General features: G+C 47.8%; 61 protein-coding genes, 9 tRNA genes, 1 other RNA gene and 1 pseudogene (1 of these 72 cut by a window edge). 50 read left to right on the forward strand and 22 right to left on the reverse strand.

Features of this window, described 5'->3' with window-relative positions; genetic code table 11:
- The 3 genes from FJM67_RS09785 to FJM67_RS09795 all read left to right on the forward strand — a co-directional run.
- Positions 1–412: tyrosine-type recombinase/integrase (locus FJM67_RS09785; RefSeq protein WP_219845951.1), on the forward strand; the 412-nt coding region annotated here is incomplete at its 5' end.
- Positions 413–680: 268 nt separating this feature from the next.
- Positions 681–1,280: a recombinase family protein gene (locus FJM67_RS09790; RefSeq protein ID WP_140588860.1), complete on the forward strand. Its 600-nt coding sequence runs from the start codon at positions 681–683 to the stop codon at positions 1,278–1,280.
- Between the two features lie 132 nt (positions 1,281–1,412).
- Positions 1,413–2,243, forward strand: coding sequence for a ParB/RepB/Spo0J family partition protein (locus FJM67_RS09795; RefSeq protein ID WP_140588861.1), 831 nt, complete (start codon positions 1,413–1,415; stop codon positions 2,241–2,243).
- Positions 2,244–2,528: 285 nt separating this feature from the next.
- Here the strand turns inward: FJM67_RS09795 and ssrA are convergent.
- Both ssrA and smpB read right to left on the reverse strand, forming a co-directional pair.
- Positions 2,529–2,891: a transfer-messenger RNA gene (ssrA, locus tag FJM67_RS09800) on the reverse strand.
- 62 nt (positions 2,892–2,953) lie between these two features.
- Entirely contained in the window at positions 2,954–3,436 is a 483-nt protein-coding gene (gene smpB / locus FJM67_RS09805) for an SsrA-binding protein SmpB (RefSeq protein WP_140588863.1), read from the reverse strand.
- 162 nt (positions 3,437–3,598) lie between these two features.
- Between smpB and FJM67_RS09810 the strand changes: the two genes are divergently transcribed.
- Genes FJM67_RS09810 through FJM67_RS09820 form a run of 3 tightly spaced genes read left to right on the forward strand, consistent with a single transcriptional unit; the run spans position 3,599 to position 5,670 of the window.
- Positions 3,599–4,957, forward strand: coding sequence for a sodium-dependent transporter (locus tag FJM67_RS09810; RefSeq protein WP_140588865.1), 1,359 nt, complete (start codon positions 3,599–3,601; stop codon positions 4,955–4,957).
- Position 4,958: 1 nt separating this feature from the next.
- Positions 4,959–5,387 carry a type II toxin-antitoxin system RatA family toxin gene (locus FJM67_RS09815; protein ID WP_140588866.1) on the forward strand — a complete coding sequence of 143 codons (429 nt, stop codon included), beginning with the start codon at positions 4,959–4,961 and terminating at the stop codon, positions 5,385–5,387.
- Positions 5,380–5,670 carry an RnfH family protein gene (locus FJM67_RS09820; RefSeq protein ID WP_140588868.1) on the forward strand — a complete coding sequence of 97 codons (291 nt, stop codon included), beginning with the start codon at positions 5,380–5,382 and terminating at the stop codon, positions 5,668–5,670. The genes FJM67_RS09815 and FJM67_RS09820 overlap by 8 nt, the downstream gene beginning before the upstream one ends.
- Here FJM67_RS09820 and FJM67_RS09825 read toward each other — a convergent pair.
- Positions 5,667–5,984 (reverse strand): outer membrane protein assembly factor BamE, encoded by a 318-nt coding sequence (locus tag FJM67_RS09825; RefSeq protein ID WP_140588870.1) that lies wholly within the window; start codon positions 5,982–5,984, stop codon positions 5,667–5,669. The genes FJM67_RS09820 and FJM67_RS09825 overlap by 4 nt on opposite strands.
- A 70-nt stretch (positions 5,985–6,054) precedes the next feature.
- Between FJM67_RS09825 and fur the strand changes: the two genes are divergently transcribed.
- The gene (gene fur, locus FJM67_RS09830) at positions 6,055–6,465 is read left to right on the forward strand and encodes a ferric iron uptake transcriptional regulator (protein WP_140588871.1); all 411 of its coding nucleotides are present in this window, start codon (positions 6,055–6,057) and stop codon (positions 6,463–6,465) included.
- A gap of 4 nt (positions 6,466–6,469) precedes the next feature.
- Here fur and recN read toward each other — a convergent pair whose 3' ends face one another.
- Entirely contained in the window at positions 6,470–8,140 is a 1,671-nt protein-coding gene (gene recN, locus FJM67_RS09835) for a DNA repair protein RecN (RefSeq protein WP_140588873.1), read from the reverse strand.
- Between the two features lie 187 nt (positions 8,141–8,327).
- Between recN and grpE the strand changes: the two genes are divergently transcribed.
- From grpE to dnaJ, 3 genes are all read left to right on the forward strand, one after another.
- Positions 8,328–8,894, forward strand: coding sequence for a nucleotide exchange factor GrpE (gene grpE, locus FJM67_RS09840; RefSeq protein WP_140588880.1), 567 nt, complete (start codon positions 8,328–8,330; stop codon positions 8,892–8,894).
- Positions 8,895–8,994: 100 nt separating this feature from the next.
- A complete protein-coding gene (dnaK, locus tag FJM67_RS09845; protein ID WP_140588881.1) occupies positions 8,995–10,911 on the forward strand; it encodes a molecular chaperone DnaK in 1,917 nt (638 codons plus the stop codon).
- Between the two features lie 129 nt (positions 10,912–11,040).
- Positions 11,041–12,168, forward strand: a complete 1,128-nt coding sequence (gene dnaJ / locus FJM67_RS09850) for a molecular chaperone DnaJ (protein WP_140588883.1) — start codon at positions 11,041–11,043, stop codon at positions 12,166–12,168.
- A gap of 28 nt (positions 12,169–12,196) precedes the next feature.
- On the opposite strand, the gene FJM67_RS09855 is transcribed toward dnaJ, so the two are convergent.
- Positions 12,197–12,808 (reverse strand): uridine kinase family protein, encoded by a 612-nt coding sequence (locus FJM67_RS09855; RefSeq protein WP_140588885.1) that lies wholly within the window; start codon positions 12,806–12,808, stop codon positions 12,197–12,199.
- A gap of 129 nt (positions 12,809–12,937) precedes the next feature.
- On the opposite strand from FJM67_RS09855, the gene FJM67_RS09860 reads away from it, so the two are divergent.
- The 5 genes from FJM67_RS09860 to FJM67_RS09880 all read left to right on the forward strand — a co-directional run bounded on the left by FJM67_RS09860 (position 12,938) and on the right by FJM67_RS09880 (position 17,154).
- On the forward strand, positions 12,938–13,471 hold the full coding sequence (locus tag FJM67_RS09860) for a uridine kinase (RefSeq protein ID WP_140588887.1): 534 nt from the start codon (positions 12,938–12,940) through the stop codon (positions 13,469–13,471).
- A gap of 6 nt (positions 13,472–13,477) precedes the next feature.
- Positions 13,478–13,810, forward strand: a complete 333-nt coding sequence (locus FJM67_RS09865) for a DUF3392 family protein (RefSeq protein ID WP_140588889.1) — start codon at positions 13,478–13,480, stop codon at positions 13,808–13,810.
- Positions 13,811–14,068: 258 nt separating this feature from the next.
- Positions 14,069–15,439, forward strand: a complete 1,371-nt coding sequence (locus FJM67_RS09870) for a glyceraldehyde-3-phosphate dehydrogenase (RefSeq protein ID WP_140588890.1) — start codon at positions 14,069–14,071, stop codon at positions 15,437–15,439.
- Positions 15,440–15,773: 334 nt separating this feature from the next.
- Positions 15,774–16,703 (forward strand): transcriptional regulator GcvA, encoded by a 930-nt coding sequence (gene gcvA / locus FJM67_RS09875; RefSeq protein WP_140588892.1) that lies wholly within the window; start codon positions 15,774–15,776, stop codon positions 16,701–16,703.
- A gap of 163 nt (positions 16,704–16,866) precedes the next feature.
- Positions 16,867–17,154, forward strand: a complete 288-nt coding sequence (locus FJM67_RS09880; RefSeq protein ID WP_140588893.1) for a hypothetical protein — start codon at positions 16,867–16,869, stop codon at positions 17,152–17,154.
- 56 nt (positions 17,155–17,210) lie between these two features.
- Here FJM67_RS09880 and FJM67_RS09885 read toward each other — a convergent pair whose 3' ends face one another.
- The 3 genes from FJM67_RS09885 to FJM67_RS09895 all read right to left on the reverse strand — a co-directional run bounded on the left by FJM67_RS09885 (position 17,211) and on the right by FJM67_RS09895 (position 19,796).
- The gene (locus tag FJM67_RS09885) at positions 17,211–17,726 is read right to left on the reverse strand and encodes a DUF501 domain-containing protein (RefSeq protein ID WP_140588895.1); all 516 of its coding nucleotides are present in this window, start codon (positions 17,724–17,726) and stop codon (positions 17,211–17,213) included.
- Positions 17,727–17,730: 4 nt separating this feature from the next.
- The gene (locus tag FJM67_RS09890) at positions 17,731–18,141 is read right to left on the reverse strand and encodes a PilZ domain-containing protein (protein WP_140588897.1); all 411 of its coding nucleotides are present in this window, start codon (positions 18,139–18,141) and stop codon (positions 17,731–17,733) included.
- Between the two features lie 215 nt (positions 18,142–18,356).
- Positions 18,357–19,796 (reverse strand): aminotransferase-like domain-containing protein, encoded by a 1,440-nt coding sequence (locus FJM67_RS09895; protein WP_140588899.1) that lies wholly within the window; start codon positions 19,794–19,796, stop codon positions 18,357–18,359.
- Between the two features lie 225 nt (positions 19,797–20,021).
- Between FJM67_RS09895 and FJM67_RS09900 the strand changes: the two genes are divergently transcribed.
- Both FJM67_RS09900 and ppnN read left to right on the forward strand, forming a co-directional pair.
- Positions 20,022–20,492 (forward strand): peroxiredoxin, encoded by a 471-nt coding sequence (locus FJM67_RS09900; RefSeq protein WP_140588901.1) that lies wholly within the window; start codon positions 20,022–20,024, stop codon positions 20,490–20,492.
- Between the two features lie 95 nt (positions 20,493–20,587).
- Complete coding sequence (gene ppnN, locus FJM67_RS09905) at positions 20,588–21,961, forward strand: nucleotide 5'-monophosphate nucleosidase PpnN (protein ID WP_140588903.1); 1,374 nt, start codon at positions 20,588–20,590, stop codon at positions 21,959–21,961.
- A gap of 70 nt (positions 21,962–22,031) precedes the next feature.
- Here the strand turns inward: ppnN and nudC are convergent, their stop codons facing one another.
- From nudC to FJM67_RS09920, 3 genes are all read right to left on the reverse strand, one after another.
- Complete coding sequence (gene nudC, locus FJM67_RS09910; protein ID WP_140588905.1) at positions 22,032–22,835, reverse strand: NAD(+) diphosphatase; 804 nt, start codon at positions 22,833–22,835, stop codon at positions 22,032–22,034.
- Positions 22,836–22,898: 63 nt separating this feature from the next.
- Complete coding sequence (gene tdh, locus FJM67_RS09915) at positions 22,899–23,924, reverse strand: L-threonine 3-dehydrogenase (protein WP_140588907.1); 1,026 nt, start codon at positions 23,922–23,924, stop codon at positions 22,899–22,901.
- Between the two features lie 14 nt (positions 23,925–23,938).
- Positions 23,939–25,132, reverse strand: a complete 1,194-nt coding sequence (locus FJM67_RS09920) for a glycine C-acetyltransferase (RefSeq protein ID WP_140588909.1) — start codon at positions 25,130–25,132, stop codon at positions 23,939–23,941.
- Between the two features lie 151 nt (positions 25,133–25,283).
- On the opposite strand from FJM67_RS09920, the gene FJM67_RS09925 reads away from it, so the two are divergent.
- The 9 genes from FJM67_RS09925 (at position 25,284) to FJM67_RS09965 (ending at position 27,150) form a co-directional block, all read left to right on the forward strand.
- Complete coding sequence (locus tag FJM67_RS09925; RefSeq protein ID WP_235890033.1) at positions 25,284–26,348, forward strand: polysaccharide deacetylase family protein; 1,065 nt, start codon at positions 25,284–25,286, stop codon at positions 26,346–26,348.
- 53 nt (positions 26,349–26,401) lie between these two features.
- Positions 26,402–26,492, forward strand: a tRNA-Ser gene (locus FJM67_RS09930).
- 40 nt (positions 26,493–26,532) lie between these two features.
- Positions 26,533–26,608, forward strand: a tRNA-Asn gene (locus FJM67_RS09935).
- A 1-nt stretch (position 26,609) separates the two neighbouring features.
- Positions 26,610–26,686: transfer RNA gene (locus FJM67_RS09940), tRNA-Pro, on the forward strand.
- Positions 26,687–26,708: 22 nt separating this feature from the next.
- Positions 26,709–26,784, forward strand: a tRNA-His gene (locus FJM67_RS09945).
- A gap of 13 nt (positions 26,785–26,797) precedes the next feature.
- Positions 26,798–26,873, forward strand: a tRNA-Lys gene (locus tag FJM67_RS09950).
- Between the two features lie 18 nt (positions 26,874–26,891).
- A tRNA-Asn gene (locus FJM67_RS09955) sits at positions 26,892–26,967 on the forward strand.
- 1 nt (position 26,968) lies between these two features.
- A tRNA-Pro gene (locus tag FJM67_RS09960) sits at positions 26,969–27,045 on the forward strand.
- A 29-nt stretch (positions 27,046–27,074) separates the two neighbouring features.
- Positions 27,075–27,150: transfer RNA gene (locus FJM67_RS09965), tRNA-Lys, on the forward strand.
- A 269-nt stretch (positions 27,151–27,419) separates the two neighbouring features.
- Here the strand turns inward: FJM67_RS09965 and FJM67_RS09970 are convergent.
- The 8 genes from FJM67_RS09970 to FJM67_RS17515 all read right to left on the reverse strand — a co-directional run bounded on the left by FJM67_RS09970 (position 27,420) and on the right by FJM67_RS17515 (position 31,431).
- A tRNA-Tyr gene (locus tag FJM67_RS09970) sits at positions 27,420–27,503 on the reverse strand.
- 51 nt (positions 27,504–27,554) lie between these two features.
- Entirely contained in the window at positions 27,555–28,508 is a 954-nt protein-coding gene (locus tag FJM67_RS09975) for a ProQ/FINO family protein (protein ID WP_140588913.1), read from the reverse strand.
- 11 nt (positions 28,509–28,519) lie between these two features.
- Positions 28,520–28,681, reverse strand: coding sequence for a hypothetical protein (locus FJM67_RS17510; RefSeq protein ID WP_181161470.1), 162 nt, complete (start codon positions 28,679–28,681; stop codon positions 28,520–28,522).
- Between the two features lie 3 nt (positions 28,682–28,684).
- Positions 28,685–29,152: a hypothetical protein gene (locus FJM67_RS09980; protein WP_140588915.1), complete on the reverse strand. Its 468-nt coding sequence runs from the start codon at positions 29,150–29,152 to the stop codon at positions 28,685–28,687.
- 1 nt (position 29,153) lies between these two features.
- Positions 29,154–29,381 (reverse strand): cell division protein ZapB, encoded by a 228-nt coding sequence (locus FJM67_RS09985; RefSeq protein WP_140588918.1) that lies wholly within the window; start codon positions 29,379–29,381, stop codon positions 29,154–29,156.
- 51 nt (positions 29,382–29,432) lie between these two features.
- Entirely contained in the window at positions 29,433–30,629 is a 1,197-nt protein-coding gene (locus FJM67_RS09990; protein WP_140588920.1) for a flagellar assembly protein FlgT, read from the reverse strand.
- The gene (locus FJM67_RS09995; protein WP_140588922.1) at positions 30,629–31,249 is read right to left on the reverse strand and encodes an LPP20 family lipoprotein; all 621 of its coding nucleotides are present in this window, start codon (positions 31,247–31,249) and stop codon (positions 30,629–30,631) included. The genes FJM67_RS09990 and FJM67_RS09995 overlap by 1 nt, the downstream gene beginning before the upstream one ends.
- A gap of 17 nt (positions 31,250–31,266) precedes the next feature.
- Positions 31,267–31,431, reverse strand: a complete 165-nt coding sequence (locus FJM67_RS17515; protein ID WP_181161471.1) for a hypothetical protein — start codon at positions 31,429–31,431, stop codon at positions 31,267–31,269.
- Between the two features lie 186 nt (positions 31,432–31,617).
- Here FJM67_RS17515 and FJM67_RS10000 point away from each other — a divergent pair, with 186 nt between their 5' ends.
- The 9 genes and pseudogenes from FJM67_RS10000 (at position 31,618) to FJM67_RS10035 (ending at position 37,600) form a co-directional block, all read left to right on the forward strand.
- Positions 31,618–32,595 carry a hypothetical protein gene (locus FJM67_RS10000; RefSeq protein ID WP_140588924.1) on the forward strand — a complete coding sequence of 326 codons (978 nt, stop codon included), beginning with the start codon at positions 31,618–31,620 and terminating at the stop codon, positions 32,593–32,595.
- Positions 32,596–32,655: 60 nt separating this feature from the next.
- On the forward strand, positions 32,656–33,324 hold the full coding sequence (locus tag FJM67_RS10005) for an alpha/beta hydrolase (RefSeq protein WP_140588926.1): 669 nt from the start codon (positions 32,656–32,658) through the stop codon (positions 33,322–33,324).
- A gap of 9 nt (positions 33,325–33,333) precedes the next feature.
- A complete protein-coding gene (locus FJM67_RS10010) occupies positions 33,334–34,137 on the forward strand; it encodes an inositol monophosphatase family protein (RefSeq protein ID WP_140588928.1) in 804 nt (267 codons plus the stop codon).
- Between the two features lie 71 nt (positions 34,138–34,208).
- On the forward strand, positions 34,209–34,322 hold the full coding sequence (gene ccoM, locus FJM67_RS17915) for a cytochrome c oxidase subunit CcoM (RefSeq protein ID WP_328591929.1): 114 nt from the start codon (positions 34,209–34,211) through the stop codon (positions 34,320–34,322).
- A 141-nt stretch (positions 34,323–34,463) separates the two neighbouring features.
- Positions 34,464–34,934 (forward strand): DUF2489 domain-containing protein, encoded by a 471-nt coding sequence (locus FJM67_RS10015; protein ID WP_140588931.1) that lies wholly within the window; start codon positions 34,464–34,466, stop codon positions 34,932–34,934.
- Positions 34,935–34,943: 9 nt separating this feature from the next.
- On the forward strand, positions 34,944–35,312 hold the full coding sequence (locus FJM67_RS10020; RefSeq protein ID WP_140588933.1) for a hypothetical protein: 369 nt from the start codon (positions 34,944–34,946) through the stop codon (positions 35,310–35,312).
- Positions 35,313–35,349: 37 nt separating this feature from the next.
- A complete protein-coding gene (locus tag FJM67_RS10025) occupies positions 35,350–36,177 on the forward strand; it encodes a mechanosensitive ion channel family protein (RefSeq protein ID WP_140588935.1) in 828 nt (275 codons plus the stop codon).
- 57 nt (positions 36,178–36,234) lie between these two features.
- A pseudogene (greB, locus tag FJM67_RS10030) lies at positions 36,235–36,740 on the forward strand (transcription elongation factor GreB).
- Complete coding sequence (locus FJM67_RS10035) at positions 36,740–37,600, forward strand: DUF72 domain-containing protein (protein WP_140588937.1); 861 nt, start codon at positions 36,740–36,742, stop codon at positions 37,598–37,600. The pseudogene greB and the gene FJM67_RS10035 overlap by 1 nt, the downstream one beginning before the upstream one ends.
- A gap of 10 nt (positions 37,601–37,610) precedes the next feature.
- Here the strand turns inward: FJM67_RS10035 and FJM67_RS10040 are convergent, their stop codons facing one another.
- From FJM67_RS10040 to FJM67_RS10050, 3 genes are all read right to left on the reverse strand, one after another.
- Positions 37,611–38,156, reverse strand: coding sequence for an NUDIX hydrolase (locus tag FJM67_RS10040; protein WP_140588938.1), 546 nt, complete (start codon positions 38,154–38,156; stop codon positions 37,611–37,613).
- Between the two features lie 15 nt (positions 38,157–38,171).
- Positions 38,172–39,428, reverse strand: a complete 1,257-nt coding sequence (locus FJM67_RS10045) for an HlyC/CorC family transporter (protein ID WP_140588940.1) — start codon at positions 39,426–39,428, stop codon at positions 38,172–38,174.
- Positions 39,429–39,507: 79 nt separating this feature from the next.
- A complete protein-coding gene (locus FJM67_RS10050; protein ID WP_140588942.1) occupies positions 39,508–40,281 on the reverse strand; it encodes a cytochrome C assembly family protein in 774 nt (257 codons plus the stop codon).
- Between the two features lie 125 nt (positions 40,282–40,406).
- On the opposite strand from FJM67_RS10050, the gene ffh reads away from it, so the two are divergent.
- The 15 genes from ffh to FJM67_RS10125 all read left to right on the forward strand — a co-directional run.
- Positions 40,407–41,789 carry a signal recognition particle protein gene (gene ffh, locus FJM67_RS10055; RefSeq protein ID WP_140588944.1) on the forward strand — a complete coding sequence of 461 codons (1,383 nt, stop codon included), beginning with the start codon at positions 40,407–40,409 and terminating at the stop codon, positions 41,787–41,789.
- A 177-nt stretch (positions 41,790–41,966) separates the two neighbouring features.
- Positions 41,967–42,215, forward strand: coding sequence for a 30S ribosomal protein S16 (rpsP, locus tag FJM67_RS10060; protein ID WP_140588945.1), 249 nt, complete (start codon positions 41,967–41,969; stop codon positions 42,213–42,215).
- Positions 42,216–42,230: 15 nt separating this feature from the next.
- Complete coding sequence (gene rimM, locus FJM67_RS10065) at positions 42,231–42,776, forward strand: ribosome maturation factor RimM (RefSeq protein ID WP_140588947.1); 546 nt, start codon at positions 42,231–42,233, stop codon at positions 42,774–42,776.
- Between the two features lie 19 nt (positions 42,777–42,795).
- Complete coding sequence (trmD, locus tag FJM67_RS10070; RefSeq protein ID WP_140588949.1) at positions 42,796–43,548, forward strand: tRNA (guanosine(37)-N1)-methyltransferase TrmD; 753 nt, start codon at positions 42,796–42,798, stop codon at positions 43,546–43,548.
- 70 nt (positions 43,549–43,618) lie between these two features.
- Positions 43,619–43,981 (forward strand): 50S ribosomal protein L19, encoded by a 363-nt coding sequence (rplS, locus tag FJM67_RS10075; protein WP_140588951.1) that lies wholly within the window; start codon positions 43,619–43,621, stop codon positions 43,979–43,981.
- A gap of 105 nt (positions 43,982–44,086) precedes the next feature.
- Positions 44,087–44,785 (forward strand): thioredoxin fold domain-containing protein, encoded by a 699-nt coding sequence (locus FJM67_RS10080; protein WP_140588952.1) that lies wholly within the window; start codon positions 44,087–44,089, stop codon positions 44,783–44,785.
- Positions 44,786–44,936: 151 nt separating this feature from the next.
- A complete protein-coding gene (locus FJM67_RS10085) occupies positions 44,937–46,238 on the forward strand; it encodes a homoserine dehydrogenase (RefSeq protein ID WP_140588954.1) in 1,302 nt (433 codons plus the stop codon).
- A 13-nt stretch (positions 46,239–46,251) separates the two neighbouring features.
- The gene (gene thrC, locus FJM67_RS10090; RefSeq protein ID WP_140588956.1) at positions 46,252–47,637 is read left to right on the forward strand and encodes a threonine synthase; all 1,386 of its coding nucleotides are present in this window, start codon (positions 46,252–46,254) and stop codon (positions 47,635–47,637) included.
- Positions 47,638–47,697: 60 nt separating this feature from the next.
- Positions 47,698–48,408, forward strand: a complete 711-nt coding sequence (locus tag FJM67_RS10095; RefSeq protein WP_140588958.1) for a 16S rRNA (uracil(1498)-N(3))-methyltransferase — start codon at positions 47,698–47,700, stop codon at positions 48,406–48,408.
- Between the two features lie 68 nt (positions 48,409–48,476).
- Complete coding sequence (locus FJM67_RS10100; RefSeq protein ID WP_140588959.1) at positions 48,477–49,571, forward strand: sensor domain-containing diguanylate cyclase; 1,095 nt, start codon at positions 48,477–48,479, stop codon at positions 49,569–49,571.
- A gap of 227 nt (positions 49,572–49,798) precedes the next feature.
- Positions 49,799–51,520, forward strand: coding sequence for a single-stranded-DNA-specific exonuclease RecJ (recJ, locus tag FJM67_RS10105; protein WP_140588961.1), 1,722 nt, complete (start codon positions 49,799–49,801; stop codon positions 51,518–51,520).
- 126 nt (positions 51,521–51,646) lie between these two features.
- The gene (gene folD, locus FJM67_RS10110) at positions 51,647–52,492 is read left to right on the forward strand and encodes a bifunctional methylenetetrahydrofolate dehydrogenase/methenyltetrahydrofolate cyclohydrolase FolD (protein ID WP_140588963.1); all 846 of its coding nucleotides are present in this window, start codon (positions 51,647–51,649) and stop codon (positions 52,490–52,492) included.
- A gap of 144 nt (positions 52,493–52,636) precedes the next feature.
- Positions 52,637–53,230, forward strand: coding sequence for a UPF0149 family protein (locus FJM67_RS10115; protein ID WP_140588965.1), 594 nt, complete (start codon positions 52,637–52,639; stop codon positions 53,228–53,230).
- A gap of 29 nt (positions 53,231–53,259) precedes the next feature.
- A complete protein-coding gene (locus FJM67_RS10120; protein ID WP_140588967.1) occupies positions 53,260–54,567 on the forward strand; it encodes an aminopeptidase P N-terminal domain-containing protein in 1,308 nt (435 codons plus the stop codon).
- A 14-nt stretch (positions 54,568–54,581) separates the two neighbouring features.
- On the forward strand, positions 54,582–54,973 hold the start of the coding sequence (locus tag FJM67_RS10125; RefSeq protein ID WP_140588969.1) for a UbiH/UbiF/VisC/COQ6 family ubiquinone biosynthesis hydroxylase. 805 nt of this gene lie beyond the right edge of the window; the window shows 392 of its 1,197 coding nt (coding positions 1–392); the start codon lies at positions 54,582–54,584; its stop codon lies off the right edge, out of view.

The raw sequence follows: 54,973 nt of genomic DNA on the forward strand, positions 1-54,973 counted from the left end.
TTCATATTCAAATCAGAATGGGTGTTCACGTTCAATCAGTAGAGGTGTTCACATTCATCCAGAATGGGTGTTCAGGTTTGGGCAGAATATGCAGCTATTAGATGAATCAACGGATGGCTATCTTATGTCAGGCCTGTCGGCTCCCAAAAGTTCAGGCGAGAGATCTAGTGCAATAGGTAAGCGTTTCGGGCGGCTTAAAAAGCGTTTGGGTTTTGATGAATCTAAGGTGTTTCATTCGATTCGGAAAACGGTTGCTACGTTGCTCGAAAACGCAAACGTTCCAGAGAATCTGGCTGCTGAAATAGTTGGTCATGAGCATGGATCGTTGACTTATGGCCTGTATTCAGGTGGCTATAGCTACGATGAAAAGCTCAATGCAATCTCCAAGATTGAGTATCCGCTGGTTGATTGAGTATCAACCCTCGTAAATTTTGGTAGCAAATTTTCGAGCCGATATACGTTGTATTCAATTGGAGTGATCCCCCCTTGCCCCTGCTAGGTGACTTGAGTTTTCTATGGAGTGAGGGGGTGGTGTTTGCAAATTTTTTGTTGGCTCATAGGGTGTACCTTCTGAGCCATTCCCTAGAGCTACCTTAATGAGTGGCTCATAGCTGTTGACTTTTCATTGATCCAGCAATATAGATTGATCCATATCTTTTGATCTATCTAATGGAGGGCTTATGGCTGTTGTCGCTTATGTTCGTGTCAGTACTGATGATCAATCAACCCAGAGTCAACGCTTCAAGATCAGCGAGGCGCACTCTGTTGATAAATGGTTTGAAGATGATGCCGTATCAGGGGTAATCAAAGGATCAAACCGAAAAGGCATGAGTGAGCTTCTAAAGTACGTACGAGAGGGCGACAAAGTGGTTGTAAGCGCCATTGATCGTATCGGTAGGGATACCATAGATGTCCTAGAGATCGTCTCACAGCTCGAATCTCAGGGCGTTTCAGTGGTGTCTTTACGTGAAGGTTTTGACCTTTCCACACCCATTGGAAAAGCCATGCTAACCATGCTGTCAGCTATGGCTGAGTTAGAGAGGTCTAACATCAAGGCAAGGCAAATGGCTGGTATCGAAAGAGCTAGAGCAGCAGGCAAGAATCTTGGTAAGGAAAAGGTAATTGATGATAGAGCTGTAGCTGCTTGGAGAGAGGCTAATGGTGCCTCCATTAAGGTAACTGCCGATCACTTTGGGATATCAACAGCTTCCGTTAAGCGAGCATGTAAAGCAGCCAGCGAGAATGGAAATACCCCTTCTAAACCTATGGCAATTAAGTAAGTCGTCATTTTATTGATTGTCTTTTACTATCATTTTTCACTTTTCTATCGCTTCAGTCTATTCGGAGACACTTATGGGGGAGAGCGATCCCCCTATCTAAGTAGTTCATTGAATTTATTTTGGAGAGCGAGAATGTCTGATACGACAACCACTTTTACCGCAGTGTTAGAGAGACTAAAAAATGAACAGAATAGCGGTAGGGTAGCCCCTAAGATCAACTCAAAGTTGAGCATTAAATCAATTCGGGTGGAAGTCTCGGTGTTTCAGCCGAGAGACCTAGGAAATGATACAGGCAGTAAGGAGAACCACATCAGGGGGCTTGTGGATGCAATCTACTGTAATCCTTCAAAAGTGCTAGATCCCATCATTGTTTGGTGGTCAGGAGCAGGATGGTATCTGTTGGATGGTCATCATCGATTGGAAGCGTATAAGAGAGTCATTGCTCAAAAAAGGATCAAGATCCCCAAAATCCCCGTGAGAGTCTTTGAGGGGGATCTAAACGGAGCTATGTTGGAATCCATAAGGCATAACTCCAAAGATAAATTGCCCATGACAAAGGACGACAAGATCAATCGAGCTTGGCGATTAACCGTGATGCAAGACTTCTCAAAAAGAGAGATTGCGTTGACCTGCAAAGTTGGATCAGCAACGGTGTCACGCATGCGGAGAAAGCTTCAAGAGCTTCAAGAGTTGCAACCGCATGGTTGGCAGGATCTTGCTTTTGGAATGAGTTGGAAGGAAGCACAGCAGTTTCCAAGAAAGGAGAAAAGCTATGATGATGAATGGCAGGATAATCTAGCCAAAGATTGGGCAATGAGATTATCTAAAGCGTTTGGAAAGCAGGCCAGTAAGCAGCCGGAAGTTTTCGCTAGAGCACTAGAATACTACTCCATCAAGTTGCTCAATGATCTGACTGAGTTTCTAAGGCATGACATTGAAGATAATGGAGAGATGGACTTCTAGGTCTCCTAGAGGTGTATCTTCCTTATGTGTGTATCATGATACAGGCAACCCCAAGTTGATACCGATCTAGTCTCCCAAGATGAAAGCTCAATAATTGATCAGTTTGTGTGGTCTGTGAGGTCTAAATCAGTGGGGTTGCCCATCGCTAAAACGATAGAAATGGTTGAGGTTGAGCGTGGGGGTACAACGTGGGGGAAAAGCGTGGGGGTATAACGTGGGGGAAATAAAAAAAGAGGGCTTTCTTAAGTTATTGAAAAACTTAGGAAAATACCCCCTTTCTGGTAGTGGTGGAGATGGGGGGAGTCGAACCCCCGTCCGTCAGTCCGCTGCCATCGGATCTACATGCTTAGTCACTTCTACTGTTTGACCACCTACCGCCCGAAGGACAGGGTGTAGTTGGCGAGCCTGCTTGATCTTTTATCCTTATCCCCAGGCAGGGCATCAGATAGCATCTTGTAGTTTATGATACTGCGGAATCCTGGGCTACAAGCAACCTAGGGGCAGCACACTAGCAGGTTATTAAGCTGCTAGAGCGTAAGTTTCGTCGTTTGCGACTATTTCAATGATACAAGTGGATTTACGAGATCTCGTATCGCTCTCGACATGCACCTCAGGTTTTGTAACCGGCGTCGAAACCATGTCATCCCCGAAGTTGGCGTAATTCTAGCGAACTAATTGGCGCAACGCCAGTTGTTTGCCAGAATCCACATTTAAACCTTATGTTTCATTAAGCGCTCTTTGTCGCGGTTCCAATCCCGTTCCTTAGCACTGTCTCGTTTGTCGTGGTCTTTCTTACCAGTTACAAGAGCGATCTCACATTTGATCTTATTACCTTTCCAGTACAGAGCCATGCAGGCACAGGTTTTGCCCTTTTGCTCGGTGATTTGGATGATACGATCAATCTCGCGACGGTTAAGTAGAAGTCGACGCTGACGTAGCGGTTCACATACTACATGGGTGGAAGCACTCAATAGAGGTGTGATGCGAGCGCCGATAAGATAGGCTTCATTACGGTGAATGATCACGTAGCTATCGACTAGCTGTGCTTTACCTTCCCGTAGGCTTTTCACTTCCCAGCCGGAAAGCTCGATGCCAGCTTCGAACTTCTGATCGATAAAGTATTCATGACGCGCACGTTTATTTAGCGCGATCGTGCCCGAACTAGGGGACTTTTTCTTTTTTGCGTTACTCATGGGGCGAAATTATAAGGTTGATCCAGCTTATTGCCTATGGTTTTCTTGAGGTATACCGCTGAATGATAGAAAATTTGCGCCAATTGGCGAATAGGCCGAAAGCGCTGTGTTTAGTAACTCGTGAGGTCGATCACCGAGCTCATCCATATAAAGAGTTAATGTATGCTCGAGAGTCGTTGTTTACAAGGTATCTGGTCCAGTCCATTGATATTTATTTTTGCCGCCAGTGGCGCAGCTATTGGGCTTGGAAATATCTGGAAATTTCCCTACATGGTGGGGGAGAACGGCGGTGGCGCATTTTTGTTTATCTACTGTCTGTGTATGGTGTTGGTTGGGTTGCCAATGCTAATTGCAGAGGTGGCACTGGGACGAACGGTACGTTCCAACCCCATAGATACGATAAACGATTTAGCTGATCGTAAATTGATCCATAAAAACTGGGTAGCTGTACCTTATCTTGCAGGCTTAGCGGGCGCGCTGATACTAACCTTTTACAGTGTCATCGCTGGGTGGGCATTTGCCTACGCGCAACGTAGTGTTACCGGAAAGTTAGAAAATCTAAATGAGCAACAAGCTGCAAACCTGTTTGAGAGCTTGCTAAGTTCACCGGTTGAATTGCTATTTTGGCATACCATTTTTATGGCGCTGGTGATATTGACGGTGGGGCAGTCGGTCACCCGCGGATTAGCCAGCGTAGTCAAAGTGTTATTGCCGGCACTTATTTTATTACTACTTGGTCTGTGTATATTTTCTCTGATGACAGGCGACAGTAAACGGGCGGTAGAGTTTTTGACCCGTTGGCGTTGGCAAGATTTGTCCTTCGATGTGGCTCTTTCCGCTATCGGTCATGCATTATTTAGTTTAGGTGTTGGTATGGGGGCGATGTTTGCTTATGGTGCCTACATGAACAAACGCATGTCCATCGTGAAAGCCTGTTCTATAGTGGCCGGTCTAGATTTATTAGTGTCGATTCTGGCGACTCTGATTATCTTTCCGTTGGTATTTCAGTTTCAGCTCGATGTGGAGTCAGGCCCGAGTCTACCTTTTGTCTCTTTGCCGATTATTTTCTCATCTCTCCCCGCCGGACAGCTTGTCGGCACTTTATTTTTCGGATTGCTGATCGTCGCTGCATTAACCTCCGCTATAGCCATGATTGAGCTATTTATTTCTTGGTTGCATGAACGTTACTCCATTAGCCGACTGAAGGCAGCTTCTCTAATCGGTGGAGGAATTTGGTTGCTGGGGGTTCCAATAGCGCTGACTTTTTCACATTGGGATAGCAAATTGCTATTTGGTCGCAATTTATTTGAGTTGGTTGATGACATTACCTCTTTTGTGATGTTGCCAATCGCCGCGATTGCTCTATCGGTATTAGTGGTTTGGTATGTACCGACGGAGATGCTCAAAAATGAGCAGATCACACGTAACCCTCGTCACTACAGATGGTGGTACAATGTGCTCAAATTTGTCAGCATTCCGGTAATGGTGCTGCTTACTTTGGCAGGATGGATAGGAGATTAGCTTGAGTCGCATAGAGCGTTTTGCTCACGTCAATTTCAGTCAAAAGCAAATGTATGATCTAGTTAACGACGTGGATCAGTATCCAAAATTTTTACCTGGATGTATTGGGGCGAAAACTCTTTCCCGAACGGATAGAGAGATTGTAGCCTCGTTAGAAGTTGGAAAAGGCCCAGTTCGTCAAGGGTTTACTACCCGTAACCTATTGCAAGAGCCAACGCAAATCGAGATGACATTGGTACAAGGGCCATTCAAAAAACTACATGGTGTTTGGCGTTTTGATGCTCTGTCAGATACTCAGTGTAAAATATCACTGAGTATCGAATTTGAATTAACTGGCATGTTGAAGTTTGCTTTTGGAGGAGTTTTTAGCCAAGTCGCAAATGCCATGGTGGAAGCCTTTAGTGAGCGAGCAAAAGTTGTTTATGGCTGAGAAAATTAGAGTAGAAGTCGCTTATGCGCTTCCAGACAAGCAAAAAATTGTTCCATTGGATGTGGAAGTTGGAACAACGGTTGCCCAAGCATTGATGTTATCTAATATCGATGCGTTTTTCCCGGACTTGGATCTGGCTAATGCCAAGGTAGGCATTTTTGGTAAAGCGGTGAGAAACCCAGAGACAGTTGCATTAAAAGCCGGTGAGCGGGTAGAAATTTATCGTGAGCTTAAGATTGACCCGAAGCAAGCTCGGGCCAATCGTGCCGCCAAAAAAGATTAGCGTTGTTCAATTTTCTGCAGTATGTCGTTGTCAAATATTAGCACTAGATGATCAATTTCACTTTTTTTAGTGTTATCGTCAGCGTACAAACTGGTGTAAAGGTAGTGCCACTCGTTGGGCGCGAATGAGTCTCTTACCATGGGTGTGCCAAGTAAATAAGAGACTTGACTGGCCGACATCCCCACTTTGACTTGTGCGACTTGTTCCTGTTTTAGGACGTTGCCTTGGCTTACGGGAGTTTTATACGGCTCGGGTAATAAGCTACAGGCGCTCAATGACACAGAGGCGAGTAGTAAAAAAATAGTTTTCTTCATTAAGACTGTCCTTCTTTGGGGGCAACTAATGATAAAGTAAATAACGAATAGATCGAATAGAGAATGACTCATGACCAGTGAAAATCAAGAACTCAAAAAAGCCGGGTTGAAGGTAACGCTGCCGCGCGTGAAGATCCTACAGATTTTAGAAAACGCCGGTGACCTTCATATGAGTGCTGATGATGTGTATCGCACTTTGTTGGATCAGGGTGAGGATGTTGGCTTGGCTACCGTTTATCGGGTGCTAACCCAGTTTGAAACTGCGGGATTAGTTGCACGTCACCATTTCGAAGCAGGCACAGCCGTGTTTGAGTTGGCGAAAGGTGACCACCATGACCACATGATTTGCCTTGAAACAGGTAAGGTCATTGAATTCATGGATCCTATTATTGAAAAACGCCAGAAAGAGATCGCGGCAGAGCATGGTTATGATATCGAAGACCACAATCTCATTCTTTACGTGCGTCCTAAGTCAAAGTAGTTTGCTACTGTAAATGAACGTTGCCGAGCATTTCTTTGGCGTGAGCTAGAGTTTGTTCGGTGAGTTCAATTCCTCCCAATAATCGCGCTATCTCGTGTGTGCGATCCGTATCTGACAGGCGATCTACCTTTGAGCTAGTATTGTTGTCTGTCACTTCTTTGCTAACCCGTAAATGCTGATGGCCTTGGGCTGCTACTTGAGCTAAATGGGTTACACAGAAGACTTGTCCACGCTGCCCCACTGATCGCAACATGCGCCCGACCACCTCGGCGATACCACCACTAATACCCACATCTACCTCATCGTAAACTAATGTTGGAATAATAGAGGTGCTGGCCGTGACCACCTGAATGCCCAAGCTAATGCGCGACAACTCCCCACCAGAAGCGACCTTACGAATAGGTTGGGCTGGTTGCCCCGGGTTAGAGGCAATCATAAACTCAATTTCTTCAAAGCCATTAGCTGTCACTTCATCCAAGGGTTGGCAATCAATAAAGAAGCGTGCATGGGGCATACCTAAGCCATGGATCTGTGCTTCAACTTGCTGAGCCAGTTCCTCCTTGGCTTGCATGCGTTTTTCAGTCAATAGGGTGGCACTTGACGTCAGCTGTTGATAAGCGGCTTCTTCTTTATGTTTGAGTGCGTCAATGCTGTCTTCGCCGCCGGATAGCTCGGCAAGTTCTAGCTCAACATCCGCAAGAAGCTCCAGTAGTCGCTCCGGCTGAACTTTATGTTTACGGGCGGTGTCGTAAATATCGCTCAAGCGGTTCTCTACTTCAGTCAGTCTGGCAGGGTCTTGCTCTAGTGTATCCTGATATTGATTCAGGCTAGCACAGGCCTCTTCTGCCTGAATTAAGGCTTGATTCATCATTTCAAGAGCATTTTCAAGTGCAGGAGTTTGTGGGTGTATGCTGCTTGCTTGAGTAATGGCGTGATGCAATAAAGAGCAGACATTGCCTTCGTCGTTTTCTTTGAGTATGGCATTGGCAACGTAAGCTTTGCCTTGGGCGTCTGCAATATTGGCGAGAAAGCTTTGCTCTTTTTCCAGTTCTTCTAGCTCCCCTTCCTTCAGGTCAAGTTGGCGTAACTCGTCCGCTTGGTAGGTTAATAACTGGATTTTTGCCTCCATCGCCGCGCTTATGTTGAGCTTGTTGTGCAGTTCGTCTTTCAGTTTTTTCCACTGATAAAACTCGGTTTGTACGGCTTTAGATAGTTCTGTTAGTTGGCCAAATTCATCCAGTTGACGACGTTGGGAGCTCTTTTTAAGTAGCGATTGATGCTCGTGTTGGCCATGAATATCTACCAAAAAACTACCTACTTCTTTAAGGTCCGCCAATGTGCAAGGACGACCGTTGATATATGCTTTGGAGCGGCCTTCTTTGGTAATTACACGGCGTAAAATGCAGTTTTGTTCGTTTTCTAAGTCGCGTTCGCAGAGCCACTGATAGACATGTGGGTAATTGCTGATATCAAAGGTGGCGCACAGATCGGACTTTTTCTCCCCATAGCGCACTACCGCGGCATCGGTACGTCCACCGAGGCACAATGATAAGGCATCAACCATGATGGATTTGCCAGCACCCGTTTCCCCTGAGATAACAGTCATTCCTGGTTTGAACTCTAGATCTAGATTGTCGGCAATGGCGAAATTCGAGATAGCGATGCTGGTCAACATGTGGCAACTCCGTACAGTTTTATCTGGTTATTTATACAGTGTTTGTTTGTTTTTTGACAAGCCCTTGTTGCGAATTTTATCTGTCTAATTGCGTAAATAATTTGCTTTTCTGGTATTGAAAGCGCCTTGTCAGTCCCCATATAGGCGAATCAGATAACAAAAGCTTTTCTGTTATTTGGAGTGACAAATGAGCGAGCAAGCAACTAACCAGAACCAAGAAGTGGAACTAGACGTGACTAACGAAGAGCAACAGCAAGCCCCAGACGTAGAGCTAGAGCAAGCAGACCCAGTAGTAGAAGAGCAGTCCGATGAACTGGCCAAAGCGCTTGAGGATGTTGCTCTATACAAAGAAGCCGCATTAAGAGCTCAAGCAGAAGCGCAAAATGTGCGTCGTCGTGCAGAGGCTGACGTGGAGAAAGCTCATAAGTTTGCTTTGGAAAAATTTGCAAAATCCGTTATTACGGTGGCGGACAATCTAGAGCGTGCTTTAGCTTCTTCCGATAACCAAGAAGATCCAATGCGTGAGGGTGTGGAATTAACGCTGAAGGATTTGATCGAGACGCTCTCTCGGTTCGATGTTGTTGCTGTAAATCCTGAAGGTGAACCGTTCAACCCAGAGCTGCATCAGGCAATGACCATGGTTCCTAATCCAAACCTAGAACCAAATACAGTGATGGATGTAGTGCAAAAGGGTTACACCTTAAATGGACGCCTGTTGCGCCCAGCAATGGTAGTGGTATCAAGCGCTGCATAAGACTGTCATTTTTTTGACGATAGGCGCTTGAAAAGTAAAAAAGCGCGCCCAAATACAGAAGTAACTGAATAACGTAACGAATTTTACTGGAGATAAAACCATGGGCAAAATCATTGGTATTGACTTAGGTACAACCAACTCTTGTGTTGCTGTCCTTGACGGTGACAAATCTCGTGTTATTGAAAACGCAGAAGGCGATCGCACCACCCCATCTATCGTGGCATTCACCGAAGATGGCGAAACCCTAGTGGGTCAATCAGCGAAGCGCCAAGCAGTAACCAACCCAACGAATACCCTATTTGCGGTTAAACGTTTGATCGGTCGTCGTTTTAAAGATGATGTCGTGCAAAAAGACATCTCTATGGTGCCTTACAAAATCATTGCTGCGGATAACGGCGATGCGTGGGTAGAGGTGAAAGGCGACAAAAAAGCGCCACCCCAAATTTCTGCTGAAGTTCTCAAGAAAATGAAGAAAACCGCAGAAGACTACCTAGGTGAGAAGGTAACTGAAGCGGTAATCACAGTACCTGCTTACTTTAACGACTCTCAGCGTCAAGCGACGAAAGACGCTGGTAAGATCGCAGGTCTAGAAGTTAAACGTATTATCAACGAGCCAACCGCGGCAGCCCTTGCCTACGGCTTAGACAAAGCATCTGGCGACTCTACTATCGCTGTGTATGACTTGGGTGGTGGTACATTCGACATCTCTATCATCGAAATTGCGGATGTAGATGGCGAGAAACAATTCGAAGTATTGTCTACTAATGGTGACACTTTCCTCGGTGGTGAAGACTTTGACATGCGTGTGATCGAGTTCTTGGCTGCTGAGTTCAAGAAAGACACGGGCATTGATCTACACAACGATCCACTAGCACTACAGCGTCTGAAAGAAGCTGGTGAGAAAGCTAAGGTTGAGCTGTCTTCTTCATCACAAACCGAAGTTAACCTACCTTACATCACCGCTGATGCAACAGGCCCTAAACACCTTAATGTGAAGCTAACGCGTTCTAAACTTGAGTCCTTAGTTGAAGAGCTAGTTACCAAGTCGCTAGAGCCTTGCCGTCAAGCATTGAAAGATGCAGATCTGTCTGCTTCTGATATCGATGAAGTTATCTTAGTGGGCGGTCAAACTCGTATGCCTTTGGTGCAAGCGAAAGTGGCTGAGTTCTTCGGTAAAGCGCCACGTAAAGACGTTAACCCAGATGAAGCGGTTGCGATCGGTGCTTCTATCCAAGGCGCGGTACTTGCTGGTGATGTGAAAGACGTGCTATTGCTTGACGTAACTCCGTTGACGCTTGGTATCGAAACCATGGGTGGCGTAATGACAGCCTTGATCGAGAAAAACACCACGATTCCAACCAAGAAATCACAAGTGTTCTCGACTGCTGAAGACAACCAAAATGCGGTTACTATCCACGTACTGCAAGGCGAGCGTAAGCAAGCAGCACAAAACAAATCTTTGGGTCGTTTCGATTTGGCTGATATTCCGCCAGCACCTCGTGGCGTGCCACAAATCGAAGTGAGCTTTGATATCGACGCTAACGGTATTCTGAGTGTATCGGCGAAAGACAAAGCCACTAACAAAGAGCAATCCATTGTTATCAAAGCTTCTTCTGGTTTGAGCGACGAAGAAGTAGAAAAAATGGTACGCGATGCCGAAGCGAACGCGGAAGAAGACCGTAAGTTCGAAGAGTTGGTGCAGGCACGCAACACTGCTGATGGCATGATTCATGCGACTCGTAAAACTCTGACAGAAGCGGGCGACAAAGCGACTGCTGAAGAAAAAGAGGCGATCGAGTCTGCTATTAAAGACCTAGAAGCTGCTCTAGAGTCCAATGACAAAGATCAGATCGAAGAGAAGACCAATGCGTTGACTCAAGCTTCTGGTTCATTGGCGCAGAAGATGTATGAGCAAGCTCAAGCGGGTCAAGCGGATGCGGGTGCAGAACAAGCCGGTGCGAAGCAGGACGATGCAGTTGATGCAGAGTTCGAAGAGGTTAAAGACGATAAAAAATAATGCCTATTAGTCATTAATTATCGTCGTCCCGAAGGGACTAAGGCAAAACACGGGACGTAACCGTGTTTTGCTGTCTTCGGGCCAAGCAATTTGCAATGCAAACACTCGAATAACTCAGGATACCCTGCAATGAGCAAACGAGATTATTACGAGGTACTTGGTGTTAGCCGCGATGCTGACAAAAAAGCGATCAAAAAAGCTTACCGCTCCCTCGCTAACAAGTACCATCCAGACAAGAACCCTGATAACGCAGAGGCTCTTGATAAGTTTAAAGAAATCGCTGAAGCCTACGAAGTGCTGTCATCCGATGACAAGCGAGCTGCTTATGATCGCTTTGGTCATGATGGGGTAAACGGGCAAGCTGGTGCCGGAGGTTTTGGTGGTGCCGGTGGCTTTAGTGATATTTTTGGCGATGTTTTTGGCGATATCTTCGGTGGTGGCGCTGGCGGTGGGCAATCTCGTACCCGTCGCGGTTCTGATTTGCGCTACACCTTGGAGCTAGAACTAGAGCAAGCGGTTTGGGGTTGCGAAGAAAAAATTCGTATTCCGACCTTGGTGGATTGTGAGAAGTGTGACGGCACAGGTGCTAAGCCTGGTACGAAACCAAAAACCTGTCCAACCTGTAATGGTGCTGGTCAAGTTCGCATGTCCCAGGGCTTCTTCTCGGTGCAGCAGACTTGTCCCCAGTGTCATGGTCAAGGTCAGATTATTTCAGATCCTTGTAATTCTTGTCATGGTCAAGGCCGTAAGCAGGAATACAAAACCCTGAATGTGAAGATTCCTGCGGGTGTTGATACTGGCGATCGGATCCGTTTATCAGGTGAAGGTGAAGCGGGAACATTTGGCGGCCCCGCGGGTGATTTGTTTGTTCAGGTGTCCGTAAAGCCCCATGCTATCTTTGAGCGTGATGGTGCCAACCTGTACTGCGAAGTGCCCATTAGCTTCACTACCGCTGCACTTGGTGGCGAGATTGACGTGCCGACGCTAGATGGTCGGGTGCGTCTAAAAGTGACCCCAGAATGTCAGACTGGTAAGTTATTCCGGTTGCGTAATAAAGGGGTTAAACCGGTCCGTGGCGGCCCAGTTGGGGATTTGATTTGTCGAGTAATCGTCGAAACACCGGTAAACCTAACCGAGCGTCAACAAGAGCTATTGCGTGAATTGGCTGAGACAATGGGTGAAGATTCCCATCACTCGCCTAAACAGAAAAGCTGGTTCGATGGCGTGAAGAAATTCTTCGACGACATTAAAAAATAGTGACAGCTAGTTTAGTGATCAAAGGGGCTCAGCGAGCCCCTTTTTCTTTGAGTAAAAACTCAATATGGCGGCGTAATAATCCTGCCGCATTCGTAAAGCTATCATTGTTGGGGATGATGAAGTCCGCCTGATTGCGAATGGCCAAAGTTTTTAAAGAGGCCTGGCGAACGTGACGCATATAGCGGCTGGTGACTTCATTGACATTGCGCCCTCTTTCCGCAATATCGCGTTTTAGTCGACGTACAATAGCGATATCCATGTCAGTATCGACAAATAACAGGTAGTCTACGGCAGCGCGAATAGCGGCATCTTGAAACATCATATGACCTTCCACCAAAACCACTTGAGAAGGGGGGAGGTTACGATAGCCAACGCGACCGTGCTTACTATGGTCATAGACTGGAATTTCATTTGGTTGTTGGCGATTTTTGCAATTATGAATAGCTAGGCGAATGCTTTCTAGGTCGAGGGAGTCGAGATCATCAAAGTTGTAAACATCTGGATCGATGTTGCCACAGCCTTTGTAAAAGCTATCCTGGCAAATAATCGTGAGCTCTTGCTCTAAGCCTTCCTCTAAAAGGGCGCACAGACGGCTTTTGCCGCTACCTGAAATGCCAGTCACGCCGATGACAAGTGCCATGTATTACCTCGAATTGGTGTTGATCAATGCTACAATGATGAGAGTGTGAGTAAATTGGATTTTACCAGAAGATGTGGCGTTCCGCTTCCTGACCTGCTGGTTATGTATTTTATGGGGAGAAGATTTCGAATGTCGTTGGTTGTGTCCCGTTGGCAACTAGGGTTGCTATTTTTGCTAGTATTGAGCAGCAAAATGTTTGCTGCCTCCTCCGAAGCCGAGTTATTTGGTATTAAAATCAATGATCTAGAAAAATCGCAGTTTGAGTCTCATTTAAAGAAAATGGGCCTAGAGGCTTATCCGTCCTATCACCAAGGGGTTGTAACTTACAGCTTGGGAAAAGAAGGGATTTTAGGAATAAAAAATTTGTCGGTGTCCTTCAATCGCTTTGCTTACTTTCAGCAGGCAACTATGTCCGGTGTGGTAGAGAATGCTAAGCAGCGCTCTACATTGGGGCGTTTGTTAGTGGAGAAATACGGGGAGCCCACACAGGGTTTTGTGCGCGATGGCTATGGTCGAGCGACTTGGTATTTCTCCGATGGCACCATGATCCAGTTGCGTAATACCACTTTTGATGTGTCGGTCATTTATGTGGATCAGGCCCCCAAGCAAGTTTCAACTTCTGGGCGTATCGATGTCGAAGCCTTGTTGCGTAAATCCAGATAGTTAATCATGAATGTTCTGTTAGAAATTAACGCTGCAGCAGCTCAAGTACTGCATCCTTATCTGAGGGATATTGCTTTGGCATTAGTGGCAACCATCCTAGTGATTTATGGTAACTGGGTTAATGGGGTATTGAAACGAGCTGTGTCGGGGTGGGTGTTTATCGCCCGAGTTGGTGCTTTTATCCTCATGTGCACCTTTGGTTATGGTTTGATTACTTTTTGGACTCAGCCATTAGTGTACTGGCTATTACAGCAGGTTCCTTATTTGTATCGTCCGATCGCCGTTGCGATAGCGTTTAGTTTTCTGGGTGTTTTAGCGGAAAGAAAGCGTCATTTGTAAAAAATGCAAAGAAATTTTGCTTCATTTTTTGTTATAAAATTACGTTATTTCTCGATATTTTCTTCTTCCATTTCTCGTCCTTGCGCCCATTGTTGTAAATTTTCAACAAGACTGTTGTGTTGGCGTTCTTTTCATAAAAAAACACCCTAAGTTACCGAAAATTAAGCAATTTTGTAGGCTTCTTACAATTTGTATAGTGGTGATTGACAAGGTAGACTCGCCCCAAATTTAGAACATTTGCTTATTTGGGGGCAGATAATGACAAGCACTTGGTTAGAAACCGTTTCCAAAGTTGAATCCATGATTCCTCTGTTGGGTAAATTAGGACGTGAACAATCCGTTAAGGTGCAGCTTGCTGGACAAACATTGCTAGCTGACTCTGTAGCCGGCCTAATTGCGGTATTTGACCAGTATCCAGAGTTGGATCTTGTGCAAGTTGAGCAAGTATTGAATAACTTGCTAGATAGCGGCGTCGCTAACGTAAGTGTTGAGCTAGAAGAAGTGCTGGCACAGATGGATCTAACCGCGTTGGCTGGAAACGCACCTAAAGGCGGTGCTGTGCCGGTTGTGCTGTACGGTTTTGGCCGTATCGGACGTCTAGTTGCTCGTCGTATGTGTGCGATGGGGCACACTACGCCAGGTATGCATCTTGCCGCGATTGTTGTTCGTAAAGCAGGCGATAACGACCTTGCGAAACGCGCTAGCTTGTTAAAGTTTGACTCAGTTCACGGTACTTACGACGGTATCGTAAAAGTTGACGCAGACAACGAGCAATTGATCATCAACGGCCAAGCTGTGAAAGTCATCTATGCATCTGACCCAAGTGAAGTAGATTACACCGCCTACGGTATCGAAAATGCCCTAATGGTAGATAACACTGGTCGCTGGCGCGATCATGACGGCTTGAGCGTACATCTAGCGCGCCCAGGTATTGAGCGCGTGGTGTTAACTGCTCCTGGCAAACAAATGAAAAATATCGTATTTGGCGTTAACGATAGCGATATTACTGCTGAAGATTCGATCCTATCTGCGGCTTCTTGCACTACCAACGCGATTACCCCGATTCTTTCCGTGCTTGAAGAAAAATACGGTATTGAATCTGGCCACGTTGAGACAGTTCACGCTTACACTAACGACCAGAACCTAATCGATAATGTTCACAAAGGTGATCGTCGCGGTCGTGCAGCAGCGCTTAACATGGTTATGACAGAAACTGGTGCTGCCAAAGCGGTGTCTAAAGCGATTCCATCTTTGGAAGGTAAATTAAGCGGTAGCGCGATTCGCGTTCCTGTGATCAACGTATCCATCGCTGTTCTAAGCCTAACTTTGAAAGCTACTACTACCGTAGAAGAGATCAATGCGCTACTTAAGAAAGCGTCAGACTCTGCTGCATTGGCGGGTCAAATTGGCTACAGCGCTGAAGCGGATGCCGTAAGCTCAGACTTCATTGGTAGTGAGCAGGCAGGTATTTTAGATTCTCTGTCTACTAAGGTTCGCGGTAATCAGGCAACCCTCTACGTATGGTACGACAACGAATATGGTTACAGCTGTCAGGTAGTTCGCTTGATGGAAAAGCTAGCCCAGTACGGTTTGGTAACTGAGCAAGCGAGCACAGAGCAAGCTGCATAATAGATTGACCGGACACATTAAGCATGTGTGTTAGTTCGGCGACCTTCGGGTCGCCGTTTTTTTTGCATAAAAAAATATATGGCCAAAAAAAACGGGCCAGAGGCCCGTTATAAAGTAACTAGCAGTTGCGTGACGACAAACTAGGATAATATCGCCACACTCTAATTGTGGCTGTGGGGGCACAATTAGAGTAAAGAGGAGTTGCATTCCTCGTTTCAGGTTGCTGTCCAACCCAAAACATGAGCCCATTGTAGCGCTTGCTAGATTCAGCTCAATCGATTTAAACTAGCTTTTTGCAATAGAAATGCTAATGCCAAATGCTTTGGGTGGAGCGATGCATAAGATTCCATATGGTTTTCTATATACCTTTGTAGTGGCGGCGAAACATCTTAGTTTTACTAAGGCTGCGGAAGAGCTGCATTTGACCCAAGGGGCCATTAGTCAACAAATTCGAGGGTTGGAAGAGCGCTTAGGGTTTGCGCTCTTCGTCCGCTATCATCGGCGCTTGGAGCTAACGGAGGCAGGAGCGCGTCTAGCCTTGCATTCCGGTCAGCATTTTACCCAATTAGAAGAGTTAGTAGCGGAATTACGGGAAGGGGCAATGGATAACATTGTTACCCTGTCAGTGATGCCATCATTCGCTACTAGGTGGCTGATGCCTCGTTTGGGATCATTTCAGCAGGCCTATCCAGACTTGCAATTACGTATTCAAGCGAGTGATCGGGAAGTGGATTTCAAACGAGATCGAATTGACGTTGCGATCATTCATTCCCATCTACATAACCGCCATGACTATGCTGTTCCTTTACTAAAAGATAAAGTTTTCCCAGTGTGTAGCCCTGCCTACCTACAGGCTCATCGGCTGACTTCTCCGCAAGATTTAGCTAGGGTGCGCTTGTTAAATGATGATTCAGAATGGCGTTTTCATAGTCCCTACGCAGAATGGGATGCTTGGCTTGCACAGGCTGGTGTGGTTGGTGTTAAGCCAAGTCGAGGTATGAGTTTTAATCGCGGTGACTTGGCTGTGCAGGCTGCTTTAGCAGGTCAAGGCGTTGCCTTGGGGCGCACGCCGTTGGTTATGGATGATTTGCGCCAAGGTCATTTAGTACGTCCATTTGATATCACGCTGGATCAGGGAAATGCTTACTTATTCGTCTGCCCTAAGCCTTATCAGGAACGGGAGCCAGTGCAGCAGCTACTGAATTGGTTGGTGGATGAATGTCGGAATTACAGCCCCGCAGATGCCTGTCCGCAGTTGTTGTGATTCATCGCGTTAGAATAAGCTGCAAACTGAGGTATTTTTTTGTAAAACAGTGTATAAAGAATCATGCACCGATATTTACAATTTGAAATTGACACAATAGGTGTACCGTCCTGGCTAGAGGAACTAGCTATTCTCATTGATGTTTAGATAAGGGTTGATCAACATGGCAAAATTGCATGCGGAAGTTCAGCAAGACGACTTCATGAAATTTGGTGGAGAGCGTCCAAGTTACTTGGATATTGAGGATGACTTGATGGCGCTTGGTGGCCATGGTGTGGCTGGCAACAACTTTAAAAAAGACGTGATGAAAAAAGCAGGTTGGACAGGTGGTGCGCTGGCGACTTATGCTTCCCGTCCTCAGGTTGCTCAAGCGGCATTCAATCGTATTCGAGTTTTGCTGCCGAAAGTGCAATCTCCTCAAGAGTTGCTGAAATTGTTGGAAAGTAAGTAACCTTAGGCAAAAATGGCTGCACTACGCAGCCATTTTAGTGATGCAGCTATTCCCGTTTACTTCTCGGCGTCGGCAATGGCGCGTATACCGTACTCTTCGTCCAAGATGCGACCGATAACGTTGTCGCCTGCTAGGTGATGTGCGTATTGCATGTGTAGGCAGCGTACTTGATCCCAATTTTTAATGCCGCCAATCCCTAGCTCTTCAAATAAGTGAGTAAAGCCTTTTTCTTCGATAATGGCTTTGTGTTCAGCCGACATGGCATCCCAGCGGCGTTTGATGTAATCCTGGTGGGAGCGATGGTGCGCGGCACGTAATTCTGGGTCTTGCTGGATGCGTAATTCCAATTCTTTAACGATACCCTGGCTTTCGATACGCGCCAGTGCTTTATCAATGGCACTACTTGAAAGCCAGTAGAGCGTGGGAAAGGGCTGGTCAAACACCCAGGTTTCCATTTCTAAAACTTGTGGCACACCTTGAGGAGAATAGTGGGCGATACGTCTGATACCACTTGGCGCTCGGCCTAATTGTTGGGTGATGATGTTAAGGTCAGATTCTGAAAGTGTGGTCATGTAGTTAGGACATAAATGCTGGGAAGCTGGCTGCAAACTTCTGAATCCATTCGGCTGCCGCTTCGTTATAGTTCAGGCGGCGTCCCTGATGTTTTGCTTGGCGCCGATAGTGCTCGATTTGGGATAGTTGTTCGATCATGCGCACACAGTAACACTCGTCCTGAATCGGGAACTCGATTGCAATGCGGTATTCTTCCTGTTCCTTGTCGCACCAGACGATACGTCCAGTCACACAAAAGTTTGGGTCAATTTCCGCTAATGCTACTCGTACGCAATCTCCTGGGAGGTAGGCTTCAGCAGCGAGACAAGTAATACCAACAAAGCCCTCTCGGGGAGCTTGCGGCGTAGGGAAGACTTGCTTCTCTATCAAAGTAAGCTCAAGCGGTAAATCTTTGGGATGAGCAACAAATTCCATCGCACCAGCCAGGTAATGTGTTAATCAGTCTATCGGCCAATCCGCCAGAGAGTTTATAAAGAAAGCGAATTGTACGCTTTTTACACTCCCTGTACAGAATGATCTTTTAATATTTTGTCGTTTTTGGATAGCCATATTCTATATCCGACACTGTGCCCCGAATTTCAAGGAAGTAACTCGCTCTCGCTGGGGAAATGTCCGATGTTACAAACAACTTAACTTGTTAGATGAAGGTTTGCTTGGCAAAGTTCCCCGAGCACTCGAATTGCGTTGTCGGTGCTGTTATCCCAAGGCAGGGCGTAGTTAATACGCAAATAGTTATGGTAGCGATCATGCAAGCCGAATGCCTGTCCGGGCATAATGACAATATTTTGTTGCGCAGCGTGTTGGTAAATAGCGAGTGCGTCAATCGACTCAGGCAGTTCAACCCAGAGTAAAAAACCACCTTGAGGTTGTGAGCATTTGGTCTGCTCAGGGAAATACTGTTGGATAAGTGCTACACAACGTGCGAGATTTTCTTGGTATGCCTGACGGGTTTTACGTAAATGGCGGTCGTAGGCGCCATTCTCAAGAAAATTGGCGATAGCCGTTTGCGTTAACGTTGGTGATGCCAGTGATTGAGCATGGGCCAGTGCCTCGATCTTATCCTGCCAGGCGCCACCAACTAGCCAGCCAACTCGAAACCCCGGTGCAATGCTTTTCGAGAAAGAACTGCAATAAATCACCTGTTGATCTTTATCGTCCGCTTTTAGTGCATGTTCCCGTTGCTCCGCATAGCCGAGCTCACCGTACACATCGTCTTCGATAACAACCAGATCGTACCGTTGCGCTAATGCCAATAGGCGTTTACGTGCTCCCGGAGGCATGGTGGCGCCGGTAGGGTTTTGGTTATTTGGTGTAACAATGCAGGCACTTACCTTGGTTTTTTGTAGCTCTTGCTCAAAGCTAGAGAGATCAATGCCAGTTTCTCGGTGACAAGGGATCTCAATAGCTTGTAGTCCTAGCACATCGATAGCTTGTAGTACGCCATGGTAGGCTGGGGATTCTATGATGACCTTATCGCCACGTTGTGTCGTTGCTTGGAGAGCCAGCAGAAGAGCATTTTGGCAGCCAAGCGTCACGGTAATATCTTCCATGGCGGTCTGACAACCTGCATCAAGCATGCGGATAGCGATCTGACGCCGCAATACTTCAGAACCGGGGGTAAAGGCGTATGTGGCACAGATTTCTGGTTCCAGGCGCATTAACCTACCTACCGAGCGCTGCAATTGCCGAATTGGTAAATACAACCCCTTGGGAATGGCTGCAGCGAATTGGGTCACATCCGATTTTTGCGAGGCATGGAGTACCTGATTTAGCAACGTCATGATCGAGGTGACTTTGCTGGTGTGTGGCGCGCCGGTCATCGTGGTTTGTGTCGGTAGACTCTGACTGCGCTTGGGTAGCGAATGGACAAAATACCCTTTTTGAGGGCGTGCTTTGATAATGCCGCGATCTTCCAGCAAGCGGTATGCCTGCAATACGGTCGCCACGCTCACGTCAAATTGTTTGCTGGTTTTGCGCACTGACGGAATTTTGGTATCAGGCAGGTAAATACCTTCACGAACCTGCTGCTCGATAGTATTGGCAATCTTTTCGTAAAGGTTTTTTTCCATAGTTAACTATAAAATCGTTATGTTTAGAGCAGAGCAATTTACCAGAAGCGGCTTGCGTTGCCTATGTAGGCCCAACATTCAGCAAAGAAATGTGGTTGTCCCGCCAGATGTCATAGGGCTTCCTTGGCGAAGATGCAGCGTCGTAATGAGGAAGATTTTGGCTCTTTTGTTTGTATCGAATTAGAGTAGTATGCAGGTACTAAAGGTGGATTCTTGGAGAACAAAATGACAATTCAAGCAGGCGATCTGTTACCCCATGGACAGTTTCAAGTCATGACAGATTCTGGGCCACAGGATATTGATGTGGCTGAGTTTTTTGCTAATAAACGGGTCGTTGTAATGGCGGTGCCCGGAGCATTTACACCCACTTGTAGTGGAGCCCATTTGCCAGGCTACGTTCAGCACTATGACGACTTTTTAACAAAAGGTATTGATAGCATCGTCTGTCTTTCCGTGAATGATGTCTATGTGATGGATGCTTGGGGTAAAGATCAAGGGGTTGGTGCTATTGTCATGGCAGCGGATGTATTAGGGGAGTTTACCCTATCAATGGGATTGGAAATGCGCGGCAAATTTGGCTTGCGTAGCCGCCGTTATGCCATGTTGGTCGATAATGGCATAGTGCAACAGATGTGGTTAGAAGAGCCGGGCGAATTTTCTATCAGTGCTGCTGAGCAGGTGCTTCAGTCATTGTAACGCTTATAGCTATTTGTGGTGATAACTTGCTAATTTGTCCGGAGCATACCAATATTGGTTGGTAAGACAATAAGTTATAAATAAGGAGGGCGATCATGAAGTATGAAGATCGCGTCGATGCCCTAGTCGCGCCGAAGGGTGCGCTGGAAATGTTATCTCAAGATGAAATAGCCCGCATGTCTTCCCAAAGTGGGTCCTTGCATGAGTTGTTCCGCCGTTGTGCGTTGGCCATACTGAATTGTGGCAGTGACTCTGATGATCCATCAGAGGTTATGGAGCAGTTCCATGACTTCGAAATTCACATGGTACAACAGGAACGTGGCGTCAAGTTGCAGCTCGTCAATGCGCCAGCCAGTGCCTTTGTTGATGGGCGTATGATCAGTAGCGTGCGGGAAATGCTGTTTAGTGTACTGCGTGACATTATTTTCACTTATCACGAGTACAACCTAGATCGAGGCTTGAATAATGCCTCTTCAGACAAGATTACTAATGTGGTGTTTGAGCTGTTGCGTAACGCCAACGTATTTCGTCGGATACAAGCACCCGATATGGTGGTGTGTTGGGGGGGGCACTCAATTGCTCGTCACGAATACGACTACACCAAACATGTTGGTCACGAATTAGGGTTACGTCACCTTAATATCTGTACTGGTTGTGGTCCCGGCGCCATGAAAGGGCCCATGAAAGGGGCGGCAATCGCCCATGCGAAACAGCGTGTAACCAACGGTGTCTATCTCGGATTAACCGAACCCGGCATCATTGCCGCTGAGTCGCCCAACCCGATCGTGAACCAATTAGTTATCATGCCGGATATTGAGAAGCGCCTTGAGGCTTTTGTGCGTACGGGACATGGGATCGTAGTATTCCCCGGTGGCGCTGGTACCGCAGAAGAAATTCTGTATTTGCTGGGTATCTTGTTACACCCACGTAATGCGGATGTGCCGTTCCCGTTGGTGTTTACCGGGCCAAAAGAAAGTGCTGCCTATTTTGAGCAAATTCACAGTTTCATCGGTGATGTGCTAGGACCTGAGGCTCAGAATAAGTACCGTATCATTATTGACGATGGTGCTGAGGTAGCCCGAGTGATGGCCCAAGGCATGGAAGAGGTGCGGCAGTATCGTAAAGCCCACCATGATGCTTTCTATTACAACTGGAAGCTGTTTATTCCAGAGGAGTTCCAGCATCCATTTGAGCCGACCCATGAAAATATTCGTGGTTTAAACCTGCACTTTGGTCAAGAGGTTCACCTGTTGGCTGCGGATCTGCGTCGGGCATTTTCTAGCATTGTGGCAGGTAATGTTAAAGCTCAAGGGATTGCAAGCATCAAGCAGCATGGTCCCTTTGAAATACATGGCGATCCGAAGCTCATGCAAAAGCTCGATGCTCTATTAGAAGCTTTTGTTGTACAGCAGCGTATGAAGTTACCGGGCAGTGTGTACGAGCCCTGCTACCGCGTAATTACTGATTAATTGGTGGTGTAAACCAAAAGAAACCCAGCCTCGGCTGGGTTTCTTATTGAATTAGGTGTTGGACTGCAGCTTAGCTTAAGTTGCTGCGAATGCGTTCTTGGTGAGCAAGAACTAGCTTCCCGGAGATACTGGCAGGGTTGGGTATGTTTGGTAGTTCATCAACCGGCCAAAAGCCTGCTTCGGCAATTTCCCCAACAGCCGGTGTCACCTCGCCAGAGGCGTATTCTGCAAAAAAACCGACCATTATTTGATGTGGGAATGACCAGGGTTGGCTACCCATGTACTCCAAGTTACGGATGGTAATACCGACTTCTTCCTGAACCTCGCGGACTACCGCTTGCTCAAGAGATTCTCCAGCTTCGACGAATCCGGCAATGTTGCTAAAGTGCCCAACTGGGGCGTTGACGTTGCGGGCCAAGAGCAATTGATTGCCTTTACGAACTGATACGATCACGCAGGGAGAAATGCGCGGGTAATGGCGCAAGTTACAGCGGGGGCAAATTTTTGTATGTTCTTTGTCGTGCTTGTCTTTTAGTGGAGTGCCACAACGACCACAAAACTGGTGATCCACGTCCCAGGTAGAAAGTTGGTGAGCGCGACTTAGGACACTGTAAGTGGTCTCGTCTGGGGTTAGGATAAGCTCCCTTAGGCCTTGTTCTGTAAACCCTTTGGGAGGTTGTCGGAAGCGGCAGACGAACACGTCTTTGCCCTCTAATTGACCACAGTAAACGGAGCGCATATCAGCGGTAGGATGAAAGTCTTCAAAGCTAAATAAATAGCGTTGCTGCTGCGTTAGCACTAAATGATTGCTCAGTAGAATATAGAGAGCTTCTTTATGTGGCTTAGGGTGAGGATGGCTGCCGATTTCTAACATACGGGTTCGCATTTTAGGTGAAAGAGACCGGCTAAACTAACGCGAACCGGCCCCTCGTGCAACCTAAGACCAGTTTAAAATCACTTTGCCAGAAGCACCCGACGCCATAGTGTCAAAACCTTGCTGAAAGTCTTGAATATCGAACTGGTGAGTGATGATTGGTCGAATATTCAATCCCGATTGCAGCATGGCTACCATTTTGTACCAAGTCTCGTACATTTCGCGGCCATAGATACCTTTAATGGTTAAACCTTTAAAAATGACTTGGTTCCAGTCGATGCGAGTGTCTTGCTCAGGAATGCCTAGCAAGGCAATTTTGCCGCCGTGGTTCATGCTGCTCAGCATGGATTGAAACGCCTGTCCGTTGCCGGACATTTCTAGTCCCACGTCAAACCCCTCAGTCATGCCGATCTCTGCCATTACCTCAGGTAGAGATTCTCGGGTTACGTTGACGGTACGAGTAGCGCCCAGCGCCTTGGCTAGCTCTAGCCGGTAGTCGTTTACGTCGGTGATTACTACATGGCGCGCGCCAACATGTTTGGCGATGGCGGCTGCCATGCTACCGATCGGGCCTGCGCCCGTGATGAGTACATCTTCACCAACTAAGTCGAAAGACAGGGCGGTGTGGGTCGCATTGCCAAATGGGTCGAAAATACTGGCCAAATCATCACTAATATCAGCTGGGATTTTGAAAGCATTGCTGGCTGGTATCGCGAGGTATTGGGCAAAAGCGCCAGGGCGATTGACGCCAACCCCTTGGGTTTTACGACATAGATGACGTCTACCAGCGCGGCAGTTGCGACAGTGGCCGCAAGTGATGTGGCCTTCTCCAGAAACACGGTCGCCAATTTTAAATCCTTCTACTTCTTGGCCGATTTCCTCAATGACGCCAACGAATTCATGTCCGACGGTCATCCCCAATGGAATAGTTGCTTGGGCCCAATTGTCCCAGTGGTAGATGTGCATGTCGGTACCGCAAATGGCGGTTTTTAGCACGCGAATTACCACATCATTGTGGCCGCAGCTGGGGCGTTCTTTTTCGGTTAGCCAAATCCCTTGGCTGGGGTTTGATTTGCTTAAGGTAATCATGTCTTGCTCCTAAATCAGATGATCCCCAATTTTTTGCCGGCATTGGTAAAGGCTGCAACGGCAATTTCGAGGTCTGCTTGGCTATGGCTAGCGTTCATCTGCGTGCGAATACGTGCCTGGTTTAAGGGAACAACTGGGTACGAAAAACCGGTAACGAGTACACCGTTACTATTGAGTTCTTGGGCGAGGCTTTGAGTGAGCTGGGCATCGCCAATCATAATTGGGATGATGGGGTGTTCTCCAGGCTTTAAGGTGAAGCCAGCAGCGCTAAGTGCCTCCCTAAAAAAGCGTGCATTCGCGAACAGTTGCTGGCGTTGCTGTGGCTGCTGGGTGATTAATCTTAGTGCCGTCAGGCTGGTTGCCACAATCATTGGCGCTAAGCTGTTAGAGAATAAATATGGTCGCGAACGTTGTCTTAGCATATCAATGACCGTTTGCTTGGCACTGGTATAACCACCTGAGGCGCCACCTAGGGCCTTACCTAGGGTGCCGGTGATGATGTCCACACGCCCCATAACACCACAGTGCTCATGGCTGCCTCGACCATTCTCTCCCAAAAAGCCTACGCCATGGGAATCATCAACCATGACCAAGGCGTCAAACTGGTCGGCGAGGTCGCAAATGGCTGCTAGATCAGCAATAGTGCCATCCATCGAAAATACACCGTCAGTGACAATCATAATGGTACGAGCGCCCGCGGCTTTGGCTTGCTCTAGCCGGGTGCGTAAATCCTGTAAGTCGTTATTGGCGTAACGGTAGCGCCGCGCTTTACATAAACGAATGCCGTCAATGATGCTGGCATGATTCAGTGCGTCGCTAATAATGGCGTCTTCTTCGCCAAGTAGTGTTTCAAAAAGCCCGCCATTGGCATCAAAACAGGAGGAGTAAAGGATGGTGTCCTCCATGCCAAGAAAGTCACTAAGTTCTTGTTCAAGCTGGCGATGAATCGTTTGGGTGCCACAAATAAAACGCACGGATGCCATACCGAAACCGTATTGATCAAGCGCCTCATGGGCAGCGGCAATGATTTGTGGGTTAGATGCCAGGCCCAAATAGTTATTGGCACAAAGGTTAATCATCTGGGGGGCAGTCGTGGTTGCAACAAATCCTGCCTGTGCGCCAATCAAAGTCTTCTCTTCCTTATACAGGCCTTGTGTTTTGATGGTATCCAGCTCACTTTGTAGTCGTTGAAAAAATTCGCTTCTCATTATTTTTGCTCCTAATGTCTTTCCTTGAGTGTAGAAACAAACTAACCGGATTGGGTAGATGCAGTGACCATCTGAAACGACCGTAACAGTTTGGTGTCATAGCGCTGCGGAGTCACGTAAACTGTAAGAAATGTTTAGGAGAGCGAGTTTCATGTTGAAAAAATTATCGGTGGCAGGCTTGTGTGCCACTGCCATAAACGCATCGGCCCAAGATTATTTGCCGATTTTGCAATATCACCACGTGTCTGATAATGCCCCCTTTTCGACCTCGGTGACCCCTGCCCAGTTTACCGAGCATATGGATTACCTCCGTGATGCCAATTTTCAGGTGTTGCCTTTGGCTCAAGCCCTAGCGGATATTCGTGCCGGTAAGCCGTTACCGGATAAAGCGGTAGCGATTACTTTTGACGATGCCTATCGCAATATCTATGAACAAGGTTTTCCAATTTTAAAAGAACGTGGTTTCCCGTTTACGGTATTCATCAATACCGGGCCAGTAGAGCAGGGCAACAAGAGCTTTCTGACTTGGGATCAGATGCGGGAAATGCAGCGTTTTGGTGGGGAGTTTGCCAATCACACCGTAGGTCACCCTTATCTACTGCGTTTGGAGCAAGGGGAAACGGTTGAGGCATGGTGGTCTCGCATTACCCATGAAATAGAGCAAGTGGAAACCGCGCTAACGACTCAATTGGGTGAGTCTCCAAAAATGCTAGCGTATCCGTATGGTGAATCCGATGCCCAAATTCAGGAGTACGTAACAGACCGAGGGATAATTGGTTTCGGGCAACAGTCGGGAGTGGTTTATCAAGGATCAGATTTTGCCAATTTGCCCCGCTTTCCCGCTGCGGGCCATTATGCCAAGTTAGCGACCTTGAAAACCAAGCTAAATGCTAAGCCAATGCCTCTTATCGATACTCAAGTAGGTGGGCTATATGCAGGGCAGGAGCCAGTGAGTATGACGATGCAGTTCGATAAGACTGGCTATCGCTTTAAAGAGCTTGCCTGTTATGTGTCTGGGCAAAATCAGGCAGAGCTTATCTGGCTTGATGAGTTGACGGTGAAAGTCGTTGCTGAGCGCCCCTTCCGTGCAGGCCGTAGCCGCATAAACTGCACTATGCCTGATAAGACAGGTCGCCACTATTATTGGTTTTCTAACGTTTGGATTAAGCCAAAAGGGGATGAGGGTTACGTAAGCGAAAAAAACGAAAAATTTTAAAAAAAAGTGTTGCACAGAAATTTCAAATCCGTAATATACACCTCGCTCGCAACGGAGGGGTGGCAGAGCGGTTTAATGCACCGGTCTTGAAAACCGGCGAAGGTTAGTAGCCTTCCGAGAGTTCGAATCTCTCCTCCTCCGCCATCTTCACTTAGTGAAGTAAATTGTGAGAAAAATTAGTTGTTCCCTGATAGCTCAGTTGGTAGAGCAAATGACTGTTAATCATTGGGTCACTGGTTCGAGTCCAGTTCAGGGAGCCATCGGAGTATAGCGCAGTCTGGTAGCGCGCCTGCTTTGGGAGCAGGATGTCGGGGGTTCGAATCCCTCTACTCCGACCACTAATTTAGTCTAATGGTAATGGTGGGCGTAGCTCAGTTGGTAGAGCTATGGATTGTGATTCCATCGGTCGTGGGTTCGAGCCCCATCGTCCACCCCATTACCTCCTTGTTGGGTCGTTAGCTCAGTTGGTAGAGCAGTTGACTTTTAATCAATTGGTCACTGGTTCGAATCCAGTACGACCCACCAACTTTCTCTGATATTAATTCCCTGATAGCTCAGTTGGTAGAGCAAATGACTGTTAATCATTGGGTCACTGGTTCGAGTCCAGTTCAGGGAGCCATCGGAGTATAGCGCAGTCTGGTAGCGCGCCTGCTTTGGGAGCAGGATGTCGGGGGTTCGAATCCCTCTACTCCGACCATCAGGTCACGAGATTTTTCTCACAAGAATGGGTCGTTAGCTCAGTTGGTAGAGCAGTTGACTTTTAATCAATTGGTCACTGGTTCGAATCCAGTACGACCCACCATTCTTTCTCTTCTTTTCTCTTTCTTCTCTAGTATTTTCTAATCGCTAATCGCTAATCGCTAATCGCTAATTTTCAGATGTTTTGGTGTCTGTTGCTGCCTTTGGTTGCCCATAAGGTTTATGGGTGCACTGAAGTGGTGTTTTGATTTGGTGTGCTTGGTGTGGCGGGTGATTTTGGTGTTGATTAAATAGCTGCCGACTTTGATTGGGTGCGATCTAGATTTGAGTGTTTGGCTTAAATGAGGTGTCTACGGATGTAGAAAAAAGAAATGGTGGAGGGAGGTGGATTCGAACCACCGAAACTTTCGTGGCAGATTTACAATCTGCTCCCTTTGGCCACTCGGGAACCCCTCCACAAGAGCGGGGCAAATAGTACTTGCCTCGCCTTGTAATGTAAAGCCTTTTTTAGTGCTTGCCGAGTAATTTCTCTAATTTGGCTTTCATGCGCTCTTCAGCAGAAAGATTGGCAAACGGGTCGTCCTTTTCAGCAGCAATTTTTGTGGCTTTGTTGCTGGTTGGTTTGGTTTGGGTGCTTTGGTTACGCTTATTAGTGGGTTGTGGGCGTGACTTCTTCATTTTCATTGCTGCTGGGGCGCGCTTCTCAACCTTACCAGCAGGAGTCGGTGTAGTGTTAGGTAGAGCAGGCTCATCGCTTACTGGCGTGCCATTTAGGTCAATGCGCGGTTGTCCGGTAAGTAGGCACTTTTTATAGCGGTCAGAGCGCGTATAGGTGGCTAGGGCACGGCGCTGCTTACTGGCGTTGAAGTTATCATCGAGTTCCATGTCCTTATCGATCCCTACTTTCAGCGGGCGAGGATTGTTCCAGTCAAACGCTTTCGGGTAGCGTTCTTCCAGTAGGCGAATCAAGCGACGGTTGTTTTTCTGGTTCTTTTGGCGGCGTTTTTGTTCAGCGCTTAAAGTTGTCGTGGTGTCATTGATCGCTTCCTGGTTGGCATCTTCAGAAAGTAGCTGTTCAGAGGCCTCTGGCGCGATAGTTTGATTTTCTTGGGTCATGGTTTCGATTGATTGATTAGTGAATGTCTCTGGAAGATTGGCGCTTGGTGCCGTCATGCCAAGATCAAAGCAAAGCTGATTCTCGGTATCTCCCGCGTTGTTATGACCATCCTCGGGATTTAGTGGAAGTAGGTCAAGGGATTCTTCTATGTAGAGTTGTAACCGGTCTTCAGTAGAGCGCTTCAATGGCTGTGCCAGCAGGTCTGGCTGTGCCGCTTGTGGAGTAACTGGAGTCGGTGATGTTGCGCTCAGAGAGCGTAAGCGCTGGATTTCTTCATGAGCCTCGCTCAGTGCTGTTAGAAGCGTTTCTATACGCTGTTCCAGCGTTTTGATAAGTTGATCCATGAGGAGCGTCCCTATAGCGGATTCAATGGCACGGAAGGAGTATTGGCACGTCCGACCATTTCATGTCTCTGTTGTTCGGTGGGCATAACAATGGTGGTAAATGGGTTGTGTAGCCACCAACGATAAGCGCCAAATGCAGCCAGCACCACGAGCAAAGTAGAGAAAAGTTTCATAAGCTAAAAAGCGAGTCCAACGCCAATAGTCGCCATTTTGTCGTAGGCTGTGTTGTCACTATTAAAGACTTTGAGAAAAATATCCATGCGGGTGTTATTGGAGGTTGCGACACGTAAGCCTGCTTCTGGGTAGTAAGCATTATTGTCTACCAAGTAGTAGCCTAGGCCTAAATAACTCCACACTGGGGTGCTACCGCCCCAATTAAACAAGGGTGTAGGGCTATAAAAGCGCACACCATAGTTGATTGCGCTTTCAAAGCTGTCCCGCATAATGAATGCGAAGCCACCGTAGAGTGATAAACTGCGGGGAAACACATATTCTACGGCGGTGTTGAGTACCGTGGTGGTCGTGCCGGTAGCAGTGGATGGCTGGCTAAACACCGCATCATAAGTGATAAGTGTAGAAAATTGTCCAGCGGCCGACGCGCTGGTGGCTCCCAGTACGAGGGCAGCTGCAACAATCTTTTTCATCTTAGTTGTGATCCAGTTGGTTAAGGCGATTCAACATATTGGACAGAGAATTTTCCCAATTGCTGTGTTTTTCGCCGACTTCATTGAGTTGAGTTTTAAGTTCATCGCGCTCTTCGGAAAGTTCGTAATTTTGCATTTCCAACTCGGAAATACGTTGTCTTAGAGTTTGGATCTCTTCAACTGCGCCATTAATACGTTGTTCTAGGTGGTGTAGTAGTTCGTTATTCATAAATACTGCCTTATGGCTGTTTGTTGCGTTAATTCTGCTGATTGTATGGATTTACCACGCGATAACAACATCTTGTTGCTGAACATTTAGTACCCGCGCGTCTACACTAAGCTCACCAATGGCAAAGTTGGGTTGTACCTGAGTGATAGTGACATTGATGTTGGCATTGTTGAGCTGGGTTTGCGGGGTCTGCATTTGGTCAAATATTTCGTAGCGCCGGAACACTTGAAACTGGTCTCCCTGTTTGATTCCGGCCAATGAGCCGGCAGAGATATGGATCTTGTTGCCTTCGGTACGAAAAATGTTGGCCACAAAAGGTTGGCAGCGTAGCTTGTCGCTGGTATCGAGAGCGCTAGCCCAGAGAGCTTGAGCGACTACTCTGCCATAATGGGTGGTCCAGAAACGGCCACTGCCGAAACCAATTTTTTCCCGTTCGGAAATATCCCACTCTCCCACTTCTTGCACCCGATCCTCAAAAATGAGGGCGCCACTAAACCCATCATAAACATAGATGTCGACAACAAAGTTGCGCTGGTGATCTTCTTTGTTGGCCCAACTCAAGAGGCTATTTAATGGCGTTTTTTGATCAGGGTGTTTGGGGTATAACTCGCCAATATCTCGAATCACGCCACTGACTACGTACTGAACCCCTAGCTCTTCACCAATTCGGGCAACATCGGTGAGGGAGCCATCGTAGTTAGTAGAGGTGGGAGCGTTAATCAGATCTGGGTACATGGTGATATTGGTTGCCGAGAGCGCCCGAAGATAGCCTTGGCGATTGATTTCATCCACTAAGCTTTTAGGAAGTAAGCGCGTAATATCATGCAAGTTGCCCAAAGAAGCCTGTTGTGGCGTCTGCAACGCAAAGCCTGTGACGCCGACAAATTTGCGATAAAGGTTGGTAGTGCCATTGTCACACATGGCCTCTGGGCTTACGTCTACACTGATGGTTAGACTCAGGAAATCGCCGTCGATACTTTCCGCGATGATATTGGCATTTTTGGTCGCACCGCCACTTTGCACTACTACGGAGGAGTCGACTTCCCCGTTGTTTAGCCGTTCATTAGCCCGCACCCGGCTACTGGCTTGTAGTACGGCTTGTTTGATTGCCTGTTGGGTAGCACGATAGCGGGCATCGGCCACATCGCCGTTGTAGATTACGGCTTGTCCGCGGGCTTCAATAGTGTCGCCAACAGCGGGCAGAGCAAGTAGCAGAGCAAAAGTGAGAGTAAGCCAGCTTAAACGCATTATTCAACCGTATAGAAGTTGCTAGGTTGGGAAGTGTAGGAACTGTTCACGCCTGTATTTTGGCTGCCGGAGCGGATCTGACAGCCAGGGTTGCTCAAGATACTGCTAGGGGAGCTAACGCACTGGCGGAAGTTTTCTTGCAAGGCCATTTCTACCACGGTTTCAAAGGTGCCGTCTTCCAGTTCCCGTTGGGAAATCACTTTTGCCCCAACCAAGTAGGCATCTACGTAAGTGCGCAATTCATCGTGTTGCATCATAAGATTGCTAAGGGAGCTGGTGCCGTCGATTTTTAAGCCGTATACCCGTTCAGAGAGATTACGATAAGCGTCGAGCTTCGAGCCACGCAAAGCCATCAAGCGAGCTTGGGGCTTAGACATGTTTTTCGAGGTGATGGGTGCGGAATAGCCCGTCGCATTGACAATGATAGGATCGCGTGGCACCACATCGACAATCTCGATATCTCGCCCCGCCATAGTGCTACCGCCTTGGGAGTTGGTGACTACGCTGTCATTGCATGGGGCAACTGAGTTGCAATCGAAGGTTGGGCGAGGGCCGCCGCTACAGGCCGCAAGTAGTGTGGCGACACCAAATACAATAGTTAACTTTCCTAAGTGCCTCATGGGGCCTCCAAATTCAATCAGTGAACGCGATAAATGATGACTTTGCCTGGTGTAATAATATCAGCCGGCATGGCAGCATCACTGGTAGGGGTAGGAACCATTTCCGTGTCCCCCTGATAGTAGTGGTTGTAGGTACATCCCGATAGCACCAGTGTCGTTAACAAGAGTATTAATGGCTTCATTTTCTGCCTCAAACAATATCACATACCTAGTGTTTTCGGTGAATCTGCTCACAACTTAAGCCATTTTACGGTAATGACGGGGTTTTCGTATAGGTTTTGACGCGCTTCTTTTGTCCTTCAAAAGATTGGTTAAAAAGTAACCTATAAGCTACGCTTCTGAGAGCAGTGCCAATCAAATGGGGGTGAATGATGAAAACACCGACAACCTACAGCTTGATGTCAGAACCAATTAGTTTAGCCGCGCGCCTGCGCTTCGATGTGGAGCAGACCCTACAGCAGCTCTACGCTGATTCATCTTTGGCAGAGCGCCTAGATGACCTTTATCTACCTTTTGCCCAATGGGTTGCCCATCATGCTAGCGCCAGAAATAAAACGTTAGTGGTCGGCATGGGAGGGCCACAAGGCTGTGGCAAGACCACTTTTGCAACGGTGGTAAGTCATATCTTAACGAAAGGATTTAACCTAAATACCGTGGTAGTGAGTCTCGATGACCTTTACTACACTCGTGCAGAGCGGCGCCACCATGCGGAGCAAATCCATCCGCTATTTGCGACCCGCGGCGTGCCAGGAACCCACGATGTGATGTTGGCTGAGATGATTTTCGAGCGTCTTTGTCATTTGTGCCGGGATGAAGTTATGTTTGTGCCGACCTTTGATAAATCCCTCGATGACCGCAAACCAGTTCATAAATGGACGGAGGTAGTGGGGCCGGTTGATGTGATCTTATTTGAGGGGTGGTGTGTGGGAGCCAATGCCGCCCCAGATGGGAGTTTGTCAGAGCCGCTCAATTCCCTAGAGGCGCAGTTAGATGTTGATGGTCACTGGCGTCATGGGGTGAATCGCGCTTTGGCGGAGGATTATACGAAGCTATTCTCTCGAATTGATATTCAGTGTTGGATGCAGCCACCGAGTTTCGATGTGGTGTACGACTGGCGTAACAAACAGGAGCGTATGTTAGAGGCACATCTCCATGATATTCATGGCGGGATCCTAGATACGTTGGACTTACAGCTAATGTCTGAGCAAGAGTTGCGTGGTTTTATGCATTATTTTGAGCGTATCACCAAGCGTATGATTGCTGAGATGCCGAAACACTGTGATGTCTTGTTTGAATTAAATGAGCATCAGCGTGTGATGAGTATGGTATTGCCACAGTCTCATTAAATGGCTGAGTTGTGATAGTCTTGGCGTCATTATGCTAGAAAATTTTTGTGGAGAATTAGCGTGACGCCAACACTTCAATATATTCAGATGGATACTAATCCAGATCAAGCGCCCCAATACGGTGTGATTTGGTTGCATGGCCTCGGAGCCGATGGTAATGACTTTGCGGGGTTAGCGCCTGAGCTTCGGCTCGACTCGTCGGTTCGCTTTATCTTTCCTCACGCACCAATGCGATCCGTCACCATCAATGGTGGAATGAAAATGCGGGCTTGGTACGATATTTTGGAAATGAGCCTCGACCGTAAGGTGGATATGGCGAACATTCTGGAATCGCGCCAGCAGATTGATGAATTGGTGGATGAGCTGGTCGCCGCAGGCGTGCCCTCCGAGCGTATTGTGATTGCGGGCTTCTCTCAAGGGGGCGTGATCGCCTACGACTACGCGTTAAATTCTGGGCGTAAATTAGCGGCGGTGCTGGCTTTGTCTACCTACCTTGCCGCGCCAGATGCCCTAACCAGCGCCGCGAATAATGCCAATGGTGCAACGCCATTTTGCATTCATCATGGTACCTATGATCCGGTGGTGGTGCCGGAATTGGGTGAGCGTGCCCAAACGCTATTGCAGCGACAAGGCTACCCAGTAACCTACAAAACTTACCCAATGCCCCACGCGGTATGCCCTGCGCAAGTACAAGATTTGCGAGACTGGGTTGGCAGCATTCTGATCTGAGGAAATAGCATGCAGCAGCAATGGTTAACCTTTGCCCGATCTTTGGCATCCCAAGCTGGAGATATAATCCGTCAGGCTCGGGCAAATGACGGCTTTGATCGAGAATTTAAAAGTGGTCATGAACTGGTGACCTCCACGGATTTGGCAGTGGATAAATTTTTGGTTGATGAGATTTCCAAGACGTATCCAAGCCACGTGATTTTTTCTGAAGAGTCTTCTCCTGCCACGCTGCTTGACCCAGAGTCTGACCAAGTTGTCTGGGTGATTGACCCCATTGATGGTACGGTGAATTTTGCCCAAGGCTTGGAGCATGTGGCGGTATCAATCGGGGTATATCAAGGTGGGCAGCGACGCGTGGGAGTGGTTGAGGCGCCGTTCCTGCATAAGCAATATTGGGCCGCCAAAGGGCAAGGTGCTTTTTGTAATGATCAACCCTTAGCAGCCGCCAGCGGTAAAGCGCTGCGCAACGCTGTGATAGCAACGGGATTTCCCTATGTACGGGATAACCTAGATGAGCTGCTCGGGTATGTGCGTGAAATCCTAACCCATTGCCAAGATATTCGCCGTAACGGTTCGGCTGCGCTGGATTTGTGTGGCGTAGCGGAAGGGGTCTTGGACGGCTACTACGAGTCGGTGAAACCTTGGGATATGGCTGCTGGAGCCTTGATCGCCACAGAAGCTGGTGCGGTGGTTGGAGCCTTTGGCAAACAGCGTGCCGAGTGGCCCCTAGAGTTAAATGGAGATCACCTTTTAGTGGTATCTGCTGACCTGTATCAGTCTATATTAGAGATATTGCAAAAGTGCAAAAAATAAGCTGATCTAGGTCAGCTCGCGCCATTCGGATTCCTCTAGAGTTAGACCTAATTCAAAGAGGAGGAAACATTATGTTTTTAGATGATGTTGTATTAGCAGGCGTGATTACTGTAGGCCTAATGGTTGGATTCTTAGGTGTGTTTGGCGTGATTGCTTACCGCCGTATCAGTAAAGAAAAGAAATAAGTCGCCATTTTCATACAGATATCGAAGCCAAGCTGAGATAACCATTCTTAGCTTGGCTTTTTTATTGCTTAGCCTGTGACCCATAACTGAGCCAGTGTAGAATGTCCTCCGTATAAATTTTTATTTACATGTAGGGGATTCATGTCTACCACAGCTTTCATTTTGGCCATTTGTGCCAGCCTCGCGGTTATCGCCGTGTCGATCTATTTCATTCAGCGTCAGCTTAAGGTCAACCAGCTTCGCCAAGCCAAAATCAGTGCTGGTCGTGAATTTGTGCAGCAAGAGCGGCAAAAACGTATCGACAGCATTCGGATTCTGCTGCAAGCCGTGGAAGACGATGACAAGCTCACTTGGACAGAAGCCTCCATTCGTATCAAAAATTTACTCGATCAACTCAGTGTCGATTTTTCTGAACATGAGACAGTGTCAGCGTTTTACGAGTTAGAAGCCAAAACCCAACACATCCCCACCCATGACCAATGGAATCAACTGCCAGCTAACGCGCGTATGAAATACCGTTTAGAGATGGATAATCACGAAACTCAGTTGCTAGAACGCTTGCGTGCTGGCAAGCAGGTGTTGCTAGCCTATTCCTTTCCTATGCCGGATTAACTCAAATCCATGTTGGAGTTTATCATTAGCCTAGCTTTGCTATTCTGTTTGCTGGTTGGGTTACTGTTGTTCTTTGCTTTGAAAAAGCGTCGGTTACCTTATTATCAAGTTTCCCAGCAGGATTGTGTCAGAATATTAGAACAAGCCCTGTCGGGAGAACTGAGTGAATATGACTGGCAGGTCTTTATTGGCTTTACGGTTACCTACGATGAAGACATAGAAGCGCTACGTCTAACTTGCGCCCAAATCGACGAGGATTGCACGAAGAATGCACGTTTAGTGCAGGGGAAACTTTGTGTCTGCTTCACCAAGGAGGGTATGCTACAGCTTGAAAGTCTGCTGGATGAGTGGCGCCATAAAGTGGCGTACCATGCGTGAGCGCGAAACCACATAATGAAAATTGGGAAGAGGACATATGCAGGATATTAATGCGTTAATTGAACAGGGGCAGGCTTGGCTGCCTTGGGTGATGGAAAAGAGTGTCGGACTAGTTGTCGGCATAGTAATCTTTTTTATTGGTAAATTTATTGCTCATAAAATTGCCCATTGGTGCGAGCAACGTATGCTCAAGGCGAACGTGGATAAAGCTGTAGCCGGCTTTTCTTCTAGTATTCTATACGCCTTGATTTTTGCCGCAGTAACCCTGATGGCCTTAGGGCAAATCGGCGTACAGACTACTTCTTTTATTGCGATTTTGGGTGCTGCTGGTCTGGCTGTGGGTTTGGCATTACAGGGCTCCTTGTCTAACTTTGCGTCCGGCGTGCTCATCATTCTACTGCGCCCATTTCGCGCCGGAGATTTCGTCGATGCGGGTGGTCAGATGGGGACGGTAGACCGCATTGAACTGTTTCATACCTACCTCAAAACCCCCGACAACCGCGTTATCATCATGCCAAACTCCACCATTATGGACGGCTCGATTGTGAACTTCTCCCGGGAAGCAACACGTCGTTTGGACTTGGTGATTGGTATTAGCTACGACTCGGATATTCGCCAAGCTCGTAACTTGATTCAAGGTATCCTAGATGCAGATGAGCGGGTGCTAAAAGACCCTGCAACGGTCATTTGGGTATCTGAATTAGCGGATAGCTCGGTAAACTTCAGTGTCCGTGCTTGGGTCGCTTCCGGTGACTACTGGGCATTACGCTCCGATCTATTGGAAAAAATCAAATACTGCTTCGACGAAAATGGCGTCGGCATTCCATTCCCACAAATGGATGTGCATCTAAGCAAGCAAGATTAAACGTCGTCATTTGGCAGTCCCTATTTTAGGGGCTGCCTTGTAACTGGTTCGAGAATTATGAGTCGCTATCGTCCTCCTGCACCCAAGAAATCTGCCTATATCACCAAAGAGGGGGCAGACCGACTTTTGGCTGAGCTGAAGCATCTTTGGAAGGAGAAACGCCCGGCAATTACAGAGTCAGTGCGTGAGGCCGCTGCTCTTGGCGATCGGTCGGAGAACGCTGAGGAATCTACGGAAAAAAGATGTTGCGTGAAATTGATCGCCGTGTGCGCTATTTAGAGAAACGGTTGGATCAGTGCACGGTTGTAGATAGAGTTCCGCTAGATCAGTCACGGGTGTTCTTTGGCGCATGGGTAACCATCGAGGATGAAGATGGTGAGCAAGAGTGTTTTCGTATTGTCGGCGCGGATGAACTGGAGCACGATGAGCGTTACATTAGCATTGATTCGCCCGTCGCGAGAGCCTTACTAAAAAAGGAAGAGGGAGATGAGGTCATGTTGCGTCGCGCCCACGGCGAAAGGCTCTATACGATTGAGCGTATTGAATATTTCGATTTTGTCTAATGATCTACTTTGGTATGGCGCAATGGCATCACGGCCAGTGGCGTGATTGGATTTACCCCCGTTCAGCCTCAGCTACGGAGCGGCTAAGTCATTACGCCAGTGTGTTTAACAGTGTCGAAGTGGGCAGCACCTTTTATGCAGATGTGGCGCCAGCTCAACTACAGCAATGGTACGACGCGGTGCCGGACGATTTTCGCTTTGTCTTTAAGGCGCCGCAGACGATCTCCCATCACTTAGATGATCATTCCCCAGCGCAGCTCTTAGGCTTGTGGCAGGGATTTATGGATCGCCTTGCGCCCCTTGCGGATAAACTCGGGCCGGTGATGTTGCAGTTTCCAGCGCAAGTGGGGCCACAGCATTTAGCGGTGATTGAGTCTCTAGTCGCGGCTTGGTGTTTGTCCGTGCCGTTGAGTGTAGAAGTGCGTCATCTTGCCTTCTTTGAGAAAGGCGACAGTGAAGTAGCGTTATTGCGTATGTTGCGTGATCATGGTGCGAATCGGGTGGTAATGGACTCGCGTCCGGTATTTTCAACGCCCGCATACGATGAGGGGTTGAAAGATGCTCAGGCCAAGAAGCCCCGTGTGCCTTGCCATGCGGTGGCAACGGCGCGGTCACCAGTAGTGCGTTTTATAGGGCACCCAGAATTAAGTCGCAACGAGCCTTGGCTGAATGAATGGGCGACGAAAATAAGTGCTTGGCTTAGGGAAGGACGTGAGCCCTATGTGTTTGTGCATTCTTCCGACAATAACGACGCACCGCTACTGGCGCAAATGCTTGAGCAGCGCATTGGCTCCCAAGTAGTTTTGCCGAGAGCAGTGATTCGGTTGTCTGATAAGCCGGAGCAAATTAGCTTAATTTAAGCAGACGGTTCTACTTGCCTACACTATTAAACGTAATCAAGTCTTCATGGAATGGAAAGTGCCCTGTCTTGCTATCTTCAACATAGTAAGCCAATGCTTTGGCGACACTAGAAAAGGCAATCTCATCCCAAGGAATGTCTTTTAGCTCAAATAGGGCGACTTCTGAGCTTTCTTCCGTTGCATGGAAATTTGGCTGCGGCAGACTTGCTAAGTAAAACAGATGAACTTGGTTGATTCGTGGGATGCTGATTAGGCAGTATGGGGCGGTTGTGACTGCGGTGGCGCCGGTTTCTTCTAAGGTTTCCCGTAGGGCCCCTTCTGCGGTGGTTTCACCATTTTCCATAAATCCCGCAGGTAACGTCCAATAACCTAGGCGTGGTTCGATATTGCGCTTGCACAACAAAATTTTGCCGTCATAGATAGGCAAGGTGCCGGTAATGAGGCGCGGGTTATCGTAATCAATGAAATCACAGTTATGGCAGACTGCCCGCTCTCGGTTATCTCCAGAGGGGATTTCCATCGTCACTTGATGGCCGCATTTGGGGCAGAATCTCATAGCAATTACCTTATATTAACGCTGTTGCTGAAGTTTGGCGTATTTCACCACTTTCTGCTCGATTTCTTGAATCTCGATCAGATAGTTTCCGACCCGTAAACTGATCGGATGTTCCGGAATAAATTCCAGGGTTTCGATGATTAGGCCATTTAATGTCTTCGGGCCATCGGTTGGCAAATGCCAATTCAAGGCTTTGTTAATATCACGAATATGGGTGGTTCCCTCGATACGGAAGGAGCCATCTTCGAGAGTTTGAATCTCTTCTTCTTCGTCCTGTTGTGGCGGAGTGAACTCACCAACAATTTCTTCCAGAACGTCTTCCAGTGCGGCAATACCCTGTACATCGCCGTATTCGTCAACCACGATCCCCATTTGTTGGTGATCTTTCTGGAAGTTTAGCAATACCGTATTCAAAGAAGTGCTTTCCGGGATGAAGTAAGGCTCTAGCGTCGCCTTCAGTAAAGAAGCTTTGGTTGGGTTTGGTTCACGTAGGAACTGCGCCGCGTGACGGGCGTGAAGAATGCCGATTACCTTATTGATCTCGCCGTTATATACCGGCATACGAGTGTGGCGCGACTGACAAATCTGCTCGATGATTTCTTCTATCGAGTCCTCGATATCAATACCAACAACCTCGTTACGGGGCACCATAATGTCTTCTACAGATACTTTCTCCAAATCTAGTATAGAGAGCAGCATTTCTTGGTGGGCTGCGGGGATCAAGCCGCTGGCCTCATTCACTATGGTGCGCAACTCTTCAGAGTTGAGTTTATCGTTATCACTTTGATGATGATGAATGCCGAAGATGCGCAGCAAGCCGTTGGAGAGAGTATTCACCACGACCACTAGAGGATAGAGTACTTTCAGTAGCAGTGACAAAACCCAAGAAGCAGGAAAGGCGATCTTTTCCGGGTGGATAGTAGCCAATGTTTTTGGGGTCACTTCGGCAAAAATTAACACAATTAAGGTAAGCGCGCCGGTAGCGATGGCAACACCAGCGTCGCCCCAAATGCGCACGGCAATAATGGTAGCAATAGCGGACGCCAAAATATTAACGAAGTTATTACCAATTAGGATAATGCCAATCAAGCGATCTGGCCGCTCTAGTAGTTTGCTAACGCGGGCGGCTGACTTGTTGCCATTTTTAACCAAGTGTTTGAGCCGATATTTGTTGATCGACAACATGCCCGTTTCTGAGCTGGAGAAAAACGCCGAGAAGAGGATAAGTGAAAACAGTATTCCGCCGAGAATACTTAAGGGAACGTCGTTCAAAAAAAATCAGCCTCAATTAGTTAAGATAGTCGGATTATTAGGTTTGCTTGGGTTGCTGTCAAATGGCGGTGTGAGGTTTTTACACCGCCCCGATCAGGAATTCCAACACGATCTTGCTACCGAAGTAGCCAAGCATTAGCAACACAAAGCCACCGATGGTGATCTTGACGGCTAATTTACCGCGCCAACCCAGCATATGATGGCCGAGTAACAGTCCAGCAAACACCAGCCAAGAGGCAAGGGTGAAGAAGGTCTTATGGACCAAATGTTGGGCGAACATATCTTCAATAAAGTAGAAGCCGGTACCGATGGTGATGGTTAGTAGAATAAAAGCGGCCCAGATAAATTCAAACATCAGGCGCTCTAATACCTGCAGGCTTGGTACTCTTAAAAGCTGGCGTAGATTGTGATGCTTGAGCTGATACTCTTGGATTGCTAAGAGTATCCCAACGCCACAGGCGGCAGTGAAGAGACTATAAGCAACGGATGCAATCAATATGTGTAGCGACGTTCCGAGTGAAGGGCTGTGTAATAGGATAAGGCTGTCCGGAGATAGTGCATTAGCGGCCATGACTATCGCTGCGGCAGGGAAGGCAATCGCTAGTAATAACGATAAATCCTTGTCTCGATTACTGACCCAAAGCACTAAATTGCCAATAAGTGCGATCAGTAGGCCAATGGTTAAAAAGTTGAAACCGTCTTGAAATGCTAGCAATTGCACCAATGCTACTGTGTGTACAACTAGTGCCGCAACGCCGGTGATTTGGGTTAGCTGGGTGTTTGGCTTTCGGTAATAGTTGCCGCCAGCGAATAAAGCTAGTAGGCAAGCGAACCACAAGGCAATTTGAGTCATAGGTTTAACCAACGTCCTGAGGGTATAGGGTGTGCACTAAAACTCCGTTATAATAGAGCCAATTCCACCTTGGATAAACCGCAATACGCCGTTTTTTCCACATAGCGCAGATTTTTGAGGGCAACATGTTTGACAATTTATCCAACCGCTTAACCGCGTCGCTCGATCGCATTCGCGGTCGCGCAAAACTCACCGAAGAGAATATTCAGGAAGTATTGCGTGAAGTGCGCATGGCGCTGTTGGAGGCTGACGTTGCCTTGCCGGTGGTAAAAGACTTTATTGCTGCGGTAAAAGAGCGTGCTATAGGAACGGAAGTGAGTCGCAGTTTGAGTCCTGGCCAAGTGTTCCTGAAGATTGTAAAGCAGGAACTCGAGTCGGTAATGGGACAGGCCAATGATGAACTTAATCTACGGGCTACCCCGCCGGCGATTATTCTCTTGGCGGGTCTACAAGGTGCGGGTAAAACCACGTCTGCTGGTAAATTGGCGAAATATCTTAAAGAGCGTCAGAAAAAGTCCGTTGCTGTAGTGAGTGCCGACGTTTATCGTCCGGCAGCGATCAAACAGCTAGAAACCCTCGCCAACGATATCGGCGTTACGTTTATCCCGAGCGATATTTCCCAAAAGCCGATTGATATTGCCAACAATGCTATCGACGTTGCGAAAAAAGCTCACAAAGATGTGTTGATCGTCGATACTGCCGGTCGTCTGGCTATTGACCAAGACATGATGGCGGAGATTAAGGCGCTGCATACGGCGATTAATCCCGTAGAAACCTTGTTTGTGGTCGATGCCATGACTGGTCAGGACGCGGCAAATACGGCCAAGGCGTTCGGAGATGTGTTGCCTCTGACTGGTGTCATCCTCACCAAGACCGATGGTGACGCCCGTGGTGGTGCGGCACTTTCTGTGCGTCATATTACTGGCAAGCCAATCAAATTCTTGGGTGTGGGTGAGAAAACCGATGCGCTAGAGCCTTTCCACCCTGATCGCTTGGCATCTCGTATCCTTGGCATGGGCGACATGCTGTCTTTGATCGAGCAAGCTGAGCAGAAAATCGACAAAGAAAAAGCCGAAAAGCTAGCGGGTAAACTGAAAAAAGGAAAAGGCTTCGATCTAGAAGATTTCCGCGAGCAGTTGCAGCAAATGAAAAACATGGGCGGCATGGCCTCCATGTTGGATAAACTTCCGGGTATGGGTCAGCTTGGTGATATCCAAGATAAAGTGAATGACAAGATGTTTGTGCAGATGGAAGCGCTGATCAATTCTATGACCCCAGATGAGCGTCGCAACCCAGATGCGATCAACGGCTCCCGCAAAAAACGTATTTCAGCCGGTGCTGGCTTGCAGATTCAGGATTTGAATCGTCTGTTGAAGCAACATAAGCAAATGCAAAAGATGATGAAGAAGTTCAGTTCCAAGGGCGGCATGAAGAAAATGATGCGTGGATTGGGCGGTATGATGCCGGGCGGTGGTTTCCCCGGTGGCGGTGGTTTTCCAAAATTCTAACCTAGAGTTTTATTTAGCTTGTCTGTTAGTGGCAGATAAGTGGAATTTTGTTGAAAGGGCGAGTAATTCGCCCTTTTGTTTTTGTGCCTAATCGACTAGAATATGCCGCCTTCTTATAGTAGGTGCGTCGTATCTATGATGAAGAAGCGTTTCGTTAAGCAATAAGGAACCAATAATATGGTAACTATTCGTCTTTCTCGTGGTGGCTCTAAAAAGCGCCCATTCTATCACTTGAACGTGGCTGATAGCCGTCGTGCACGTGATGGTCGTTTTATCGAGCGCGTAGGGTTTTTTAACCCAGTTGCTCGTGGTCAAGAAGAACGTCTACGTGTTGACCTAGACCGTGTTAATCACTGGGTAGGCCAAGGCGCTCAGCTTTCTGACCGTGTTGCTCAGCTTGTAAAAGAAGCTAGCAAAAACGCTTAATACAGAGGTAGTGCTATGTCTACAGTAAAGCAGGCGAAAGCTCCTGAGCAGGCGCTTGTGGTAGGACGCATTACATCTGTATATGGTGTTAAAGGGTGGGTTAAGTTGTACTCCCATACCGAGCCAATGCAAGGGATTTTTAATTACCAGCATTGGTGGCTGAAAACTCCTCAGGGGTGGAAAGCTGTGCAAGTAGGCCAAGGTCGTGTCCAAGGACGCGGATTGGTGGCAGCGGTTAAAGGCTATACCGACCGTGATCAGGTTAAAGAAATCTGTGGGTTGGATATCTATATCGATGCCAAAGACCTACCAGCATTAGAAGAAGGCGAGTTTTACTGGTCTCAGCTGGAAGGCTTAAAGGTACTGACCAAAGAAGGTGTTCTTCTAGGCCGTGTCTCACAACTTATGGAAACGGGTGCGAATGACGTGCTGGTGATCAAAAGTTGTGAAGGAAGCTATGATCGCGAAGAGCGTTTGATTCCCTATGTGCCAGATCAGTTTGTGCTAAACATCGATTTAGACAAACAAGAGATGTTGGTGGACTGGGATCCAGATTTCTAAGTGATAAGCGAGGCTTAGGGTGCGAATCGGTGTGGTTACCCTATTTCCAGAGATGTTCCAAGCCATTACCCAGTATGGTGTAACAGGGCGGGCAGTGAAGTCAGGGCTTGTCGAGGTTGATTTTTTCAACCCGCGCGAGTTTACCCACGATAAGCATAAAACTGTCGATGACAGACCTTACGGCGGTGGTCCTGGGATGCTGATGAAAGTTCAGCCTCTCAAAGATGCGATTGAGCAAGCCAAGCAATGGCTGCCAAACGCAAAAGTTATTTACTTATCTCCTCAAGGTCGCACCCTTGAACAGCAAGGTGTGCAGCAACTTGCCAAGCAAGCAGAATTAATTCTGGTGGCAGGTCGTTATGAAGGGGTCGATGAACGCCTAATTCAATCCATGATTGATGACGAGTGGTCTATCGGCGATTTTGTCCTGAGTGGAGGCGAGTTACCGGCGATGACGATGATGGATGCCGTTTTTCGTATGGTGCCGGGGGTGTTGGGGAAACAAGCCTCAGCGGATGAAGATTCTTTCGCCGATGGTTTGTTAGATTGTCCACACTATACTCGACCTGAAGTGCTTAACGGCGCGGAAGTACCTCCTGTATTACTTAGTGGCAACCACGAGGAAATAAGGCGCTGGCGCTTAAAGCAAAAGCTCGGAAGAACTTGGCAACGCCGGCCAGACCTTTTGCAGAACCTTGAGTTGGACAAGGAGCAGCAAAAGTTGTTAGCAGAGTTTATTCGTGATACCGAAGATCCAACCTCGGCAGAGTAAGTAAAACGAGCTTGTTGGAACGTTATGACCTTCGCGCCAACAAGAAACCAAATCATTAGGAGTCACATCCATGAGCAACAAAACTAAGCTGATTCAACAGCTAGAAGCAGAACAAATGACAAAAGAAGTCCCAGCCTTCGGCCCTGGTGACACTGTTGTTGTTCAAGTAAAAGTAAAAGAAGGTACTCGTGAGCGTCTACAGGCCTATGAAGGTGTTGTAATCGCTAAGCGCAACCGCGGTCTAAACTCAGCATTCACTGTTCGTAAAATCTCTAGCGGTGTTGGTGTTGAGCGTGCTTTCCAAACTTACAGCCCACTTGTTGAAAGCATCGAAGTGAAACGTCGCGGTGACGTGCGTCAAGCTAAGATCTACTACCTACGTGAGCGTTCAGGTAAGTCTGCACGTATCAAAGAGAAGTTGGCGAAGCGCTAATCTGTCTCTTCAGGTTAAAAAAAGGCGACTTAGGTCGCCTTTTTTTATGGAACTTGCCCATGGCTCTATGGCCTAATGATGACTTTGTTATCAGGAAGTGGAACGATGAAACGAATCATGACCATGCTCCTAGGTGTTGGCTTTGCCTCGACCTTGGTAGCAGGAGAGCAAGAAGTCAAAGCGGCGATCAATATGGCTTTGCCCCAGTATCAAGTTGCTTCGGTGGAAGAGCACGCCGGAAGTGGGCTATATCTAGTGCAGCTGCAAGATGGTCCAGAATTGCATGTGAGTGCTGATGGTAAGTTCTTTATCGTCGGTGATCGTTACCGTATTGACGGTACTAAAGTGGTGAATGAAACCGAACAGGCCAAGTTAGCGCAAGTTGAGTCTTATCCTGAAGACAAAATGATTATCTATAAGGCCGCTCAGGAAAAAGCCCATATCAGTGTTTTTACCGATATTGATTGTGGGTACTGCCGTATGCTTCACAAAGAAGTCGATGCGCTTAATGACATGGGCATCACTGTGCGTTACCTCGCTTACCCTCGCGCAGGTGTGGGTTCCCCTGTCTATAAAGATATGGTGAGCATTTGGTGTTCCGATGACCCGAACGCCTGGCTAACGAAGGCAAAACAAGGGCAAAATGTGCCGTCGGTACAGTGTGACAACCCGGTAGCAGAGCAATTTCAGCTGGGTAATAAAGTGGGTGTTCGCGGTACGCCAAGCATCATCCTAGATAATGGCAAGTTTATTCCTGGCTACCTCCCTGCCGACGAGCTAGCAAAAGAGCTAGGGATTAACTGAGATATTGGTAATATCTGCTAAAACCTGACGCCAGATCACAACAATCAGCGTTGGGTTTAGCCAAGGCAACCGTTATAATCTTGACGTTAACTATCAGTCGATCATTCGATCAATAACTATATAAGACAACCGTAAGTTGTGGGGTATCACTTTGAAACCGGTAAAAGTCGGAATTTGTGGGCTTGGAACCGTTGGTTCTGGAACATTTAACATACTGCAGGGCAACGCAGAAGAAATTACCCGTCGCGTTGGGCGTGAGATTGTTGTCACCCAAATTGGCGCGCGTCATCAGAATCCTGCTTGTGATACCACCGCAATTGATACCACCGCTGATATTTTCGCGGTCGCGAAGAACCCAGAAGTGGACATTCTTGTAGAGCTTATCGGTGGTACTTCAGCAGCCAAAGAGTTGGTGCTGACTGGTATCGAGCATGGCAAGCATATCGTGACAGCGAACAAAGCGCTGATCGCTGAGCACGGCAATGAGATTTTTGCAAAAGCTCAAGAAAAAGGTGTGATGGTTGCCTTTGAAGCTGCGGTCGCAGGTGGTATTCCAATTATTAAGTCGTTGCGTGAAGGTCTATCGGCCAACCGTATCGAATGGTTGGCGGGCATCATCAATGGCACCGGTAACTTCATCATGACCGAAATGAGCGAAAAAGGTCGTGATTTTGGTGACGTACTGAAAGAAGCGCAAGAGCTTGGTTATGCCGAAGCTGACCCAACCTTCGACGTAGAAGGTATCGATGCGGCTCATAAACTGACCATCTTGGCTTCGATTGCTTATGGTATCCCATTGCAGTTTGAGAAAACTTATACCGAAGGTATTAGCCGAGTGAGTGCTGAGGACGTGGCTTACGCCCGTGAGCTAGGCTATGCCATTAAACACCTTGGTATTGCTCGTCGTACCAAAGCCGGTGTGGAGCTACGGGTGCATCCGACCTTGATTTCACAAAAAACATTACTGGCTAGCGTCAACGGTGTGATGAATGCGGTGATGGTGAAAGGGGATGCAGTTGGCCCAACGCTTAGTTACGGTGCCGGTGCCGGGGCTATGCCAACCGGTTCTGCGGTAGTGGCAGATATTGTTGATGTTGCTCGTACCCTTACGGCAGACCCAGATAATCGCGTACCTCATCTAGCCTTCCAAGCAGATAGCTTGTCGAATCTTGAAATTTTGCCGATGGATGAAATTGAGTGTGGTTTCTTCCTGAATATGACTATTCAGGATCGTGCCGGCGTGTTGGCTAATATCACCCAAATTCTATCGAACAATGGCATTAGTATTGAATCTGTTATTCAGCGTGAGCGCGAAGGCAGTGATCTAGTGCCTCTTGTGGTTATGACCCACGATGTGAAAGAACGCAATATGAATGCTGCGATTGCAGCAATCGAAGCATTGCCAGATGTAGCGGGTGCTGTACAGCGCATCCGTGTAGAGAACCTGGCGTAAGAGGATTTAAGTAATGAAGTATATCTCAACTCGTGGCCAAGCTCCGGCATTGAGCTTTGGCGATGTTTTGTTGGCCGGTTTGGCTAGTGACGGTGGTTTGTACGTACCAGAGACATTGCCGACTTACTCACAGGAAGAAATCGCTTCTTGGGCGTCTTTAAGTTACCAAGAGCTGGCCTTCAAAGTGATGTGGCCTTTTGTTGAAGGCGAGATCCCCGCTGAAGAATTCAAGCATATGATCGACGAAGCCTACGCTGGATTCAATCATGCTGCGGTAGCGCCAATGGTGCAAACAGACAATAACGAATGGGTGCTGGAGCTGTTCCGTGGCCCGACGTTAGCCTTTAAAGACTTTGCACTGCAATTGCTAGGTCGTCTAATGGATTACGTACTAGGTCAACGTGGCGAGAAGCTAGTGATCCTAGGTGCGACGTCTGGTGACACTGGTTCTGCGGCGATCGAAGGTTGCCGTCACTCTGAGCGCCTAGATATCTTTATTCTGCACCCGTATCAGCGCGTATCTGAAGTTCAGCGTCGTCAAATGACTACTATCATCGATGACAATGTCTTTAATATCGCGGTTAAAGGTAACTTTGATGACTGTCAGAGCATGGTGAAAGCCAGCTTTGCGGATCAAAGCTTCCTTAAAGGCGCTAAGCTTGGGGCTGTAAACTCGATCAACTGGGCCCGTATCATGGCCCAGATCGTTTACTACTTCTCATCTGCTTTGGCTGTGGGCGGTCCCCATCGTAAGGTATCTTTCTCGGTACCAACCGGTAACTTTGGTGATATTTTTGCTGGTTACTTGGCGAAGCAAATGGGCTTGCCTATCGATCAGTTAGTGGTTGCCACCAACCAAAACGATATTTTGCATCGTACTATTGCAGCCAATGATATGAGTCGCCAAGAGCTGAATGTGACGTTATCTCCTAGTATGGATATCATGGTGTCCAGCAACTTTGAACGCTTGCTATTTGATGCCCATGGTCGGGACAGTGCTGCTGTGGCGGACTTGATGGCCCGTTTCAACGCCGGCGATGTCACGCTAAATGATGCCGCTTGGGCGTTCGTGAAAGAAAACTTCGATAGTTATAAAGTCGATGATGCTCGTACCTGTGAGGTAATTTCTGAGGTATTCGCGGCGACGCAATACTTGCTCGATCCCCATACCGCAATCGGTCTTGAGTCAGCGCGTCAGTGCTGGAAGGATAAATCTGTGCCAATGATTACCTTGGCAACGGCTCATCCGGTGAAATTCCCAGAAGCAGTGGAGAAAGCCGGTTGCGATTCGCCACAATTACCTGAGCATATGAAAGACTTGTTCGAACGTGATGAGTCTTATGAAGTGCTGGATAATAGCCTAGCAGACGTGCAGGCTTACGTGGCTAGCAAGTTGTAATTTTGCTTGTATAAACGAAAAGGGGCATGATGCCCCTTTTCTTTGTTTGAAACTCTGAATATGAATCTCATCTTACTTAGCGCTACCCAACAGTCTTCTGAGACAACTTACCAACTGAATGATCGCCAAGTGCAGCATGTGGAAAACATCCTAAAAAAACAAGATGGGGACAGCATACGTGTTGGTATTCTAAATCAGGGAATTGGACAGGGTGTTTATCGGCGTGACGCGGGTTCGGTGACGATCCATAATGAGTTGCTGTCACCTCCACCAGTATTGCCTTGTACACTAGTGTTGGCGCTACCTCGACCCAATATGCTCAAACGTACACTGATGAACGTGACCGCTATGGGAGTGAAGGAGATCCATCTTATTCATTCAAGTAAGGTGGAAAAAAGCTATTGGCAAAGTCCAGTATTACAGCCTCAATCCTTACATGAGTTTCTCATTGAGGGGTTAGAGCAAGCCAAAGATACCAGCTTACCCAATTTGCATTTGCATCCACGCTTTCGCCCATTTGTGGAAGACACCTTGCCTGATTTGTTACTAGAGCGTACCGGCTTAGTAGCTCATCCTTATCAGGCTCAGGCATGTCCGGTGGCACTAGCCACTCCGTCGTTGTTGGCGATCGGACCCGAAGGTGGGTGGAATGATTTTGAAGTGGAGAGTTTTACCCAGGCAGGGATGACATGTGTGCATCTGGGGCCCCGTATACTGAAAGTAGAAACGGCGGTGCCAGTGCTCTTGTCCCGGCTGCATCCTGCGTTATAATCGGGGTGTTCGTTTACTGTACAGGTATTCCCCGACTACAGTGAAACGCCATGTAATCAGGACGGTATATGGAATCCATCACATCAGCCGCTAGTCGTGTGCGAGCCTTTATTAGGTCAGTGTTGTTTGCTGGGACGCAGGCTGAAGACTTGTCTAGTTCTTCTCGCCGAATTTTTATTATCAACCTGTTTTGTATGGTGGGTGTTACCTTCACCTTCCCGTTAGGAGTGCTTGCCCTTTTTTCCGGGCGTTGGGGGATGGGAATTGGGCTACTGGCTTTGGCCGCTTTGTACACGGCTAACCATTTCTTTTTGCGACGTACTCAAAACCATGTTTTATCGAGTAATGTCATCTTGTATCCCCTGTATCTACTCATGCTGTATCTGGTGTACAGTGGTGGAGTAAATGGTACAGGACATGTTTGGATATACTGCTTGCCAGCGGTATCCCTATTTTTGCATGGATTAAAACGCGGTCTATTGGAATTGTTCCTGTTTCTGTTACTGCTGTTGTTTGTGTTATACGGCATGGAAACGCCATTTGACCAACTGGGTTTTCATCCTGATTTGAAATCACGGGTGGTATTATCTTTTGTGTTGGTGATTTTGTTATCTACCGTATACGAATACATCACTTCCTTGTTTAATCATTCCCTTCAAGAGGCCCACAATAAAGTGGCGCTCGCGGCGACGACAGATCCGCTAACGGGACTATTAAATCGCCGAGGCCTACAGAATACGTTGGCCGATCGAAATTGGTCTCAACCTTACTTGTTACTGCTTGATGTTGATCATTTCAAGCGTATTAATGATCAATATGGTCACGATGCGGGTGATTTATTTCTCTGCCAGATGGCGGAAAATCTGCAACAAACATTGCCTAAAGCTGCTGCGTTGTCCCGTTGGGGAGGAGAGGAGTTCTTGATTGCTTGCCAGTGTGAATCAGCCTCGAAAGCGATGGCGTTTGCAGAGGCCTTGAGAGGGCGGCTGGCAGACCTTAAGGTGCTTTGGGATGAACAAGAAATAGCGACCACCATTAGTATTGGTATGGTGCAAATGAAACAAGCAGAAAAGTTTTCAGAGGCATTGGGGCGGGCAGATAAGCAGCTTTATCAAGCTAAGGCCGCAGGACGCAATCATGTGTGTCTAGATTGGCATGGTTAACTCGCTCCGACAGCTTGCCTATTCGTAAACCGATGACGAGTCGTCCAATAAAAAGCCCGCACCTCGACGTAACATCGGGTTGCGGGCTCGTATCAGCAGCGCCTACCACCAAAGCAGCAGCAACTGCCAACATCTCTAACCCTAGATGACATGCTTGGGGATGTCAAAGGCACGGGTCGCAAATGGGTGTTATTATATGCCCTGAATCAACCTGACGATGGTCACCGATGAAAATTTCACAACGCCCAATACCGCAAACTACCGAGCGTTTAGCGGATAACATGCCAATTACCTTGCAGCGGATTTATCATGCTCGTGGGGTGACTAATCCGTCGCAATTAGAATATCGTCTCAACCGATTGGCGGCACCTAACTTATTTGATATTGGCAAAGCCGCCACGATTTTAGCCGATAGCATTGAGCGGGCTGAGAAGATTCTCATTGTCGGTGATTTTGATGCGGATGGTGCTACTTCTACTACCTTAGCGATGCGGGCCTTACGCGCCATGGGCGCTAATGAACCGGAATATTTGGTGCCGAATCGGTTTGAATATGGCTATGGTCTGACACCAGAAATTGTGGCGGTAGCAGCGCAATCTTCTCCCCAAGTCATCATTACCGTCGATAATGGTATTGCGAGTATTGCTGGGGTGGCAGCGGCGAATGCACTAGGCATTAAAGTGGTCGTGACTGACCACCACTTGCCTGGAGATGAATTACCAGAAGCCGCAGCGATTGTGAATCCGAGTCACCCAGCTTGCGATTTTCCGAGTAAAGCCCTAGCGGGTGTAGGTGTAATTTTCTACGTGATGTCCAAGCTGCGCGCTGTTTTGTCCGAGCGCAACTGGTTTGAGCGATCTCATATCCCCATGCCAAAGATGGCGGATTGGCTTGATTTAGTGGCGTTGGGGACGGTCGCCGATGTGGTGCCATTGGATCACAATAATCGCATTCTAGTGCAACAAGGCATTCAGCGAATTCAAGCAGGGCTTGCTGCCCCTGGAATCTTAGCGTTATTAGAAGTGGCTGGGCGGGATCATCGGCAACTAAAATCATCTGACCTGGGATTTGCCGTAGGGCCTCGTCTCAATGCAGCTGGGCGCTTGGATGATATGTCCATTGGTATCGAGTGTCTGCTAACAGATCAACCCCATATTGCTAGAGAGTATGCGCAGCAGCTCGACAGTTTCAATCGTGAGCGTAAAGCGATTGAAGCCGATATGAAGCGCCAAGCCGAGACAGCTTTGGCCCAGTTGCCGGAATTGGATCACATGCCTAATGGTCTATGCTTTTACCATCCAGATTGGCACCAAGGAGTCATAGGCATACTCGCGTCACGGATGAAGGAAAAGTGCCATCGTCCCGTGATTGCCTTTGCGCCAGCTGGGCCGGATGAAATTAAAGGCTCAGCCCGCTCAATTCCAGGGATTCATATCCGCGATGCGCTGGATTTACTGGCTAAGCGCCATCCGAGCCTGTTGCAAAAGTTTGGTGGCCACGCGATGGCGGCAGGGATGTCGATTCGGGAGCAGGACTATGAATCGTTCAGTAGGGCGTTCGATGAAATTATTACTGAATGGGCCACGCCAGAACTATTGCAAGCAACCATCTTGACTGATGGCCCTCTGGTGGCTCAGGACTTTAGTCTTAACTTTGCGCAACAGTTACAGCAGGCGGGGCCATGGGGACAAGCCTTCCCTGAACCTTGTTTCGATGGAGTGTTTAATGTGCTGCAACAGCGCATTGTGGGTGAAAAGCATCTTAAATTGGTGCTACAGGAACCAAACGCTGGTCTGGTATTGGATGGTATTCATTTTTTTGTCGACCTAGACCATTGGCCCAATTCTTGTGATAAGGTGCGCGCGGTTTATAAGCTGGATATCAATGAATTTCGCGGACAGCGTAATCTGCAGCTCATTATTGACCATATTGAGCCATATCAAGACTAAAATCGTCACTCTGATTCAATAGTGACGAGTGGGAAAGGCAAAATTGTGCAAACGTAAGTGAAGAGTTTAGGGTATAATGCGCGCTCCCCAAAATCACTATTCCAGTTTTTCTTCAGGAGTGAATCCATGACGGCATTGGTTCTTGATGGCAAACATTGTGCCAAAGAAACCGAAGAACGCTTGGCGAAGCAAGTTGCTGAGTTAAAAGAACGCACCGGTGGTCATACACCAATACTTGCTACCATCTTAGTAGGGGCTGATCCAGCTTCCGCTACTTATGTGAAAATGAAGGGCAACGCTTGTCGCCGCGTTGGTATGGATTCCCTTGCTATTGAATTACCGGAAGAAACCACTACCGAGCAACTGTTAGCAAAAATTCAAGAATTGAATGAAAATCCAGATGTTCACGGCATTTTGCTACAACATCCGGTACCAGCACAAATCGACGAGCGCGCTTGTTTCGATGCGATCGCTTTGCACAAAGATGTGGATGGCGTGACTTGTCTAGGCTTTGGCCGTATGGCGATGAAAGAGCCAGCCTACGGTGCGGCCACCCCAGCCGGTATTATGCGTCTACTAGATGCATACAATATTGAACTGGAAGGAAAACACGTGGTCGTGGTTGGCCGTAGTCCAATTTTGGGTAAACCGATGGCTATGATGATGCTGAATGCTAATGCTACTGTTACCATCTGCCACTCGCGCACACAAAACCTACCTGAGTTTGTGAAACAGGCTGACGTTATCGTCGGGGCTGTGGGTAAACCAGAGTTGATTAAAGCCGAGTGGATCAAAGACGGAGCCGTGGTAGTTGACGCAGGCTATCACCCAGGCGGTATTGGTGACATCGAATTAGGACCACTAGCTAACCGCGTGAAGGCATATACGCCAGTACCGGGTGGTGTCGGGCCGATGACGATCAATACACTGATTTTGCAAACGTTAGAAGCGGGCTTGAAGCATTTAGGCTAAGCCTTGAAATGCAGGTGTTTCGTCCACACCTTTACTGTTAGATAAAAGCCGTGCCTAGGGTACGGCTTTTTTGTTGAATAACGGCGGTTTAACTGTGTTATTCACCTATTTTTTATTTTTATAGTGTTAAAAGGCCCAAGTGTCATGTCTACAGAAAGATTACTGGAAGCACTCGATTTTGACTTAATTGCTGATGTGTTTGTCAGCGAGGGGATTACGGCATCTCCAGCAGAATTACATGGGCAGTTATGCGGTTATCTGGCAGCGGGTGTTAGCCTGAGGGAAGAAGACTGGTTACAGATGGCTCTGGAGTTTGCTGATATCGAGAAGTGGCGAGAAGCCGCTAGCAAAGCCGCCATTATCGAGCTATATCAAGCCACTTTGAGCTTGTTTCAAAATGGTGAATATGCGCTTGTACCTTGCATCGCCGACGAGGATGCGGAAATTAGCCAGCGCGGTACTACTCTAGCCCAATGGGCCCACGGCTTTTTAGCGGGCTATGGTTTAGCAGGGCGTAAACAAGAAACCATTTCCGACGATGCTCGTCAGGTGTTGCAGGATTTTGCCAATATTTCTGGTCTGCGTGCAGATATGGAGCAGATGGAAGACAACAATGAAAATGACGCTGATTTAACCGAGTTAATCGAATACGCTCGTTTGTCGGCTATGATGTTGTTCTCAGAACACCATGGAGTGGTGCCTGATGCCGATTTAACCAAACAACGCCCGCTGCACTAACTGTTACTGTCAAATTGATGGAGTTGATCATGTCTATTCGTCCGCAAACGTACCAAGAGCGTCGTCGCCGTTTGATGGCATCCTTACCAGAAAATACGGTGGCGGTATTCCGTACTGGTAGTCTGTGTACCCGTAACAATGACTGTGACTACGAATTTCGCCCCGACTCGAGCTTTTTTTACCTTTGTGGCTTTGGCGAGCCGGATGCGCTGCTGTTTATTCAGGCGGATGGTCATGCCACGTTGGGCGTTCTGCCCAAAGACCCTGAGCGAGAGCTTTGGGATGGTTTTCGTCATGGGGTTGAGGGTGCGAAAGCCACATTTGGCGTGGATGAAGCCTTTGAGTTGACTGAGGTGGATGAACGCGCGCTCACATTGCTTGATGGCGTCGAAAATGTGGCTTTGTTAATGCACGACAAGGGATTGCGTGAGCAGCTTTGGCAATGGCGCGATCAGCTTTACCGTCAAAAACGCCAAGGTAAGCTACCGCCAGATAACTTTTTGGATGCCACCGATACGTTGCACGAAATGCGCTTGATTAAGGATGAGGAAGAGATCGCCATTATGGAAGCAGCGGCACAAATCAGCGTAAAAGCCCATGAGCAAGCCATGCGTAGTGTGCGCCCAGGGCAAAAAGAGTATCAGTTAGAGGCGGAACTTAACTATGTGTTTATGCAGCAGGGGGCGCGCCATCTAGCCTATAACAATATTGTGGCGACCGGTGCCAATGCTTGCGTACTGCACTATATCAGTAATGATGCCACTATCGCCGATGGTGATTTGATTCTGATCGATGCAGGCTGTGAGTTAGGCTGCTATGCCTCTGATATCACGCGAACCTTTCCAGCCAATGGCAAATTTAGTGAGCCACAGGCCGCGCTTTATCAATTAGTGTTGGATGCCCAATACGCCAGTATTGAAAAAATGCGTGTTGGCGAACCCTACGAAGCGTTCCACAACGCGGCTATCGAAACCTTGACGGCGGGCCTAGTGCGTTTGGGTTTGTTACAAGGAGATGTGGCAGAGCTGATTGAGAACAAGGCTTATCGAGAATTCTACATGCACAATACCGGCCATTGGTTAGGGTTAGATGTTCATGATTGCGGTCGCTACAAAGAAAATTCCCAATCCCGCACCTTGCAGCCGGGGATGGTTTTGACGGTGGAGCCTGGGCTCTATGTGGCGGCAGATAATGAACGTGTTGATCCAAAATGGCGCGGTATCGGTATTCGTATCGAAGACGACATCTTGATCCGGGAAGACGGGCCTTATGTGCTCACTCACGGCTTAGCCAAAGAAATTGACGATATCGAAGCGCTAATGTCACAACACAATTAATTGAGGGTAGGTAAATGGCACGAGATTACGATGCGATCATTGTTGGCGCAGGCATGGTAGGGGCGTTATCTGCGGTTCTACTGGCACGTCAGGGTATGTCAGTGGCATTAATTGATCGTCATGATGGACGTTATGCGTTATCGGTGCCGCCTGCCTATGATGCTCGTGTCAGTGCCATTTCCCGTCATTCTCAGCAGCTACTCAGCGAGGCCGGAGCTTGGCAGCGCATTGATAGTACACGGTTGGCCGCTTATCAGAAGATGCGTGTTTGGGATGGCTTGGGTCAAGGTGAAGTCGATTTTGATTGTGCGCAAACGGCGCTGCCAGACCTCGGTCACCTAGTTGAGAATAACGTGCTCTGCCAGGGCCTCATGGATGCGGTTCAGGACACCCGTGGTGTCGATTT

The organism is Maribrevibacterium harenarium, from assembly GCF_006385675.1.
Taxonomy (GTDB): Bacteria; Pseudomonadota; Gammaproteobacteria; order Pseudomonadales; family Marinomonadaceae; genus Marinomonas; species Marinomonas harenarium.

Coding starts and splice junctions, on each gene's coding strand:
- tdh (WP_140588907.1), bottom strand. CDS start 23,924: ATGATTACCTTAAGCAAATCAAACCCCAGCCAAGGGATTTGGCTAACC.
- FJM67_RS10035 (WP_140588937.1), top strand. CDS start 36,740: ATGATCTACTTTGGTATGGCGCAATGGCATCACGGCCAGTGGCGTGAT.
- FJM67_RS17515 (WP_181161471.1), bottom strand. CDS start 31,431: ATGAAGCCATTAATACTCTTGTTAACGACACTGGTGCTATCGGGATGT.
- FJM67_RS10025 (WP_140588935.1), top strand. CDS start 35,350: ATGCAGGATATTAATGCGTTAATTGAACAGGGGCAGGCTTGGCTGCCT.
- rpsP (WP_140588945.1), top strand. CDS start 41,967: ATGGTAACTATTCGTCTTTCTCGTGGTGGCTCTAAAAAGCGCCCATTC.
- FJM67_RS17510 (WP_181161470.1), bottom strand. CDS start 28,681: ATGAAACTTTTCTCTACTTTGCTCGTGGTGCTGGCTGCATTTGGCGCT.
- recN (WP_140588873.1), bottom strand. CDS start 8,140: ATGTTGACCAGCATCGCTATCTCGAATTTCGCCATTGCCGACAATCTA.
- grpE (WP_140588880.1), top strand. CDS start 8,328: ATGAGCGAGCAAGCAACTAACCAGAACCAAGAAGTGGAACTAGACGTG.
- thrC (WP_140588956.1), top strand. CDS start 46,252: ATGAAGTATATCTCAACTCGTGGCCAAGCTCCGGCATTGAGCTTTGGC.
- FJM67_RS09895 (WP_140588899.1), bottom strand. CDS start 19,796: ATGGAAAAAAACCTTTACGAAAAGATTGCCAATACTATCGAGCAGCAG.
- FJM67_RS09860 (WP_140588887.1), top strand. CDS start 12,938: ATGTCGTTGGTTGTGTCCCGTTGGCAACTAGGGTTGCTATTTTTGCTA.
- FJM67_RS09820 (WP_140588868.1), top strand. CDS start 5,380: ATGGCTGAGAAAATTAGAGTAGAAGTCGCTTATGCGCTTCCAGACAAG.
- FJM67_RS09975 (WP_140588913.1), bottom strand. CDS start 28,508: ATGGATCAACTTATCAAAACGCTGGAACAGCGTATAGAAACGCTTCTA.
- FJM67_RS09890 (WP_140588897.1), bottom strand. CDS start 18,141: ATGGAATTTGTTGCTCATCCCAAAGATTTACCGCTTGAGCTTACTTTG.
- FJM67_RS09920 (WP_140588909.1), bottom strand. CDS start 25,132: ATGAGAAGCGAATTTTTTCAACGACTACAAAGTGAGCTGGATACCATC.
- rimM (WP_140588947.1), top strand. CDS start 42,231: ATGTCTACAGTAAAGCAGGCGAAAGCTCCTGAGCAGGCGCTTGTGGTA.
- FJM67_RS10115 (WP_140588965.1), top strand. CDS start 52,637: ATGTCTACAGAAAGATTACTGGAAGCACTCGATTTTGACTTAATTGCT.
- FJM67_RS10120 (WP_140588967.1), top strand. CDS start 53,260: ATGTCTATTCGTCCGCAAACGTACCAAGAGCGTCGTCGCCGTTTGATG.
- FJM67_RS09980 (WP_140588915.1), bottom strand. CDS start 29,152: ATGAAAAAGATTGTTGCAGCTGCCCTCGTACTGGGAGCCACCAGCGCG.
- FJM67_RS10095 (WP_140588958.1), top strand. CDS start 47,698: ATGAATCTCATCTTACTTAGCGCTACCCAACAGTCTTCTGAGACAACT.
- FJM67_RS10040 (WP_140588938.1), bottom strand. CDS start 38,156: ATGAGATTCTGCCCCAAATGCGGCCATCAAGTGACGATGGAAATCCCC.
- smpB (WP_140588863.1), bottom strand. CDS start 3,436: ATGAGTAACGCAAAAAAGAAAAAGTCCCCTAGTTCGGGCACGATCGCG.
- FJM67_RS09870 (WP_140588890.1), top strand. CDS start 14,069: ATGACAAGCACTTGGTTAGAAACCGTTTCCAAAGTTGAATCCATGATT.
- FJM67_RS09810 (WP_140588865.1), top strand. CDS start 3,599: ATGCTCGAGAGTCGTTGTTTACAAGGTATCTGGTCCAGTCCATTGATA.
- FJM67_RS09985 (WP_140588918.1), bottom strand. CDS start 29,381: ATGAATAACGAACTACTACACCACCTAGAACAACGTATTAATGGCGCA.
- FJM67_RS10020 (WP_140588933.1), top strand. CDS start 34,944: ATGTTGGAGTTTATCATTAGCCTAGCTTTGCTATTCTGTTTGCTGGTT.
- FJM67_RS09825 (WP_140588870.1), bottom strand. CDS start 5,984: ATGAAGAAAACTATTTTTTTACTACTCGCCTCTGTGTCATTGAGCGCC.
- FJM67_RS09795 (WP_140588861.1), top strand. CDS start 1,413: ATGTCTGATACGACAACCACTTTTACCGCAGTGTTAGAGAGACTAAAA.
- dnaK (WP_140588881.1), top strand. CDS start 8,995: ATGGGCAAAATCATTGGTATTGACTTAGGTACAACCAACTCTTGTGTT.
- recJ (WP_140588961.1), top strand. CDS start 49,799: ATGAAAATTTCACAACGCCCAATACCGCAAACTACCGAGCGTTTAGCG.
- gcvA (WP_140588892.1), top strand. CDS start 15,774: ATGCATAAGATTCCATATGGTTTTCTATATACCTTTGTAGTGGCGGCG.
- FJM67_RS09995 (WP_140588922.1), bottom strand. CDS start 31,249: ATGAGGCACTTAGGAAAGTTAACTATTGTATTTGGTGTCGCCACACTA.
- fur (WP_140588871.1), top strand. CDS start 6,055: ATGACCAGTGAAAATCAAGAACTCAAAAAAGCCGGGTTGAAGGTAACG.
- folD (WP_140588963.1), top strand. CDS start 51,647: ATGACGGCATTGGTTCTTGATGGCAAACATTGTGCCAAAGAAACCGAA.
- FJM67_RS10010 (WP_140588928.1), top strand. CDS start 33,334: ATGCAGCAGCAATGGTTAACCTTTGCCCGATCTTTGGCATCCCAAGCT.
- FJM67_RS10100 (WP_140588959.1), top strand. CDS start 48,477: ATGGAATCCATCACATCAGCCGCTAGTCGTGTGCGAGCCTTTATTAGG.
- FJM67_RS10080 (WP_140588952.1), top strand. CDS start 44,087: ATGAAACGAATCATGACCATGCTCCTAGGTGTTGGCTTTGCCTCGACC.
- FJM67_RS10050 (WP_140588942.1), bottom strand. CDS start 40,281: ATGACTCAAATTGCCTTGTGGTTCGCTTGCCTACTAGCTTTATTCGCT.
- FJM67_RS09990 (WP_140588920.1), bottom strand. CDS start 30,629: ATGCGTTTAAGCTGGCTTACTCTCACTTTTGCTCTGCTACTTGCTCTG.
- rplS (WP_140588951.1), top strand. CDS start 43,619: ATGAGCAACAAAACTAAGCTGATTCAACAGCTAGAAGCAGAACAAATG.
- FJM67_RS09790 (WP_140588860.1), top strand. CDS start 681: ATGGCTGTTGTCGCTTATGTTCGTGTCAGTACTGATGATCAATCAACC.
- dnaJ (WP_140588883.1), top strand. CDS start 11,041: ATGAGCAAACGAGATTATTACGAGGTACTTGGTGTTAGCCGCGATGCT.
- FJM67_RS09900 (WP_140588901.1), top strand. CDS start 20,022: ATGACAATTCAAGCAGGCGATCTGTTACCCCATGGACAGTTTCAAGTC.
- ffh (WP_140588944.1), top strand. CDS start 40,407: ATGTTTGACAATTTATCCAACCGCTTAACCGCGTCGCTCGATCGCATT.
- nudC (WP_140588905.1), bottom strand. CDS start 22,835: ATGTTAGAAATCGGCAGCCATCCTCACCCTAAGCCACATAAAGAAGCT.
- FJM67_RS10015 (WP_140588931.1), top strand. CDS start 34,464: ATGTCTACCACAGCTTTCATTTTGGCCATTTGTGCCAGCCTCGCGGTT.
- FJM67_RS09855 (WP_140588885.1), bottom strand. CDS start 12,808: ATGGCACTTGTCATCGGCGTGACTGGCATTTCAGGTAGCGGCAAAAGC.
- ccoM (WP_328591929.1), top strand. CDS start 34,209: ATGTTTTTAGATGATGTTGTATTAGCAGGCGTGATTACTGTAGGCCTA.
- FJM67_RS09925 (WP_235890033.1), top strand. CDS start 25,284: ATGTTGAAAAAATTATCGGTGGCAGGCTTGTGTGCCACTGCCATAAAC.
- FJM67_RS10000 (WP_140588924.1), top strand. CDS start 31,618: ATGATGAAAACACCGACAACCTACAGCTTGATGTCAGAACCAATTAGT.
- FJM67_RS09880 (WP_140588893.1), top strand. CDS start 16,867: ATGGCAAAATTGCATGCGGAAGTTCAGCAAGACGACTTCATGAAATTT.
- ppnN (WP_140588903.1), top strand. CDS start 20,588: ATGAAGTATGAAGATCGCGTCGATGCCCTAGTCGCGCCGAAGGGTGCG.
- FJM67_RS09865 (WP_140588889.1), top strand. CDS start 13,478: ATGAATGTTCTGTTAGAAATTAACGCTGCAGCAGCTCAAGTACTGCAT.
- FJM67_RS09885 (WP_140588895.1), bottom strand. CDS start 17,726: ATGACCACACTTTCAGAATCTGACCTTAACATCATCACCCAACAATTA.